We start from the raw sequence: 57,314 nt of genomic DNA, 5'->3' as shown, positions 1-57,314 counted from the left end.
ATCTGCGCGGATTGCCCGACGCAGATCGCTTGAATCAGGCCGCGAGGTCTGCCTCCGCTTGAAAGCGGCGGTGGGGGCATCGCGGCCTTTGCTTTTGCGCGCGCGTTTGCTCCGTGGCGCACACACAAAGGGCGCCGCTTCATCTGTTGCCGGGTTCCCGTTTTCCGCAACAAGGGCCATAATGGCAGCTTTACGCCATCAGCCACGCTGATCGTCGTTCCTGCCCATGCCATTAGCCCTAGGCACATTCATCGTTCCGCTCATTGTCGCGTGCTCGATGTTCATGGAGAACGTGGACGGGACGGTCATCGTCACCGCGCTCCCCGCACTGGCCCGCGATCTCGGCCAGGACCCCATCACACTCAAGCTGGCCGTCACGAGCTACGTGATCGGCCTTGGCGTGTTCATCCCGATCTGCGGATGGGTGGCCGATCGCTTCGGCTCACGCAATGTGTTTCGCACTGCCATCGGCATCTTCATGGCGGGGTCGCTGTTGTGCGCGGCTTCGCGGTCGCTCGAGATGTTCGTGGCCGCGCGCTTCGTGCAGGGCATCGGCGGCGCGATGATGGTGCCGGTGGGCCGGATCATCATCTTCCGCTCGCTGCCCAAATCGGACTTCATTCGCGCGGTCAACTATCTCACGGTGCCCGCGCTGCTCGGCCCGGTCGTGGGGCCGCCGCTCGGCGGGTTCATCACCACGTATCTGCACTGGCGCCTGATTTTCTTCATCAACATTCCGATCGGCGTGCTCGGTATCTGGCTCGCGAACCGGCACATCGAGAACATGCACGAGGAGCATCCAGGGCGACTCGACTGGGCTGGCTTCGTGCTTTCGGCGGGTGGGGCGTCGCTGTTCATGCTCGGCCTCTCGCTCGTGGGCGGCGAGATCGTCGCCACCGGCACTGCGGTGACGATGTGCGTGATCGGCGCGGTGCTGCTGGTCGCCTATTGGTTGTATGCGCAACGTGTCGAGCGGCCCGTGCTCGATCTGAAATTTCTGCGCATCCCCACGTTCAATGCGAGCGTGGCGGGCGGCTCGCTGTTTCGCATCGGGCTTGGCGCCGTGCCATTTTTGTTACCGCTCACGCTGCAGGAAGGGCTCGGCATGACGGCGTTCGCTTCCGGCGCCATCACTTGCGCTTCGGCGTTCGGCTCGATCTTCATGAAGGCGATCGTCTCGCGCGTGCTCGGGCGCTTTGGCTTTCGCCGCACGCTGATGGTCAACGCGGTGCTCGCGGGCACGGCCATCGCGATATGCGGCTCGTTTTCGCCGGGGATGCCCGTGTGGCTCATCTGGGTCATCGTGCTCGCGGGCGGGATCTTTCCTTCGCTGCAATTCACCGGCCTCAATTCGCTCGCCTACGCCGATATCCCGACGCGCGACATCGGCCGCGCCACGAGCGTGGCAAGTGTGATCCAGCAGGTGTCGCTCGGCCTCGGCGTGACGATCGCGGGCCTCGTGCTGCAGATTTCGCATCGGGCGCAAGGGCATTCGGCCATCGTGTGGTCCGATTTCTGGCCGGCGTTTCTCGTGGTCGGGCTCTTTTCGGTCGCGTCGATTCCGGTGACGATGCGTTTGCCCGCGAATGCGGGCGAAGAAATTGCGCGCGGCCGGCGTGGCGAGGCCTGATCCAGTCCAGAACGGACGCCGTCTTGCACGGCAGCGGAATCAGCGGATCGCCGGATCGCAATCGTTTTCCTGGCGTGCTATAAGGCCAAGGCAGGTATCCGGTAGGCCAACAAACCGAATCATGGGGTGAACTCAATGAAGCTGGTTGAAAAAACGAAAATTTCCGCTGCCGCTCTCGCACTGCTTTCGCTATCCGCATTGTCCACAGGCTTCCTCGAAGCCACGCCGGCCTTTGCGAAGGATACGCAGCAACGCCCTGCGGTCCTCAATGCATCGGCGGTGGCCGTTGCCGACAAGTACGCGGCCGACGCCGCCGAGCAGATCTTCAAGGAGGGCGGTAACGCCGTCGACGCGGCGGTCGCCATTGCCTTTTCGCTCGCCGTGACGTACCCCGAAGCCGGCAACATCGGCGGCGGCGGGTTCATGACGCTCTACGTGAACGGCAAGCCGTACTTCCTCGACTATCGCGAGCGCGCGCCGCTCGCCGCCACGCGCACGATGTACCTCGACGACAAGGGCAACGTGATTCCGGGCAAGAGCCTTTACGGCTACGACGCCGTGGGCGTGCCGGGGACGGTCGAGGGTATGTGGGAAGCGCAAAAGCGCTTCGGCAAGCTGCAATGGAAGCAGGTGCTCGCGCCGGCGATCAAATATGCGCGCGACGGCTTCGTCGTGGACGAGCAGCTCGCGAAGCGCCGCGAGGCCGCAGAAAAGGACTTCGCCGGCAAGACCAATTTCGATGACTACTTCGGCAACCTGAAGGAGGGCGTGACGTTCAAGCAGCCCGATCTCGCCAACGTGCTCACGCGCATTGCGAACCAGGGCGCGAAGGACTTCTACGACGGCAAGACAGCGGACCTGATCGCCGCCTCGATGAAGGGTCATGGCCTCATCACGAAGCGCGACCTGCAGGAGTACAAGGCGGTCTGGCGCCAACCGGTCGAGGCGAAGTGGAACGGCTACGAGATCATCACCGCGCCGCCCCCGAGTTCGGGTGGTGTGGGCCTCGTGCAGCTGCTCAAGATGAAGGCGATGCTGGCGCCGCAATTCAAGGACGTGCAGCTCAATTCGCCGCAGTACATCCATCTGATCGCGGAGATCGAGAAGCGCGTGTTCGCGGATCGCGCGCAATATCTCGGCGACCCCGACTTCTACAAGGTGCCGGTCGCGCAGCTCACCGACGATGCGTACCTCGCGAAGCGCGCCGCCGAAGTCGACCCCGACAAGCCTTCCGACACGAAGAGCGTGCAACCGGGCCTCGGCACCTCGATGCCTGAGAAGGCGGAAACGACGCACTTCTCGGTGGTCGACAAGTGGGGCAACGCCGTTTCGAACACGTACACGATCAATGGCTACTTCGGTTCAGGCGTGGTCGTGCCGGGCGCCGGCATCGTGCTCAACGACGAGATGGACGATTTCGCGTCCAAGCCCGGCGTGCCGAACATGTTCGGTGTGGTGGGCAGCGACGCGAACGCGATTGCGCCGAAGAAGCGTCCGCTTTCGTCGATGACGCCGACCATCCTCACGAAGGACGGCAAGGTCGCGCTTGTCATCGGTACGCCGGGCGGCTCGCGCATCTTCACGTCGGTGTTCCAGGTCATCAACAACAACTACGACTTCGATATGCCGTTGAAGGACGCGGTGGCGGCGATGCGCTTCCACCACCAGTTGCTGCCGCCCAACACGATTTTCTGGGAGCCGTATGCGCCGATCGACGGCGAACTCGCCAAGCAGGTCGAGGCGAAGGGCTATGTGCTGAAGGCGCAGGACTTCAATGGCGACATTCAGGCGATCCGCATCAACGGCGATACGCCCGACGCGGTTTCCGATCCGCGCGGCCGTGGCGTGTCGCGTCTGATCCAGTAAAACCGCGACGCCGATGCGAAACGATGCGCTGCGCATGAAGGCAAACCATTTCGCATCGGCAACCTGGCATGAGGCGGCAAAAGTTTGCATGACGTGAGCGTTTGTCCTCAAATTTGGGGATGCCGCTCCGTAATTCATCGCGTACTATGCAACCTCCGGCGGAAGACAGCCCTTTGCCGGCGTGTGTTTTTCTTGGGGCGGCATTTGCCGCCCCATTTTCTTTTCGGCATGCCCGCTTCACGCTTCACAGTCGCACTGCATATTGAATCCGTCAGGCGAGATCACTAAGCTCTGACGTTTGCGCCGCCACACAAGCGGGGGGCGCGCCCACATCTCATCGCACCCGAGCATGGACCTGACGAGCCGCGAACTCGCGTTGATCGCCGACGTCTTCAAGCTGCTGGCCGACCATATCTTGCCGGAGGGTGCCTTGCGCCTCGAGGTGGCGCGACGCCTGCTCGAACTGCTGCGCGCGGATGGCCTGCATGCGGGCGCGGATCTGTTCGTCTGGTCGGGCGAAGAGGATCTCGATCATCTGCGCATTGGGCGCGGCAAGCGGCGCGAGCATTTTTCCGATCGGGAACTGCTGCTGTTCGATCTGGTGCGCCCGGCTTTCATCGCGGCGCTGGCACGCTCGCGCGCGCAGACGGGGCACGTTCAGCCGCCGCCAGCCGACGCATCCACTGCGGATAACGAAGCGGTCAACCGCCTGACGCGGCGCGAGCGTGACGTGGTCGCGCTCGTGGTGGAAGGGCTGCTCGACAAGGAGATCGCCGAGCGGCTAGGCATTTCCTACACGACCGTGCGCACCCATCTCGATCGTTCGTTTCAGAAACTCGGCGTCAGCAACCGCTCGCGGCTCGCGCGGCTCGTGCAGTCGACGCAGCGCTGAGGCGCGCCGCGCTTCCCCCTATTCCGGCACCGCTGCCGAAACGTTCTCGCCCGCGGCGTCGATCAACCCGAGGCAGGTTTGCGCGTTGCCGATCCGCTCGATCGCGAGCAGCGCGAAGCGCGCGAGAAAGAGCGGGCCGTTGGCTTCGCCCAGATTGGTCATGGTCTTGCACAAGTGCGTGTAGACGGTGTCGAGTTCGCTGTCGGTCATGGCTTTCTCCATCTGTACTTGTTTTCGTCGGCACTCAGCAGGCGGACAGCGCGTGGTCGAGGGCGGCGAGCGTCTGCGCGGCGACGGTGCCGGCTGCGCCGTGCCAGCGGCCGAGCACGTGGCCGTCCGGGCGCACGAGGTAGAGCGTGCCGGGCTTGGCGCCGTACATCGGGAACAGGCGTCCCGTGTGATCCCAGCCGCTGCGGCGTGCTGCGTCGCCGGGCTGGCGCTGTGCGAGCGGCACCAGCGCGAACGGCAAAACGCGTGCAGCCAGTGTCGTTTCGAGCGCGGCGATCGGGGCCGGCGTCGCGCCATCCTCGCTGAAGTAGAACGCCGTGAAGCTTGGCGCGATCAAGTCGGTCACGTGGCCTTCGCGCGCGCCGGTCTGATCGACGATCGTCAGCGGACATTCGGGCAGCGCCGTGCCCGGCACCGGGCCGTTCGCGAACGCGTCGGAGGCCGCATTGAGCGGCGAGGCCGTGTAGGCGATGGCCGAAGTCTGGCGCGGATTGATCAGCGAGCGCACGGCGGCGTGCTCGCGTGCGAGGCTCAGCACGGCGGTGCGCATCAGATCGAAGGCGAACGACGGCGGCGCCATGAACTCCGTGCTCTTCGTGCCGTAGCTCAAGTTTTCGTGCGCGGCGTAGACGCGCTCGTCGGAGTAGCTGTCGAGCAATGCATCGCTCGCGAGCCCTTTTACGACATACGCGAGTTTCCATGCGAGGTTGTCGGCGTCGTCGATACCCGAGTTCGCGCCGCGCACGCCGAAGATCGGCACGAGGTGCGCCGCGTCGCCCGCGAACAGCACGCGGCCGTGGCGATAGCGCTCGAGCGTGAGCGCGTTGGCCTTGTAGATCGTGATCCAGACCGGCGACCACGATGCTTTCTCGCCCATCATGTCGAGCAGGCTCTGCACGCGCGGCATGACATTTTCGGGCTTGATCGCTTCGTCGGCATCCTCGCCGTCGCGCAGTTGATAGTCGATGCGCCACACGTTGTCGGGCTGCTTGTGGACGAGCACGGTCGAGCCGGGATTCGACGCCGGGTCGAAGTATGCGAGCCGCTCCGTGGGCCGCGCGCTGTCGAGCAGGATGTCGACGATCACATAGCGGCCCTCGTAGCTCGTGCCCTGAAGCTTCAGGCCGAGCGACTCGCGCACCGTGCTGCGGCCGCCGTCCGCGGCGATGAGCCAGTCGGTCTGCGCGGTGTAATCGCCTGCGGGCGTGGAGAGCGAGAGCGTGGCGCCATGCGCATCTTCTTGCAGGGCCGTCACCTTCGTGCACCAGCGAATGTCGATGAGATCGGCGTGCCGCTCCGCCGCGTCGAGCAGGAACTGCTCGATGTGGTACTGCGCCAGGTTGACCATCGGCGGCAGCTTCTGGTTTTCGTCCTGCGGCATCGTGAAGTGCAGCACTTCGTCGTTGCGATAGAAACTGCGCCCGCCGGTCCACGGCAGACCTTTGGCGAGAAAGCCGTCGAGCGCGCCGAGGCGCTCGATGATTTCGAGGCTGCGGCGCGAGATGCAGATCGCGCGGCTGCCGTAGCAGACCGATGCATCGGCTTCGATCAGCACCGAGCGCACGCCATGCTTCGCGAGGCCGAGCGCGATGGCGAGGCCCACTGGACCGCCGCCAACGATCGTCACGGCGTGGCGTTGCGCTTCACTGCCGCCTTCGAGTTCGGGCAGGCGGGCGGTGTACTGCCTGGCCTCGAACGGATAGGGTTTGAATCCGGCGCTCATGGGGATTGCGTCTCCGATACGTAAGTCTTGTGCTTGCCGGCTTGCCCCGAGCGGGGGCGCTGGCGATGAAGGCAGTATGGAGCGCGAGGCGCGGCCCGCTGTCCTCAATTTGGGTACAGGGGGCTTACGGGGGGAAATTTCGCGCAGTCGTTTTTCTGCGCGCGTTTGCGGCGGGTGGTTAGCCCTGATCCGTCGCCAGACAAAGCGCAAACAGCTGCCGCTGGCTCGAAATGCCCAGCCGCTGATACGCGCGTTTCTGATACGTCACCACACTGCTGGGCTTCACGCCCATGCACTCGGCGATTTCAACCGCGCTGCGCCCTTCGAGCACACCGCGCAGGGCGTCGAGTTCACGCTTGGAAAGCGTGGGGCAGAGTCCGCGCAGGCGCGCGAGCATCATCTGAGGAATGCCGAGCTGGCTCTGCCCGCGAATCGTGTAGTGATGCCGCGCCGACTCGCCGATCAGCGGTGCGAGCGATTCGACCAGTTCCACTTCGCCCGGCTGAAAATTGCCGGCGTCGCTTTCGCGGTACAGGTTCACGGAGAGCCAGATGTCGGCGGCGGGCTGCAGCAGCAGCGAGAGCCGGTCGGACACGTTGGGCGTCGCGTAACACGCGGTGCGGTAACCGTCGTGTGCGATGTCGGCGCTGCTTTGCCAGTGCAGCACGAGCGACGAGCCGGGCTTGTCGGCCGAGCCGCCGGAGACGATCTGCTGATTGCCGTCGAGCGCGTAGAAGAGGCGCGCGTAGGTGTCGGCGACGTCGCGCAGAAAGCGCCCGCCGCGATGATCGGCCACGGAAACCGTGCGCGGCCGGTTGCCGAATTCGTAGGCGAACACGGTGCACTGCGTGACCGAAGTCGCCGGGCCGAGCATGTTCAGCACTTCGGCGGCGAGCGCATTGGCGTCGTCGCGGCCAATGGCCGAAACGAGGCTGGTGACGCGCGAGAGGTCGAACTGACCTGCCTGCCTCGGTCGATCGAGATGCCAGTAACGCATGTTTCTTGACGGAAAACGGCTGGAAGAAGCAACTTTTACGAGATTAGCATCGTTTCGCATCGGCGCGAAAGCGCCAGCAGCGGGGCCGGATCGCCCGCCCGATGCCGCCGTGAAGCCTGCGTCAACGAGAGCAAGGAATGGCACGTTGGGGTAATCTCCACCCTCGGCCGGCGCGGTATGCGCGCCATGTTTCCTTACCTGAATATTCCTGCGCGCAGGTTATCTCGAAATGTTGACGCTCCCCACCGCGATTCCACCCGATTTCGGCGCCGGAGCGGTCTTTCTCAGCGTACTCGTCACGCAACTGGGCGTGCCCGTGCCGGCCGCGCCGGTGTTGATTCTCGCGGGCACGATGGCGGCGAGCGGCGAGACGTCCTACGGGAGCCTGCTGGCGGCGGCCGTGATCGCCACGCTGCTCGCGGATTCCTTGTGGTTCGCCGCGGGCCGCAAACGCGGGCGGCGTCTGCTCAACGGGCTCGTGCGCTTTTCGCTGTCGCTGGACACGACGATCCGCATCGCGCGCAACGTCTTCGAGCGCTACGGCGCGCCCATTCTCGCGGTGGCGAAGTTCGTGCCGGGGCTCGGCCTGATTTCCGCGCCGCTGCTCGGTACGACTACGGTGGCGGTGCACGTCTTCCTGCTGTGGGACACGGTCGGCGCGGCTTTGTGGGCGGGCACCTGGCTGCTCGGCGGCGCGGCGCTGCATGCGGAGATCGTGCGATTCGCGGCGTTCGTGCGCGCGAACGGCATGACGATCTTCGACGTGCTCGCCGTGGCGGGCGTGTTGTTCCTCGCCTGGCGCTGGCTGCGGCGCATGCAGTTCCGCCACTGGCTGGCGACGCACCGCATCTCGCCCGATCAGCTCGACGAGATGATGAAGTCGAGCGCGCCGCCCATCGTGCTCGACGCGCGCCCGCAATCCGTGCGCGCGAAGGAGGCCTACCGGATTCCTGGTGCGCGGCCGCTGAATCTCGATTCGAGCGAAGAACTCTCGCCCGAGCTGATCGGGCGTCCAATCGTCGTGTACTGCGTGTGCCCGAACGAGGCGACGGCCAAGCGCATCGTCGATCAATTGCGCAACAAGCACATCTATCACGCGCGCGCGCTCAGGGGCGGCCTCGACGCCTGGGAGCGCCACGGTTATCCGGTCGAGCCGCTGTCCAACGAGTTCCACGCGGCGCATGCCCATGCCGATGAACTCGAGGCGGGCGAAGAAGCGGAATTCACCGTGCGGGCAAGCCTTTCCAAATAACGGTAGTCCTGCCGCCGCGCGTCGCCAGGCGCGCGGCGGGACCTACGCGCGCTGCCTGCGCGAGCCGCCGCCCACGTTCTGCCCCGCATCGCGCGCCATCTGCGCATAACCCCACACCGAAATCAGCGTGAGCACGCCGGCCGCAAGAAAGGCGAGCCGGAAGTCGTCGAGCGTGAACACGTGGCCCGTGGTTTCGCCGTTCAGGTTCGCGGCCACGCGCAGCGCGAGCGCGCCGAACGCAATGCCAAGGCCGATGGTCATCTGCGCCGCCGCGCTCCAGAGCGTGCTGGCCGCGCTCATCTGCGGCTGCGCGACGTCGGCGTAGGCCAGCGTGGCGAGGGTGGAAAACTGCATCGAGCGCGCCATACCGTAGACGAACACGACGATCAACACGATGGCGAGCGGCGTGCCGGGCGTGAGCATGCCGCACGCGATCAGGGACACGCCCGCGACGCTGACGTCGACGACGGAAACGAGCCGGAAGCCCCAGCGCTCGAGAATGCGCGTCGTGAGCGCCTTCATCCCGAGATTGCCGAGCGCACTCGCAAGCAGCAGCAGGCCGGACTTGAACGCCGAGAGGCCGAAGCCGATCTGGAACATCAGCGGCATCAGATACGGCGCCGCACCGATGCCGACACGCGTGATCGAGCCTGTCACGACCGTCACGGAAAACGTCGGAATTTTCAGCGTGGAAACATCGACGAGCGGGTGCGGATGGCGTTTCGCATGCACGAACGCGACGACCCCGATCGCTACGCCCGCCGCAACGATCGCCACCGCGCGCCAGGGATTCTGGCCCGCCTGGCTTGCGAGTTCCGCGCCGTAAAGGATGGCGGTGAGCGCCGCGCCGCTCAGTACGAGGCCCGCCACATCGAGCGGCCGGCGCTGTTCGCCGCGCAGGTTCGGCACGATGGCGGCGATGGCCGCGAGCACGGCAATGCCGAACGGCACGTTCAGCAGAAAGATCCAGCGCCACGACGCATACGTCGTAATGAAGCCGCCGATGGGCGGCCCCACCACGGGCGCGGCGATAGCGGGCCAGGTGATCGTCGAGATCGCCTGCATGAGCTTGTTTTTCTCGGTGCTGCGCACGACGACCATACGCCCGACCGGCACCATCATCGCGCCGCCAATGCCTTGCAGAATGCGCGCGGCCACGAACTCGTCGACGTTCTGCGAGATCCCGCACAGCACGGACGCCACCGTGAACGTGACGACGGCGCTGAAGAACACGGTGCGCGCACCGCAGCGGTCAGCCACCCATCCGCTGGCCGGAATGAAGATGGCAAGTGCGAGCATATAGGCGGTCACGCCAAGACTCAGGCTATTCGGGCCGATGCCGAACGAGCGCGCCATCTGCGGCAGCGCCGTGGCGATGACGGTCGTGTCCAGGTACTCCATGAAGAATGTGGCGGCGACGAGGTACGGCAGCCAGCCGACGCCGGAGGAGCGTTGTGCGGGAGCGGTCATTGCGCCACCACGCGGCAGACGAGAATCAATGCGATCTTGGTACGGAGCATGGGCGGGCAGCGGAGAAATTGCCGATCGGAACATTGCGGACCGGATAGTGAAGCAGAAAGCCCGCGGCGAAAGGCGACAGTTTCCAATACGCAAAAGCATCTGTACAGCCGCGCAGCGGTCGGCGGCGTCGCGAGACCTTCGCTGTGAGGCGGCCTCGGCAAGCCTGAATCGAAGCGCGTAGACTCGTCCGCTGTCGGCATCACATCGTCAACCCGTTGATTAATGGAGAGTCGGAAATGGAATACCGTTTTCTGGGTGCGTCCGGAATGAAGGTGCCGGTGCTGAGCTTCGGCACCGGCACGTTCGGTGGCAAAGGCGAGTTCTTCGAGGCCTGGGGCGCAACCGATGTTGCCGAAGCGCGCAAGCTCATCGACATTTGCCTCGACGCCGGCGTCACGATGTTCGACACGGCCGATATCTACTCGAGCGGCGCCTCGGAGTCGGTGCTCGGCGAAGCGCTCAAGGGGCGCCGCGACAAGGCGATCATCTCGACCAAGGCGACCTTCCGCTTCGACGACGAACCCAATAACGTGGGCTCATCGCGCTTCCACCTGAAGCGCGCGGTCGACGCGGCGCTCAAGCGTCTGCAGACCGATCATATCGACCTGTTCCAGTTGCATGGATTCGATGCGCGCACACCGGCCGAAGAGGTGCTGTCCACGCTCGACGAACTCGTGCGCGCAGGCAAGATTCTCTATACGGGCGTGTCGAACTTCTCGGGCTGGCACCTGATGAAATCTCTGGCCGTGGCCGATCGCTACGGCTATCCGCGTTACGTCGCGAACCAGACGTACTACTCGCTGATCGGTCGCGACTACGAGTGGGAACTGATGCCGCTCGGGCTCGACCAGGGCGTGGGCGCGGTGGTGTGGAGCCCGTTGGGCTGGGGGCGTTTGACGGGCAAGATCCGGCGCGGCCAGCCGCTGCCGGAGAAGAGCCGTCTGCATAAGACTGCGGAGCAGGGTCCGCCGGTGCCGGACGAGTACCTCTTTCGCGTGCTCGACGCCATCGACGAGATCGCGCAGGAAACCGGCAAGACCGTGCCGCAGATCGCACTGAACTGGCTGCTGCAACGGCCCACGGTCGCGACGGTGCTGATCGGCGCGCGCGACGAGGCGCAGTTGCGCCAGAACCTCGGCGCGGTCGGCTGGAACCTCACGCCCGAGCAGGTGGCGAAGCTCGATGCCGCGAGCGTGGTGCGGCCTGTCTACCCTTACTGGCACCAGGAGGGGTTCGGTGAACGCAACCCGTCACCGGTGTGACGGGCTTCTTCGCCCGGTGAGGCTTTATCAAGCCGCTTCGGTCTGGCGCAGGATCTGGGTCGCGCCCAGATGCAGCGCCAGCGCGAAGAACTCGCGTTCCGCGAGATTGAGGGTTTTCGCGGCGGCCATCGCGCGGTAATGATCTTCCGGATGCAGGAACAACTTCACTTCGACTTTCGACTGACGGTTCTGCGCGGACTCCATGGATGCTTCTCCTTCGGTAACCGGGCGCTCGGCCCGTGACGGGTGCGAAGCCCATTACCGGGCGTCCAGACGCGCAAAGGCGCGCGCCGTCTGCCGCGATGCGAGCGGCGGCATGAAAACGGCGATGACGCGGAGTGGGCCTTTCAAGTTCGCCTGCAGCGACGCGTGCGCGACGGCAGGACACGCGCGCTGAACTAGCGAAGCGTGGGACGACGCAATGCGCCGGTAGTGCGGTTGAAGCTGGGATGAGACAGGTGATGCGACGGCGGGGCAACGTGCTGCATAGCGACCAACCTCCGGAATTCTTCTTTTTGTGCGGCAGGGCGCCGCATGTAGTACGGGCCAGAGTGTAGTCGGGTTTTGTCCTAGGGTAAACCCCTAATTCGAAAAGAATTATTGCGAAGATTGAGAAAATCGCGCGACAAAGCCCGAAATGCGCTGTGGGCGCACTTCAATTCATGCGGAATGAATAAGGGGGGTGTGATGGGGCGGCGTGAACTGCCGCCCCGGTGCTGGCCTGAAGTGAGCCTGAAAGCCAGCGTGAAGGCGCGGGCGCGTCAGCGCCCAGCCATTATTCCTCGACGCGCTTGCGCAGGCGTGCGCGCGCTTCGCCGAGCGACAGGAACTTGCCGTGTGCTTCGTCCAGCACGGTGACTTTGCCGTGGCCAATGTCATAGACCCAGCCCTGCAGTTCGAGCTGGCCCTGGGCCACGCGCGCCGCCACGGCGGGGTGCGTGCGCAGGTGCGTGAGCTGCAGGCGGACGTTTTCTTCCACGAGCGCCTGAACGATGTGGTCGTCGTCCAGGCCGCGGGTCTTCACCACGCTGCGCGCGGCTTCCGCGTTGCGCAGCCACGCCTGCACGGTGGGCATGTCGGCCGTGGCTTCCGCGCCCGAGGCGAGCCCCTTCATCGCGCCGCAATCGGTATGGCCGCACAGCACGATCTGCTTCACGTTGAGCGCGAGCACCGCGAACTCCACGACGGCCGAAACGCCGCCGAGCATTTCGCCATACGCCGGCACGATATTGCCGATGTTGCGGCAAACGAACAGATCACCGGGCTTGGCCTGCGTGATCATTTCCGGCGAAACGCGCGAGTCGGCGCACGTGATGAAAAGCGTGTGCGGCGCCTGGCTGTGGGCGAGGCTGTGGAACAGCTCCTTGTTGCCCGGGAAAACGTGATGAGTGAATTCGTCCACGCCGTCGAGCAGGTGTAACAGGTCGCAGCCGCACGAGTCGGAGTGACCGTCGTGCGAGTGGGTGTTGTCTGGCATGGATGTTTCTCTCTTTATCATGAATCGACACTATCGAATGGCAACAGCGGGAGTTTACGCTGAGCCGACCCCTTGCGGATCGGAAAACTTCGCGTCACGTTGCGCTAGACAAGCACTTTCCCGGTATCCAATTGTCGAACCGGCGGGATATGTCGATAAACCGGCCGAAAAGACTGCTAAGTACGGGAAAGCGGGCTGCGGCGAGGGCGCTGACGCGTCGTGCGTTTCCGTTCGAAAAGAGATTTTCTCACGCCGGGCGCAATTGGCACACCCGGGGCGTCGGGATCATGAGGAGAGATGAGGCGCGACCGACCAGTCGGTCAGCGCGTTCACCACGCCATGCGCCATTGACCTGAAGAATGGGCAGGGGTGTCGGGCAATAGCGTGTCGCCGGGCGGTGTCGTTGCGTCCGAGAAGTCGGAGAGAATCTCGTCGCGCAGTCGCACGAAGCGCGGATCCGCGCGATCGCGCGGGCGCGGCAATGCCACGTCGACGATGCGACGGATGCGGCCAGGGCGCGGCGCCATCGTCACGACCCGGTCGCCCAGGTAGATCGCCTCGTCGACATCGTGCGTGACGAGGATCATCGTGATGCGTTCGCGTTCCCAGATGCGCAGCAGCTCGTTTTGCAGACGGCTGCGCGTGAGGGCGTCGAGCGCGCCGAAGGGTTCGTCGAGCAGCAGCACGCGCGGGCGATTGACGAGGCCGCGCGCGATCGCCACACGCTGCGCCATGCCGCCCGAGAGCTGATGCGGATACGCCCGCTCGAAGCCCTTAAGCCCCACGAGTGCGATGTGCTCGGCCACCGCTTCGTGCTTTTCGCGAGCCGAAAGCGGGGCGTTGCGCAGCGCCGCCAGGATGTTCTGTTCGGCGGTGAGCCAGGGAAACAGCCGATGATCCTGGAACACGATGCCGCGTTCGAGCGAGGTGTCGCCGACACGTTCGCCGCGCATCATGATGGCGCCGCTATAGCCCGCGTCGAGCCCGGCGATCAGGCGCAACAGCGTGGATTTTCCGCATCCGCTCGCGCCGAGCACGCTCACGAATTCGCCGGGGCGTATATGCAGCGTCACGTCGTCGAGCACGACAAGCGCGGACTCGCCCGCGCCGTATCGCTTGCTGACGTGCAGAATGTCGAGTCCCGTGGATTCAGTCGCGCTCATCTAGTTTTCTCCCAGATTCTGTTGATTGGCAATCCAGATCATTGGGCAGTGATATGCAACCGCGCGAGCACGCCTCGCTCCACGCGCCTTGCGAGCGCATTGAGCGCCCATCCGATCGCGCCCACGACGACGATGCCGAACAGCACGAGGTCCATGCGGAACTGCTCGCTGCCGTCGATCAGAAGATTGCCGATGCCGCTGCCCGCCACGAGCAGATATTCCGCGCCGAGCGTGGCCAGCCACGAATAGATGAGCGCAAGATAAAGGCCCGTAAAAATAGAGGGCAACGCGGCCGGCAACAGGACGTAGCGGATCAACTGCAGGCGCGAATAGCGCAACGCCTGCGCGAGTTCGACGTATTTGCGCGGCACGGCGTGAATGCCGTCACACGTATGGGCGGCAACCGGGAGCAGCGCCGCGAGCGAAAGGAAGACCACCTTGGCGGCGTCGCCGAGCCCGAACCACACGGATATGAGCGGAATCCACGCGAACAGCGAGATCTGCTTGAACGTGTCGAAGCTCGGCCCCACGACGCGTGCGGCGATGCGCGAGAGACCCAAGGCGCCGCCCAGCAGGAACCCCGCCGTTGCGCCGATGGCAAAGCCGCAGGCTTCGCGGGCAAGCGATGCCGAAAGCGCGCGGACCAGCGCACCGCTCTCGATCTGTTCGTAAGCGGTGCGAATCACATCGCCGGGACTCACGAGCAGGCCGCTTTTCACGACATGCGAGGCACTTATGGCCCACCACAGCGCGATGGCGGCGAGGGGCAGGGCGGCGCCACGTAAATCGACACGTCGTCGCGGCCTGGCTTCGGTCGTCGCGTCACAGGCGCAATCGGGACGCGCGGACGCTCGTGCAAACGATATCTTCATGGCGAATTCTCCCTTGTCCTCAATGGCGGCAATCACGCATCGTCAGCGTCAGCCGCGAAACGCCGAAGGCGTGCCGCGGCGTAAACGCCGCTCCAGCACATCGAGCAGACGATTGATCACGAAGCCGACCGCACCCACCACGACCACTGACGCCATCACGAGATCGAGCTGAAAGAGCTGGCGGCCATACACGATCAGATAGCCGAGCCCTTCTGACGACGCCACGAGTTCGACGACGACGAGTGCGAGCCACGCCTTCGTGAAGGCAAGGCGCACGCCGGTGGCGAGCGTCGGAACCGCCGCGGGCAGCACGAGCCTCACGATACGTTGCCAGCGGGTGTAGGCGAATACGCGCGCGACCTCGTCCAGCGCGGCGGGTGTTTGCCGAAAGCCTTGCATGGTGCTCAATGTGACGGGCACGAGCGCCGCGTGTGCGATGAGCAGATACTTGAGCGGCTCGCCCACGCCGACGAGCAACAGCAGAAACGGCAGCCAGCCGAGCACGGGGATCTGCACGATCGCGTTGAAGCTGGGCAGCACCCACGCTTCGAGCGTGCGAGAGAGCCCGAGCGCGCCGCCGATCACGAAGCCGAGCACGGTGCCGCCTGCAAAGCCCAGCAGCACGCGTTGCAGGCTGATCAGCGTATTGCGCGCAAGCTCGCCGCTCTGGGCGAGATCGACGAAGGTTTCATAAACGCGCTGCGGCGCAGGCAGGATCTGCGGCGCGATCCAGCCACGTGCGCAGCCGATGCTCCACAGCAGAAAAAGCATTGCGGGCAGCAGCCAGGGCGCGAGATGCCACGCACTTGCGCGCAGTACGACGCGCCAGCGCACGTGCGCGCTTGTCGTGTCGACGCGCGGCGCAGCTGCATGCGGCGTGTCCGAAGCAATCGTGATCGCGGTTTCCGTCATGATGCGGCTCCTCTCGCGTGCTCAGCCAAGCGGCTTGCCGACGGCGTCGTAGGGGGTCCAGTAGTGTTCGAGCTTTTGTGCGCGCAGCGCGTTGTCGAGATAGCGCGGCTCGAACCACGAATCGACCTCCACGGGCTGGCGAATCAGCTTCAGGCGCAGCGCGTCCTGCGCAACGGCTTTGTAGCGCGCCACGATGAACGGATCGATCAACGGCGAATTGCGATACTTCAGCGGCTGCTCGCCGAACTCGGCTTGCCAGGACGAATAGCTCACGCCGCTATTCGCCCAGAGCTTGAAGAGCGCGTCGCGGTTTGTTTCATCTGACGACCATTGCGCCGCCTGCACGAAGACATTGACCACGCGCTGCACGATGTCGGGGTGCGCCTTCTCGAAGCCGTCGAGCACGAGCAGATGCGCCTGGCGCGTCAACTGCGGGCCATCATGCTGCGATTCGTAGACGATGCGAGCGAGCCCCTGATCGCGCAGCCGGTAAAGGTGATAGTCGTTTACCGAGGCATCGATGCCTTTCGATGCGAGTGCGGCGAGCGAGCTTGCGGTGTCGAGATTGATCACCCGTAGCGCGCGTTCGTCGAGCTGGTTTTCGGCGAGCGCATTGTCGGCCACGAGCTGCAGATTCGTGCCGCGAAAAATGGCGACGCGACGGTCCTTGAGATCCTTGATCGACTTGATGTCGGAATCGGCGGGCACACCCACCTTCACACCGGAGCGCACGCCCGACTCCAGCAGGATGCGGGTCTTGAGACCGTTGGCGCGCGCGAGCACCGAGGGTAAGTCGCCTTGATACGCGAAGTCGAGTGCACTGTTGGCAATGGCCTCGTTCACTGCCGGGCCCGCGCCCTTGAAGAAGAGCCACTCGACCTTGATGCCGTCGGCGGCGAATTCCTTTTCGAGCAGCTGCTGGCCGCGCACCGTGGCAGCGGTCGAACCGCCGAAAGTGGGCGGGTCTCCCGCGCCTTGCTGCGCGACGCCGATGCGGATCACGGTGGGCTTTTCTGCCGCGGCGTGCAGGGAGACGAAAGAAAGCGCGGCATAAATCAGGAACTGCGGCAGGTACTGCAGAACGCGAAGTGAACGCATGGGCAGGTCGGATTTGGGTGACGAAACGGGATGCGCAGACTGGCGAGCTTGCTTCGCTGTCGTTGCCGTTGGGTCATTCTTTTCCGGGTATGCCGATCAGGACAACCAATGATTCGAGATTTGCATTTCTCGACAAAGGCGCTGTGTTCTATGGGGAAAGTGAACGGCAGGGCGCACTCATGATAGTAGAGCGCGGCCCGTGCCGAAGGAAGAAATCGTGCTATCGATGTGAGCAGAAGCGCAAAGCCGCACAGCGCGCCGGGCGCGGTGCGGCTTTGCGCGAAAGCGCGCTTTATTGCGTTTCGACCGCGTGGCGCGGGGCAGCGGCACGCCGTGACGGCATGAAGTACCACACCGCGCAGAGCACTTGCATCCCGACGAGGACAGCCCATACGGTCTGATGCGCGACCGCCGGGTAGTGGCCGTCGAGTGCCGGCCAGTGCGCGAGCGCGGCGCCGATCGCGATCTGCAGAAGGAAGATGCCGATGAAGATGACGAGCGTGAACGTGGTGTTCACACGGCCGATCAAGCGCGGCGGGAAATATTCGGCGAGCACGGCATAAGTCAGGATGCCGGTGCCGCCGAACGCGCCGTAAGCCGCCCAAAGCAGGGACGCGGGAAGCGGCACGCGCGCCGCGAGCAACGCTTGCACGAGCACGAAAACGAGCATCGTGACGCCGGAAAAGAGCTGGACGCTCACGCCGCGCCGCTCGAAGCTGCGTGCGAGCGCGCCAAAGCCGATGTTGCCGACGATGAATGCGCCGCCCAGCACGGAAACGAGCGAGGCTGCACGCGCGCCGACATCGGCGGTGCCGGCCGGCACGACGTCGCGCAGAAACGCGCCGACCCACAACGACTGCATGGCATAGAACACGGCCTGGGTGAGGCCCGAGAACGTTGCGGTCTTCCAGAATGCATGACTGCACAGGATATGCGCGGTCCCCTTGAACTGCTCGAGCACGCTCGCCTGGTGGTGGGTGTCGCGCGTGCGCGGGCCGCCGATCCAGATGATGGCGGCCACGATCACCGTGAGCACCGCGAGCCCGATGCTCACCGCGCGCCAGGGCGCGACCGAGAGCAGCCACGAGAGCGGGGCGCCCACGGCCACACCGCCCAGGCCGCCCACGGCCATCACGAGGCCATTGACGAGCGTGAGCTGCGCGACGGGGAAGTGCTGCGCCGTGGCCTTGAACGCGCCGCCGAGGCACACCGACACGCCCACGCCGATCAGCAGCCGGCCGACCATCATCGCGGCCATGTTGTGCGAGACGCCGAAGATCAACGCGCCCGCCGCTGCCACGAGCATGACGCACGCAGTGACGCGGCGCGGGCCGTAATGGTCGAGCAGCACGCCGCCAGGAATCTGCGCGCCAGCGAAGCCGAGGAAATAGAGGCTCGTGAGTGTGCCGAGGTCGGTCGCCGTGAAGCCCATTTCACGCGAGAGAAACGGCGCGAAGCCGAGATTGACGCCGCGAAACAGGTACGAAATGAAGTAGCCGAGCGCGAATACGGCGAATACGCGCAGTCTGAGTGAGGTCATGTTGGGGGCGAAAGCGGATTGAATGCCTGGCTGTCGATTATTGGCGATTGCCGTGTGCGAGGCCAGCGAGAGATTTCAGACGGCATTGTGAGTAGAATTTGACGTCATGGCCCGACCTCTCCCCCCATTGCAGGCGCTGCGCGCCCTTGAAGCCGCTGCGCGGCGGCGCAGTTTCAGCCGTGCCGCGGAAGAATTACATTTGACGCACAGCGCCGTGAGCCATCATCTGCGCGCGCTCGAAACGGAATTAGGCGTCGAGCTGTTCCGCCGCGCGGGCAGCCGCATGATCCCTACCGCGGCGGGCGCACAACTGGCCGAGCGAGTGCGCCGCAGTCTCGACGACCTGCGCAACGCGCTCGACGCCACGCGCCCCGGCGTGAGCGGCGTCACGCGGCTCGAACTGAGCGTGATGTCCGATTTTGCGTCGGTCTGGCTGATTCCGCGCCTGGGCGACTTCTACGACCGCCATCCGATGGTCGATCTTTCGCTGCGCATGCACGCGGACGTGACGCCGCCCGACCCGTATCCGTTCGACATCGGCATCTGGCATCGGCGCGTCGACGAGCCCGGCTTCCAGATCCGCAAGCTGCTGGACGATCAGGTCGTCGCGGTATGCAGTCCGGCCTTGCTCGCGCGCCATCCCGGCTTTCGCATGGAAGATCTCGCGAGCATGCCGCTCCTGCGTTTTTCGCGCCGCTCGTGGCGCGACTTCTTCGAAGCCGCGGGCGTGGCCGGCGACGAACCGGAGCGCGGGCCGGTGTTCGACGACGCGGGCCTGCTGCTGCAGGCAACGGTGGCCGGGCAAGGCGTGGCGACGGCGCGTCTGCAACTCGCACGCGGATTCATCGAACGTGGCGAGCTGGTGCAGTTGGGGCAGGTCCGTATTCCGGCCTCGCTCGACTATTACTTTACCTGGCGCGAGGGGCATCCGCGCGAGGCGGCGATCCAGCAGTTCTATCGATGGATAAAGGCGCAATTGGCCAATTGATGCCGGCCTCTCGCATTGCGCAATGGGTATTTGGGTTTACAGCTGACCGTATTGTCAACGCTGCTTGTGTGATGCGCGTTGCTGTTTAAATAAAGCGGCTCAATCCTGCTCTGCAATACGCGATTAGTCATTGTATTCATATCGCATGCACCAAAGCGGATCATGGCTGAAGGCACTACACCGGACGTTTAAAACGGCAATGAAACTCCGGTGAATGGGCCGTAAAACGGGCATGTGAAGCAATTCAATTGCCTCCTTGCGCGCTGGCTTCACTATTTGGGCAATCAAGTCTATTCGTCTGCGGAAAGCAGCAGGAAGTGTGGCGTGGAATCACAGATTGGGCACGCTTCGTGTCAAGAATGAAATAGTTGCGGTATTGTTACTCCCCATCGCCGTTTGGCGCGTGAATGTTTCGTAGTCAATGGTGTAGTTAACGGCCCATTCCTGGGCCTGCAATAAGACTGACAACAGGAGAAACTGCATGAAGGCTATTCAGATGTTCAAGCTTGCCGCAGCCACGGCACTCGTGGCGGCCTCGTTCCAGGTCTACGCGCAGGACGCTTCGGCCCCGGCGGCCGCAGAAGCCCCTGCCAGCGGTCCGACGGCCGCAGCCCAGCACAACGTCAATCAATCGAAGGCAGCATTGCGTCAGGCACGCGCAGCGAACCGTGCGCTCGGCCGTAAGGTCCGTGCGGCCCTCGCGCGTGACAAGAACGTGAGCGTCTCCAACATCACCGTGCGTGCCAAAGACGGCGCAGTCACGCTGCAAGGCACCGTGCCCGAGCAGTCGCAGATCCAGCGCGCTGGCGATGTCGCCAAGGGCGTCGAAGGCGTAACGTCGGTGCGCAACGCGCTGACGATCCGCCCGGTTGGGACCTGAGCATCGGCTAGCCGGCGCGCGCCCATCGCCCTTCGAGGTGCGGGCGGCGACGCCGGAGCAGGTGTCTTTCGCGTTCTTGCTGAAGGCCGCACATGCAGTCCCACTCGTGGACTGCATGTGCGGCTTTCTTATTGCCTGGCGAAACTGTGAAGCTCAATGCTGTAACGCGCATTGCGCTCAGGGCTCGACGTAATGCATTTCCGGCGATTCGCCCATCAGCAGCGGGCGATTGGCGTCGGCAGCCGCGCGCAGATAATCCCAGAGCGACGTGATGCGCCGCAGCTTGCGCAGGTCCTCGCGGCTGCACAGCCAGAAGCGCCGCGTCACCATGACTTCTTCGGGCAGGATCGGCACGAGGCGCGGGTCGGGCTCGGCCATGAAGCAAGGCAGGATGGCGAGCGCGCTGCCTTGCAGCGCAGCATGGTATTGCGCGATCACGCTGGTGCTGCAGAGGTTCGCGGTCACGTTCGGCGCCGTGCGTTCGAGGTAAAGCAGCTCGTGGCTGAACGCAAGATCGGCGACATAGCTGATGAAGGCGTGATTGCGCAGGTCCGCGGGCGTGCGTATGCGTGCGTGGCGCTCGAGATAGGCCGGCGTGCCATACAGGCGCAACCGGTAGTCGCATAGTTTCGTGTAGACGTACTGTCCGCGCTCGGGGCGCTCCAGCATGATCGCGAGGTCGGCCTCACGCTTTGAAAGGCTCACGAAATGCGGCACGGGCAACAGGTCGATCGACATGTCGGGATGCTGGCCCGTGAAGCGCGCCAACTGCGGTGCAAGAAAGAAGCAGCCGAAACCCTCCGTCGAACCCACGCGCACATGGCCCGAGAGCGACTGCGCGCCGATCGCGAACTGTTCGCTGGCCGATTGCACCGTGGTTTCCACCGCATCCGCGTAGGCCAGCAGGCGCTGGCCTTCGGCCGTCAGCACGAAGCCGCCCGAGCGCGATTTGTCGAACAGGACGGTGCCTAGCGCTGCCTCGAGCTCGCGCACCCGGCGCGCAACCGTGGTGTGGTCAACGCCCAGGCGTTTCGCGGCACCGCTCGCACGCTGCGTGCGAGCGACTTCCAGGAAGTAGCGCAGATCGTCCCAGTTCAGTGTCTCCATACTGCTCGTTGTGTTTTTTTGCATATCGGATGGGCTTTTTCATCTCTATGCCGTGGATATTCGAATAACTATACTCGTTGAAGAACGCGACTGAAACAGACACGGTCGCACGACAACAAGGATGGAGACAGACGATGCAATTGCAGTCGTTCCCCGCGCGGGCGCCGCAGGCATGCACACAGGCGCGCCCGTGTTCAGCAGGACTCTCCTTTACCTCGCCCATCTCCATTCCCGGCACGCTCGACATGACCGCACGCATTTGCACTGCGTGCTTGCGCGCGTGCTGCGATTGAGGGTTTCGCTGACTCCGCACATTTCGCTATATCCGGCCACGGCCGGCCCGTTCGAATCCATCAGGGAGAGTTCACGATGAACGCAGTGACCCAGGCATCCAACGCGCAAGTTTCGACCGTCAAGCTGCTCATCGACGGCGAATTCGTCGAATCGAAAACGAAGGAGTGGCGCGACATCGTCAATCCGGCCACGCAAGAAGTGCTGGCGCGCGTGCCGTTCGCGACCGTCGAGGAAGTGGACCAGGCCGTGAAGGCCGCGCACGCCGCGTTCGCGACGTGGAAGAACACGCCGCTTGGCGCGCGTTTGCGCATCATGCTCAAACTGCAGGCGTTGATTCGCGAGCATATGCCTCGCATCGCGCAGACGCTCACCGCCGAGCAGGGCAAGACGCTACCCGACGCCGAGGGCGACATTTTCCGCGGCCTCGAAGTGGTCGAGCATGCCTGCTCGATCGGCACGCTGCAGCAAGGCGGTTTCGCCGAGAACGTGGCGGGCGGCGTGGACACCTATACGCTGCAGCAGCCGCTAGGCGTGTGCGCCGGCATCACGCCGTTCAACTTCCCCGCGATGATTCCGCTTTGGATGTTCCCGATGGCGATCGTTTGCGGCAATACGTTCGTGCTGAAGCCTTCGGAGCAGGACCCGCTCTCGACCATGCAGCTCGTCGAACTCGCCATCGAGGCGGGCATTCCGAAAGGCGTGCTCAACGTCGTGCACGGCGGCAAGGAAGTCGTCGATGCGATCTGCACGCACGAACTCGTGAAGGCGATTTCGTTCGTCGGATCGACGGCCGTGGGCACGCACGTCTATCGTCTGGGCAGCGAGCACGGCAAGCGCGTGCAGTCGATGATGGGCGCGAAGAATCACGCTGTCGTGTTGCCCGATGCGAATCGCGAGCAGGCGCTCAACGCGCTGGTCGGTGCGGCGTTCGGCGCGGCGGGCCAGCGCTGCATGGCGACTTCCGTGGCCGTGTTCGTGGGCGCCGCGCAGCAATGGGTGGACGAGCTGGTAGAAAAGGCGAAGACGCTCAAGGTCAATGCGGGCCATGAGGCGAAGACCGACGTGGGACCGGTCGTTTCGCGCACGGCGAAAACGCGCATTCTCGGCTTGATCGACTCGGGCGTGAAGCAGGGCGCAACGCTCGCACTGGATGGCCGCGACGTGAAGGTGCCGGGCTATGAGAACGGCAACTTCGTTGGCCCCACGGTGTTCACGAACGTGAAGACCGACATGGACATCTACACGAACGAGATCTTCGGGCCGGTGCTCGTGGTGCTGACGGCGAAGACGCTCGATGAAGCGATCGCCATCGTCAATGCGAATCCGTTCGGCAACGGCGTGGGCCTCTTCACGCAGAGCGGCGCGGCGGCGCGCAAATTCCAGAGCGAGATCGACATTGGCCAGGTCGGCATCAACATTCCGATTCCGGTGCCGGTGCCGTATTTCAGCTTCACGGGTTCGCGCGGTTCGAAGCTCGGCGACCTGGGCCCGTACGGCAAGCAGGTCGTGCAGTTCTACACGCAGACCAAGACGGTCACCGCGCGCTGGTTCGACGACGCGACCGTGAGCGACGGCGTGAACACGACGATCAGCCTGCGCTGATGCGCTGCCCGGCATCAACATGGAGTACTGAACAATAAGGGAGAAAGGCTCATGAAAATCGGATTTGTCGGGCTGGGCCATATGGGCGCGCCGATGGCGCTCAACCTGCTCAAGGCCGGACATACGGTGACGGTGTTCGACTTGAGCGCGAGCGCGATGCAAACGCTCGCCGAGGCCGGCGCGCAGAAGGCCGCATCGGCGAAGGCGGCGGCAAGCGGTGCGGAATGGGTCATCACGATGCTGCCCGCTGCGGCGCACGTGCGCAGCGTGCTCACTGCGGAAGACGGCGTGCTGGCGGGCATCGCGAAGGGCGTGACGATCATCGATTCGAGCACGATCGATCCCGCGAGCGTCAAGGAGTTCGCAAAGCTGGCCGAGGCGCAGGGCAACGCGTTCGTCGATGCGCCGGTGTCGGGCGGTACGGGTGGCGCGGCGGCAGGCACGCTCACCTTCATGGTGGGCGGCAGCGCCGCGCACTACGAGAGCGTGAAGCCGGTGCTTTCCGGCATGGGCAAGAACATCGTCCATTGCGGCGAGACCGGCACGGGGCAGGTGGCGAAGATCTGCAACAACCTCGTGCTGGGCATCACGATGGCCGGCGTGGCCGAAGCGATGGCGCTGGGCGAGGCGCTCGGCATCGATCCGAAAGTGCTGGGCGGCATCATGAACACGTCCACGGGGCGCTGCTGGAGTTCGGATACGTACAACCCGTATCCGGGCGTGATCGAGACGGCGCCTTCGTCACGCGGCTACACGGGCGGCTTCGGCACGGACCTCATGCTCAAGGATCTGGGTCTTGCCACCGACGCTGCAAAAAGCGCGCATCAGCCCGCATACATGGGAGCGCTTGCGCAGCAGCTCTATCAGGCCATGAGCAGCCACGGCGACGGCAAGCTCGACTTCTCGGCGATCATCAAGCTCTATCGCGCTGAGAAAGGTTGAGGCGAGCCGTTTCGAGTTGCGAAAAGCGCGCTGCGAAGCGCGCTTTTTTTTCGCCTGTATTTTTTAGCCCTTGATACGGGCCTCGACGCGCGCGAAGAGCCGCTTGAACCAGGCGCCGAGCAGCGCATTCGAAGGCGCGAGCGCGGTGGAGCAGGCAAGAATGCGATAGACATCGTTGCGCGTGACTTTCGAGGTCTTCGCGGGATTGAGCCAGTCGTCGTTGTCGACAAGGCGTTCGAGCGTTTCGAGGCCGATGAGTATGGGCCACAGGCAGGCGAGCCGCAGGCGCACCGAAAGGCGCGGCAGCGCGAACGTATAGTCGATGGCCGCGCGGAAATGATCGAGCGCGATGCGCACGAGTTCGAGCATGATCGGCCGTGCGCGCGCCGAGGCGCCTGGCTGCATCAGGTCCTGCGCGGTGAGCCCCGCCTGGGCCAGCATCGAAGCGGGCAGATAGCAGCGGCCAATGCGCAGGTCCTTGCCGCAGTCCCGCAGCACGTTCACCATCTGCAAGGCCTTGCCGAAGCGGATGCCGCGCGTGTACATGGTTTGTTCCAGCGAGGGTGCGAGCGTGCCGGGCAAGTGCATGTAGGTCATCTTCGTCCAGAACTCGCCCACGCAGCCCGCCACGAGATACGTGTAGCGATCGAGTTCGTCCCACGTGTTGAGCGCGGCCACCTGGCCCGAGCGCTCGTCGGGGAACGTGCGCAGATCGAACTCCATGCCTTCGGTGAGCGTCGTGACGATCTCGCGCACGGCCTTGCGGTCGGCATCGTCGAGTTGCGCGAGCACGTCGAGCGCGCCGCCCAGCGATTCGAGCAGCAGCTTCTCGTCCGATTGCGTTTGCTGGCCCGCGACCTCGCCCGCGAGATCGGCGAGCAGGGTGTCATCGTGCGTCGCGCCGTTCACGCGCTCGCGCAGCGCGAGCAGCAGGGCGAGCCGCCGCTCGGGCGGGATCAGCGCGGTGTCGGCAATGGTGTCGGCGGCGCGCGCGAGCAGATAGGCTTCGCCCACGGGATCGCGCATGCCGGCGGGCAGCACGCGCATCGTGAGGTAGAAAGAACGGGAAACGCCTTTGAGCAACGGGCCCAACAGGAAGGCCCGGGTAGTATTCTGCATGTCGGATAGGGGCAGCGGGGGACGGATCGGACGCAGCCGCATTGTATCGTGGACAAAGGAGACAAGGCCCGTTGAGACCCGAACGCGCGTTTTACGACCTCCAGGTGCGCTTCGCGCACACGGCGGCGCGCCTGGCGGACATTCCGCTCGCGGCGGCGTTGCTCGACTGCACGAATCTTTATGTGCGCTTCGGCGCGGGGCGCAATTTCGATCGCACGCACCCGCTCTGGGCCGCCTATGTCGATGGTCTCGATGAGCACGCAAGCGTTGCGCAGCAGTGCGAGTGGACGTGGCGTTACTTGCAGGACTGCCCAACGCATCAGTCGGCGCCTGCGGTCGCCGTTACGGTTGGCTGCTTCTCTTACGCGCAGGAACCGCACGGCGGGGTCCGCCTGCATTTCAATGCCCGAACCGATAACGGCATGTCGCCGCTCGATTTCCGGCAGCTTGCCGCGCGGCAAGACGAGTTGCGGACGTTGATCGACCAACTGCGCGCGCAATTGCGCGCAAGCGGTCATGCGTCGAGCGACGTGCTCGTCCACGGCACTTCATGGCTCTACAACGTGCCCGCCTATCGGCGGCTCTTTCCCACCGCCTACATTGCGAGCGCCCGGCCTGTTGCCCGCCTGCGTGCGCTTTCGCTTTGGGGTCAATTTCTCGACCGCAACGGCTGCGTGCGCAACGACGCAGCCGCGATGCTGCTCGCGCGCATCGAACGCGCCAGTGACTTTGCCGATCTCTTGTCTTGCTTTCCCTTACAGGCACTCGCGGTACAGGCGAGCGTCGAGGTGTTTGCCGATAGAAAGCGAACGTAACCGGTACGGTTACCAAAAATTTTTCAAGGTAACCGCGACAGCGTGCTAGGGAGAGGAGTTTGAAAGCCGCTGCATGCACGCAGGGCGTTGGCGCAGCGCGGAAATGGGTGCGTGCGAAACAACCGACCCGGGCGCCCACGCAATATTGATGAAAGTAATCCCTGTAATTCAGGGGTAACGCGCACACCGCGCCGAGCGCACTAGACTCCGCCGATGCTTTTGTAACGGAGCGCCGCTCATGCCCTCGTCCCCGGCTCTTGCCATTCATTCCCTGCGCGATTTCGAGCTGACCGCGGACGGCCAGTACCTGATGGTGAACGGCAATCAGCCGGACAGTGTCGCGCTGCATTGCTCGGTGATGCATGAACTGCTCGCCGCGCTTTCCAACGCGATTGGCCGCTCCGAGCGCATCCGCCACAAGACCGCGAGCGTGAAGTTCACCATGCCTTGCGAGGCCTGGGAGATCGGCCGCGAGTCGGGCGACGTGCAGCATCTCGTGGTGAGTTTTCGTCTGCCCGGCGGCGCCGAACTGTCGTTCCGTCTGCAGCCTGCGCAAGCCGTGCACATGACCGAGGTGCTCTCGCTCGCAACGGGGCTCGCGAAGATGCGCCTCCCTGGCCGCGCAAGCATGCAATAGGCGTGGCGCGCCGGCCTCGCCTGGCGCACCCGTTGTACACCCCGCATCCGTGGATGCCGGCCGCGCGCGTCTCGCGCCGGTAGTGGCGCATTCGGCACTCTCACGGCTCCTTCGTTGGCTTCACATTCGACCTCCCGCATGACGGCATCAACTACCACGGCGCGCTATGCACGCGCACTGACTCTCGCCGGCTTCGGCATCGGCGTGACCGCTGCGGCGCACGCCACCGAGCCCTTCGTGGTCCAGGACATCCGTATCGACGGGCTGACGCGCATCGAGCCGGGCACTGTGTTCGCCTATCTGCCGATCAAGCAGGGCGAGACCTTCACCGACGACAAGGCCTCCGACGCCATTCGCGCGCTCTACGCGACGAGCCTCTTCAGCGACGTGCGCATCTCCACGCAAGGCCGCACGGTGGTCGTGCAGGTCCAGGAGCGGCCCGCCATCGGCACGATCGATTTCGCGGGCATCAAGGAGTTCGATAAGGATAACTTGACGAAGGCGCTCAAGTCGGTCGGGCTCTCGCCGGGCCAGAGCTATGACAAGGCGCTCGTCGACAAGGCGGAGCAGGAACTCAAGCGCCAGTACCTCACGCGCGGCTACTACGCGGCTGAGGTCACGACCACGGTCACGCCGATCGACCGCAACCGCGTCGGCCTGCTGTTCTCCGTGGTCGAAGGGCCGAGCGCGAAGATCCGCCAGATCAACTTCATCGGCAACAACACGTTCAGCGACGGCACGCTGCTCGATGAGATGCAACTCTCCACGCCGAACTGGTTCTCCTGGTACACGAAGAACGACCTGTACTCGAAGGAAAAGCTCACGGGCGACCTCGATAACGTGCGCTCGTACTATCTCGACCGCGGCTACCTGGAGTTCAATATCGATTCGACGCAGGTTTCGCTGTCGCCCGACAAGAAGGACATGTATCTGACGATCGGGATTCACGAGGGCGAGCCGTATACGATCTCGAGCGTCAAGATGGCCGGCAATCTGCTCGACCGCGAGGCCGAGTTGAGGAAACTCGTGGGCGTCAAGCCGGGTCAGCGCTTTTCGGCGCAGAAGCTCAAGGACACGACCAAGGCGATCGTCGACAAGCTCGGCGAATACGGCTACGCATTTGCGACCGTGAACGCGCTGCCGGAAATCGACCAGAAGAACCACACGGTTGCGCTCACGCTGCAGGTCGACCCGAGCCGCCGCGTGTACGTGCGCCGCGTGAACGTCACCGGCAATACCCGCACGCGCGACGAAGTCGTGCGCCGCGAAATGCGGCAACTCGAAAGCTCGTGGTTCGATTCGAACCGACTCGCGCTTTCGAAGGACCGCATCAACCGCCTTGGCTACTTCACCGACGTGGAAGTGACCACGGTGCCGGTGGAAGGCACGCCGGACGAAGTGGACGTGAACGTGAATGTGACCGAGAAGCCGACCGGCACGCTTTCGCTGGGCCTCGGCTATGGATCGGGCGAAGGGCCGATCATCTCGGCGGGTATTTCGCAGGACAACGTGTTCGGCTCCGGCAACAGCCTCTCGCTGAACGTGAATACGGCCACGACGTACCGCACGCTTTCGGTTACGCAGGTCGATCCGTATTTCACGGTGGACGGCATCAAACGCATTACCGACGTCTACTACCGCACGACCGAGCCGCTTTACTACTCGAGCACGAACGACACGAGCTTTCGCATCATTTCGTATGGCGCGGACATGAAGTTCGGCATTCCGTTCTCCGAGACCGATATGGTGTATTTCGGCCTCGGCATCGAGCAGGACCGCCTCGACGTCGATGCCAACACGCCGCAGACCTACAAGGACTACGTCAACGATTTCGGCCGCGTATCGAACACGGTGCCGCTCACCGTGGGCTGGTCGCGCGACAACCGCGACAGCGCGTTGGTGCCGAGCCGCGGCTACTATGCGCAGGCCAACGCCGAATACGGCACGCCGGCGGGCACACAGTACTACAAGGGCGATGCGCAAATGCAGTATTACTACTCATTCGCGCGCGGCTTCGTGCTTGGGTTGAACTTCCAGGGTGGCTACGGCAATGGTTTGGGTGGCAAGCCGTATCCGATCTTCAAGAACTACTACGCGGGCGGTATCGGGTCGGTGCGCGGCTATGAGTCGGGCTCGCTCGGGCCGCGCGACACCACGACGAACGATCCGATCGGTGGTTCGAAGATGGTGGTGGGTAACATCGAGCTGACGTTCCCGCTGCCCGGCACGGGTTATGACCGTACGCTGCGTGTATTCACTTTCGTGGATGGCGGTAATGTGTGGGGCACGGAAGGGAGTAGCACTGGGGCGAATGGCTTGCGGTATAGCTATGGCGCGGGGCTTGAGTGGATCTCGCCGATTGGGCCGCTTAAGCTTGATTTGGGTTTTCCGATTGTCAGGCATGCGGGGGATCAGTATCAGAAGTTCCAGTTTCAGATTGGTACCTCGTTCTGATTTTTTGTGTTTTTGGCCTTTCCTTGTTTTCGCGTCGGTATGCATGCGTTGCCCCTGTGCGGGGCGGCACCTACTTTTCTTTGCCGCTGCAAAGAAAAGTAGGCAAAAGAAAGCCGCTCACACCGCTAGCGCCTGCCACAGTTCACATCTCGCCGTAAATGGTGAATGGCTCCGGGGCGTCTGTCACCCCGCACCTTCAAAGGTAGTGACAAGGCGCTCATCCTTCCGGCGGCGCTGCGCGCGCCGAAGGGCATAACCAAACCCCGTTGGGGCGCGTGCATTATCGCGAAGCCTGAAATGCCTTTTGGTTTCCCTTGCAAACCCAACCGCAGCGCGCGTAGCGAGCAGCGGGATGAATGACTGCCTTGTCACTAACTTTGGTGGTGCGAGGTGACAGACGCTCCGGAGCCATTCACCATTTACGTCGAGATGTGAACCGTGGCAGGCATTAGCGGTGTGAGCGGCTTTCTTTGCCTACTTTCTTTGCCGTGCGCCCCGAAGGAAGTCCCCTTGGGGGACAAAGAAAGTAGGTGCCGCCCCGCACAGGGGCAACGCATGCACACCGACGCGAAAACAAGGAAAGGCCAAAAAACCCAGAACAAAGACAAAAAAGCGGCCAATCAAATCAGCAACTCAAGCGAGTGATAAAGCCGCCTACGCTCAGGATTAGCAGAAGCCTCACCAGCATGAATCGCCTGCTTGAGGCATTCCAGAAAGCACTCAGCCGCAGCGGAAAGCGGCACACCACGCCGGGCAACCACGCTCACTACCGTCCGATCCACTTCCTCCTGCAGCGCGAGCGCACGCAAGTTATCACGCGCAAACCGCGTTTCCACCAACGGCCACGGAAAAATACTCACCATATCCGTGTTCATGATAAGCCCCATCGCCACCACGAACGAGTGCGCCAAATGCACGTTGTTCGGCATCGGCAGACCGTGACGCAGGAAGACATCGTCAGCGATCATCTCCTTGCTGGCAGGGTCCCAGTTCAGCAACCATTCGCAATCCTGAAGTTCTTTCAGCGATTGCGCATGAGCGAGCGGATGGTCCTTGCGCACGACCACAGCCGACTCCGTGGCGAAGATCGGCGTCTGCGTGAATTCCGCATGCAGCGAAGCGGGCCCGGGCTTCCCTAGCGAGAAGTCGAGCGAGCCGTCGCGCAGCCGCGGCATCACGATATTGAGCAGGCCTTCGTAGAACTCCAGCTGCATGCCGGGCATGCGTTCGCGAAACAGCGTGACAGCGTCGGGCAAAAAGGAGAGGGCGAGCCACGGCGTCACCCCGATCGCGAGCTTGCCGCCGCCGCGCCCGCGCCGCGCATCGAGTTCGTCCTGGGCGCGCGACATCTGATGCACGACGAGCCTCGCATGAACGAGCAGCGCCTGTCCCGCCTCCGTGAAGGCGATGCCGTTCGCGTTGCGCGTCACGAGTGCGATTTGTTGCTCGGCTTCGAGCTCGCGCACCGCTTTCGTTGCCGCCGCCGGCGAGATGCCGAGCGCACGCGCGGCCGCGCGAATGCTGCCGGTATCGGCCATGGCGACGAGCGCGCGGAACTGGTGGAACTTCATAAGGGATAACCCGAGTGCGCACTTCTGGTTGGCGGGCCAACTATTTTAGGGCTGTCGGCCAAAAAGAGACGTCATTATTCTCAAGCGAATTCACACTCATGCACGCCCTGGAGGGAATTCGTATGAACACGATGGCTATCCCGGCCGCAATCGCCGCGATCGAAGAGGAGATGATCGCGCTGCGCCACGAGATCCACGCGCATCCCGAACTGGGCTTCGAAGAATTCGTCACGAGCGACCTCGTCGCGCAGCGCCTCACCGAGTGGGGCTACGAGGTGCACCGCGGGCTGGGCGGCACGGGTGTCGTGGGCACGCTCAAGGTGGGCAATGGAAAGCAACGCCTCGGCCTGCGCGCCGACATGGACGCGCTCCCCATCCACGAAAACACCGGCCTCGAATACGCGAGCCGCATTCCGGGCAAGATGCACGCATGCGGCCACGACGGCCACACGGCCATGCTGCTCGCGGCGGCCAAGCATCTCTCGCAGTCGCGCAACTTCAGCGGCACGCTGCACCTCATTTTCCAGCCCGCCGAAGAAGGCCTCGGCGGCGCGAAGCGCATGCTCGACGAAGGCTTGTTCGAGCACTTTCCTTGCGACGCCGTATTCGCCATGCACAACATGCCCGGTTTCCCGACCGGCAAGCTCGGCTTTCGCGCGGGACCGTTCATGGCTTCGTCGGACACGGTCATCATCGACATCGACGGGCGCGGCGGTCATGGCGCGGTGCCGCATAAGGCGATCGACCCGGTGGTGGTGTGCGCCAACGTCGTCCTCGCGCTGCAGACCATCGTGTCGCGCAACGTGCCGCCGCTCGATATGGCGATCGTCACCGTGGGCGCGATCCATTCGGGCGACGCGCCCAACGTGATTCCTCAAACCGCCCAGATGCGCCTCTCGGTGCGCGCGCTGCGCCCCGAAGTGCGCGACTTGCTGCAGGAGCGCATCACGGCGCTCGTGCATGCGCAGGCGAGCGCGTATGGCGCGACGGCGCGCATCGACTACCAGCGCCGCTACCCGGTGCTCGTGAACGACGCGGCGATGACCGCGTTCGCGCAGGACGTGGCGCGCGACTGGCTCGGCGAAGAAGGGCTCATTCACGACATGGCGCCGCTCACCGGCAGCGAGGACTTCTCGTTCCTGCTCGAGCGCTGCGCGGGCAGCTACCTCATCATCGGCAACGGCGACGGGGAGGGCGGCTGCATGGTGCACAACCCCGGCTACGACTTCAACGACGATTGCCTCGCCACCGGCGCGGCATACTGGGTGCAGCTCGCCGAACGCTTTCTGCGCGGCTGAAGCCCGCAGTCAGCGGGCAAACGCACCACGCTACGAGACACGAGACACACGAGGAGACACCCGATGAACGCCACGTCGATTCAGGCGCCGGCCGCTGCCGCTCAGCCTTCCACGCGCCGCTCGCGCGCGAAGGCCATCTTCGCGATCACGCTCGGCAACGGGCTCGAGTTCTTCGACTTCACGGTCTACAGCTTCTTTGCCTCGATCATCGGTTCGCTCTACTTTCCGGTGCATGGCTCGCTGAATCAGTTGATGCTCGCCGTGGGCAGCTTCGGCGTGGGTTTCGTCGTGCGTCCGATCGGCGGCATCGTGATCGGCGCGTTTGCGGACCGCGTGGGCCGCAAGGCCGCCATGACGCTCACGCTCTGGCTCATGGCGCTCGGCTCGGCGCTTATCGCGTTTGCACCCACCTATGCGCAGATCGGGCTCGCGGCGCCCGCGCTGATCCTGCTCGCGCGTCTCGTGCAAGGCTTCGCGGTGGGCGGTGAAGTGGGCGCCTCGACATCGCTTCTGCTCGAATATGCCGACGACCGTTCGCGCGGCTTTTACGGCAGTTGGCAGTTCGTGAGCCAGGGCCTGAACACGGTGTGCGGCGCGCTCATCGGCGTGGCGCTCTCCACCATGCTCTCGCAGGCCGCGCTCGAAAGCTGGGGCTGGCGTGTGCCGTTCGTGATCGGCATGCTGGTCGTGCCGGTGGGCGTGTACATTCGCCGCCATCTCGACGAAACGCTCGTGAACGCCGTCGAAGTCGAAGACGCCGAACCCGTGGCCGACGTGGCGCGGCCGCTGCGCGAGATTTTCGGGCGTCATCGCACGGCGCTCGTGGCCGGCGTCGTCACGACCATCGGCGGCACGGCGGCGAACTATATCGTGCTGTTCTACATGTCGACCTATGCGATCAAGATTCTCGGCCTGCCGATGTCGGTCGGCATGAGCGCGGCCCTCGTCGCGGCGCTCGTCACGGCAGTCTGCTCGCCGTTCGCAGGCTCGCTTTCCGACCGCCTGGGCCGCAAGTGGGTGATGGGTGTCTCGCGCGTGCTGCTGATCGCAGTGATCTATCCGGCCTTCATGATCATTCATGCCGTGCCGAGCGTCGCAACCGTGCTCGCGGTCGTGGCCGTGCTCGGTGCGATCGTCGCGTTCACGGCCGTCCCCAACATTGTGATGCTGCCCGAACTCTTTCCTCAGTCGATTCGCGTGACGGGCATGTCCGTGGTGTATTGCGTGGGCGTGTCGATCTTCGGCGGCTTCGCGCAGTTCTTCGCGACCTGGCTCATCAAGCTGCTCGACAACCCGCTCGCTCCGGCCTGGTATCTGATCGGCTGCGGGGCCGTCTCGCTGCTCGCGCTGCCGCTCATTCGCGAGCCGGCGGGCCGTCCTCTCGATTGAGGCACGTCTTCGGCCGCTACGCATTTTTAGCGGCCGTGCCGTGTTTATTTACCAGACGTTTACGCGGCGCTGCCTAGAATCGGATCGTGTTCAACTCAAGCGCGCAGCCTCAAACGGCGGCGTGCGCACAACACGTATGTCGTCTATCGCTTCGCAAGGCCCGATTTCCCGAGGTTCCCACTCTACCGCCGCGCCGCGGCCCATCCTCTCCCTGCGCAACTCGCGCAAGCCCCTTCAGCCGGCAACCCAACGCACAACGGTGCAACTGGTCGTGCGCGTACCCACGAGCGAAGCGCAACTCGCTCGCTGCACGCTGCATGGTCTGGTTGGCGGCGCGCTCGGCGTGCATACAATCGATATCGATCGGCGCAGCGATCTCGCTTGTCTGCACGTCGAACTCGATCGCCGCCGCGTGGCCGAGGCCATGGCGCTGCTCATGCGCACGCTTTCATGTGCGGAATTCGGCTCGGTGCGCCGGCTCGATCGCGCCGCCTGATTCGCAACGCGTGACGCAGCCGCCGCTTTGACGGTTGCGTCACGCCTGAATGTTCTCCCTCCCGCAGTTCACGCGACGCATGTTTCGTGCGTCCGCAATCTTCGCCTCCCGCTTTCTCCTTCCCTCCATACGCAAGCGTTCAGCATATTCGCAAGAACGTTAGCGAACGATTGGCGCACCTTCATTTCGGATTTCGAAACGAATTCGATCACTGTTACTCCGTGACTGCCGGTCCTGTCATCGCGTGCAACTTTTTGGCCACTCTGATTCTGCGTTGTCACGAAAGACAGTAGTATTTGCGCGAGCACCAAAATCAGTTTGGCGATCGATTCGACTTGATCGCCCGCGCGCGCCTGATTTGGGGTTCGTCGGTCCAGCGCAGATCGTCGATAACAACGGAGAACAGCATGACTCACGGATTTCGGGTGGCCAGCCTTTGCCTGTCGCTGGGATTGCTGGTGAGCGTGGTTGCATGTCATGACAACAAACCTGCTGCTGAAACACGACCTGCCGCAAACGTCGACGTGATCAATGTCGCATTGCGCGACGTACCGGTGGTATTCGAATACGTTGGACAGACAGAAAGCTCGCAGCAGGTCGAAATTCGCGCGCGCGTGAACGGCTTCCTCGAAAAGCGCGTGTATACCGAAGGCTCGCTGGTCCATGCGGGCGACGTGATGTTCGTCATGGACCGCAAACCGTTCGAGGCCGCGCTCGATGCTGCGCAGGCCGAGCTTGCGCAGCAGAAGGCGCGGCTCGTCACCGCGCAGGCCAATCTCAACCGCGTGCGTCCGCTCGCCGCGAAGAACGCGTTGAGCCAGAAGGATCTCGACGATTCGATCGGCCAGGAGCAGGCGGCCGCCGCTGCGGTCGAAGGTGCGCGGGCGAATGTCATCAGCGCCACGCTCAATCTCGGCTATACGACGATCGTCGCGCCCGTTACCGGCCTTTCGAGCTTCGCGAAGAAGCAGAACGGTTCGTATATCGATGCGACCAACAGCCTGCTCACCTACGTGGCGAAGCTCGATCCCATGTGGATCAACTTCTCGCTCTCCGAGAATGAGATGCTCGATCTGCGCACGCAAACGCAGAACGGCACGCTCAAGCTGCCGCCCGTCGGCAAGCTCGAGGCGGTGATCGTACTCGCCGACGGCAGCATCTATCCGGAACGCGGCCACATCGCGTTTACAGATGCCTCGCTCAGCTCGGAAACCGGCACCTACCTGATACGCGCCGCCATGCCGAACCCCACGGGGTCGCTGCGGCCCGGTCAGTTCGTGCGTATCAAGCTGCTGGGCGCGCTGCGGACTTCCGCGGTGGCCGTGCCGCAGGCGGCGGTGCAGCAGGGGCCGCGCGGCGCGTATGTGTGGACCGTCGACAAGGACGGCAAGGCGCAGCAGCGCGTGGTGGAAACGGGTGAGTGGAACGGCAACGACTGGGTGATCAAGTCGGGTCTGCATCCGGGCGATCATGTCGTCATCGACAATACGCTGCGGCTCATGCCCGGTGCGCCGGTGAAGGCGAATCTCGTGGCCACGCCGCCTGCGGCCGTCAATATCGGCGGGCCTGACGGCGGTGTAGGCGGCGCGGCTGCGGCTTCCGGCCCGGCGGCTGCGAACGCTAACGCACAGGCCAACGCGGGTACGCCGGCCGCTCAACCATCCCCTGCCTCCGGCGCTGCCGATGTGCTGGGCGAACACACCGCGCTTTACTTCGCGTCGGGGAGTTCGAGCCTCGACGCCCAGTCGGCCGACGCGCTCGCGGGCGTGGCACGACGGCTCGTTGCCGAGCCGGGCATGCGCGTGGTGATTTCCGGCTACACCGATTCGAGCGGCTCGCAAGCCGAGAATGAGCGTCTCGCGGCCGCCCGTGCGGCCACGGTGCGCTCGGCGCTGGTCGTGGCCGGCGTGAAGACCGAGCGCATCGAGATGCGCAAACCGGCGCAGATCGTCGCCAACGATCCGCCCGACAAATCCCGCCGCGTGGACGTCACGTTCTCGCCCGCTGCGGGAGGCTGAACGATGAAGTTCTCCCACTTCTTTATTGACCGGCCAATTTTTGCGTCGGTCCTCTCGATCGTGCTCGTCGTCGCGGGTCTGGTGTCGATGTTCAACCTGCCGATCGCGCAGTTTCCGGACATCGCGCCGCCGACCATCACGGTGAGCGCCACATATCCGGGCGCGAGCGCCGATATCGTCGCGCAGAACGTGGCCGCGCCGATCGAACAGCAGGTGAACGGCGCGGACAACATGATGTACATGAACTCGTCGAGTTCCTCGACGGGCAACATGACGCTCACGGTGTATTTCAACATCGGCACCGATCCGTCGCTCGCCCAGGTGGACGTGCAAAACCGCGTGAACCTCGCGCTGCCTTTCTTGCCCGACTCGGTGACGGCCCAGGGCGTGTCGGTGCAGAAGCGCTCGTCGGCGTTCATGATGGTGATCGCAATCTATTCGCCCGACAACGCCTACGATGCGGCCTATGTGGCGAACTACGCCAACGTCTACGTGCTCGACGCGCTCAAGCGCATTCCGGGTGCGAACCAGGCGTCGATCTTCGGTTCTGCTGACTATGCGATGCGCGTGTGGCTCAAGCCCGACCGCATGGCGAAGCTCGGCATTACCGTGGCCGACGTGCAGAACGCGATTGCGCAGCAGAACCAGCAGTTCTCCGCGGGGCGGCTTGGCCAGGCGCCGACCAACAAACCCGTGAACCAGACGTTCCCGGTGACGACGAAGGGCCGCCTCACGGAGCCTGCCGATTTCGACAATATCATCCTGCGCGCGGCGTCGGGCGATGCGGCGATCGTGCGCCTCAAGGACATCGGTCACGCGGACCTGGGCGCCAAGGACTATTCGCTGCGAGGCCGCTACAACGGCAAGACGGCCACACTGCTTGCCGTGTATCAGCAGCCGGGCGCGAATGCACTGCAGGTGGCCAAGCAGGTGCGTCAGACACTCGAGCAGTTGAACAAGAGCTTTCCGCCCGGTCTCAAGTATGAAGTCGCGCTCGATACGACCGAGTTCGTGCACGAGTCGATCAACGAGGTGGTCCATACGCTGCGCGATGCGGTGATTCTCGTGATCATCGTGGTGTACATCTTCCTGCAAAGCTTCCGGGCGACGCTCGTGCCGCTGCTCGCGGTGCCCGTGTCGATCATCGGCGCGTTCATCGGCATGGAGGCGTTCGGCTTCTCGATCAACATGCTTACGTTGTTCGGCATGGTGCTGGCCATCGGTATCGTGGTGGACGACGCGATCGTGGTGATCGAAAACGTCGAGCGCAACATGACCGAGTTCAAGCTACCACCCAAGGAAGCGGCCAAACGCGCGATGGACGAAGTGAGCGGACCGGTGGTGGCGATCGTGCTGGTGCTGCTCGCGGTGTTCATACCGGTGGCGTTTCTCTCGGGTATCACGGGGCAGCTCTACAAGCAGTTCGCGGTGACAATCGCGGTCTCGGTGGTGCTTTCGGGTATCGTCGCGCTCACGCTTTCGCCCGCGCTCGCGGCCATCCTGCTCAAGCCAGGCGAGCACAAGAAAAACCGCTTTTTCCGCTGGTTCAACGAGAAGTTCGACAGCCTGACCGAGGGCTATGGCAGCTGGGTGCAGACCGCGATACGCCGCGTGATCCTCTCCATCGGTCTGATCGTCGTGATGCTGATCGCAACCGTCGGCCTCTTCAAACATATTCCATCGTCGTTCCTGCCCGTGGAGGATCAGGGCTATCTGTTCGGCGCCGTCGTGATGCCCGACGCGGCGAGTCTGGACCGCACCGGCGACCTGTCGAAGAAAGCGGAGGACTGGTTCGCGAAACAGCCTGCCGTGAGTTCGGTGGCGGCGCCGATCGGCTACAGCCTGATCGACTCGCAGTACAAGTCGAACGCGGGCACGCTGTTCGTGACGCTCAAGGGCTTCAAGGATCGCGGCGAAAATGGCACGGCGGAGGACTTGATCCGCGACGCCACCAAGGCGTTCTCCACGTTCAAGGACGGCGTGGTCGTGCCGCTCAATCCACCGTCGATTCCAGGCCTCGGCACAACGGGCGGCTTTGAGTTCTGGCTGCAGAGCACCGGCGACGGCAGCTATCAGCAGCTCGAAGAAAAGGTGCGCCAGGTGATTGCGAAGGCGCGCCAGAACCCGGCGCTGCGCGGCGTGAATTCGACCATCAACACGAACTCGCGGCAGTTGCTCGTGGAAGTGGACCGCGAGCGGGCGGAAACGCTCGGCGTTCCGGTTCAGGACATCTATTCTGCACTCCAGACGATGTTCGGTTCCTTGTACGTGAGCCAGTTCCCGAAGGGCAGTCGTCTCTTCCAGGTGATCATTCAGGCCGAGCCGCAATACCGCTTGAGCCCGGACGATATCCAGCAGCTCTATGTGCGCAACCGCAACAACGACATGGTGCCGATCAAGGCCGTGACGACTTCGCGTTTCGTGCCTGGACCTGATATCGTCAACCGCTTCAACAACTTCCCGGCGGCGAAGATTACCGGCGACGCCGCACCGGGCCACAGCTCGGGCGAGGCAATCGCGGCAATGGAGCAAATCGCCAACGAAGTGCTGGGCGAGGGCTACAGCTACGAGTGGAGCGGGCAGGCGTACGAAGAAAAGAAGGCCGGCTCGACGGCGGCGCTCGTGTTCGGCTTCGCACTGCTGATGGTGTTCCTCATTCTCGCGGCGCAGTACGAGAAGTGGTCGCTGCCGGTTGGCGTGCTGCTGGCCGTGCCGTTCGCGATTTTCGGGGCGCTGGTGGGCATCTTGTTGCGCGGCATGGAAAACGACGTGTACTTCCAGATCGGCTTGACCGTGCTGATCGCGCTCGCGGCGAAGAACGCCATTCTGATCTTCGAGTTCGCCGTCGAAATGCGCGAGAAGGAGAACATGTCGCCGTACGAGGCCGCGCTGCACGCCGCAAAGCTGCGTCTGCGGCCGATCATCATGACCTCGCTCGCGTTCATCCTGGGCTGCGTGCCGCTCGCCATTGCCAGCGGCGCATCGGCTGCGAGCCGGCGCTCGCTCGGCACCGGCGTGATCGCGGGCATGCTCGGCGCCACGGTGATCGCGCTCTTCTTCATTCCGATGTTCTTCTGGGGACTGGAAACGCTCTCGTCGCGCAAGAAAGCGGACCCCACGCCGCATGCCGGCACGCCCCCGGTAGCGCCGCCTTCGCAGGAGGGCTGAGCGATGAAGACACGTCTGAATCTGACGAATCGCGCGCTGCGTCCGCTCGGGCTGGTCGTCGCGACGGTCTGTCTTGGCGCCTGCGCGGTCGGGCCGGACTATCACCGCCCGGCGGTCGAGACGCCGTCGACGTTTCGCTACGCCTCGCCGCAGGCGGAAGCCGTCGACACCTCGCTCGACTGGTGGACGCAGTTCAACGACCCGGTGCTCAACGACCTGGTCACGAAGGCGCTCGCGCAGAACAAGGATCTCCTGATTGCGGCGGCGCGCGTCGAGGAGTTCTACGGTCGTTACGTCGTGACGCGCGCGGGCCTTTTCCCGCAGGTGTCGGCGAACTTCGGTGCGTCGCGCAGCCGTGGCGTGTCGGCGCCGGGCTTCCCGCCCGTGGTCGGCAACCAGGTGGAGCTGAACGGCGCGGTGTCCTGGGAACTCGATTTGTTCGGCCACTTGCGCAGGCTGACTGAAGCCGCGCGCGCCGATTATATGAGCACGCAGTCCGCGCAGCAGGCCACGCGCATTTCCATCATCGCGAACGTGGCCACGTCGTATCTGCAGCTGCGCGACTTCGACAATCAGCTCGTCATCGCGCAGGACACGCTCGAAAGCCGCAAGGGTGCGCTCGATCTCTTCAATGAGCGCTATGCGGGTGGCGTCGTTTCGAGGCTGCAGGTGAGCCAGGCGCAGTCGGAGTACCAATCGGCGCAGACATCCGTGTATTCGATCCAGCAGCAGATCGCGACGCAGGAAGACGCCATTTCGCTGCTGCTGGGCCAGAATCCTGGGCCGATTCCGCGTGGCAAGTCGATCACCGAACTCACCGCGCCCGCCATTCCCGCGGGCCTGCCGTCGACGCTGCTGGAGCGCCGGCCCGATATTCTGCAGGCCGAACAAACGCTCATTTCGGCGAATGCGTCGATCGGCGCGGCGCGCGCGCTGTATTTCCCGCAGATTTCGCTCACGGGACTGTTCGGCGCGGCGAGCACGGCGCTCTCGGGGCTCTGGACCGGCCCCGCGCGCGTATGGTCGTTCGCGGGCGCGGTTACGCAGCCAATTTTCGAAGGGGGCGCGATCGCGGGTGGCGTGCATCAGGCCGAAGCCGTGCAGCAGGAAGCGCTCTTCACCTATCAGCAGGCGATCCAGCAGGCGTTCGCCGATGTCGAGAATGCGCTCGTGGGCGTGGCGCGCACGCGCGATCAGCTGGATTCGACGACGCGCCAGGTGGCTGCGCTCACGGAATACACGTCAGTTGCGCGCGACCTGTACGAAGGCGGCTACACGAGCTATCTGGAAGTGCTCGATGCCGAGCGAAGTCTCTTCAACGCGCAATTGCAGCAGTCGTCGCTGCAGGACCAGGAACTCTCGCAGATCGTGAACCTGTACAAGGCGCTCGGTTATGGCTGGACGCCGGCAGCGCCGCCGCCGGCGGCAGACAGCGCGAAGCCGTCGCAGTCTTGAGCCGCGACGGCTGCGCTTCGAGGCGGGGTGGCGAGGGGCGAACCTGGCGCGGGCGCGCCGGTTCGTTTCATGGAGATTCCGACATCAGCCAGCGCAGCGATTGCGGAGCGGGCTTGGTGGCTTTTGCGGTTTGCTGGGCTTTGGGCGCCGGCTTCGCGACTTTTTGTAACTGGATGGGCCGGGCGGCGTTGACGGCGGTCGCATGGCTGCCGGTTTGCGCGAGCACAGCGGGGCTCGCCGACGCCAACGCGAAGAGCGCGGCGGCGAACATCGGGGCGAGGGGGCGAGTCATCTAGGTTCTCCCGCGTGGGTGAGCGGCCGGCAAAGGGGAAAGGGCCGGCGCAGCAAGCGGAAGTATGTTCTGAGGATAACCACCACGCGTCCATCATTTGATGGAGAAACGCGTGGCCTCTGTGGGGAACCCCGCTTATGGGGTTCCGGCTTCGTGCTTAATCGGCGGGGCGGCGGTCGGCGAGCGCTCGTTCGCAGTCCTTGAGCACTTGCAGGACGAGCTTGGCCTGATAGTTCAGGTCGTCGGTGTCGAGAATTTCCTCGACGGCGTCGCGCGCCCAGACCGCGTCCACGAACCATGCGTGCTGCTGCGCGATGTCCTGCGCCATGGCGGCGAGGCGTGCGATCGCGAGCCAGTCGGCTTCGCGCGCGTGACGGTCGAGCCACTTGTGCGCCGCCTGGACGTGAAAGGCCGCGTTGGGCCAGGATTCGTTGAGATAGTAGGCCCCGAGGCTCCCGCAGGTGAGCCAGCAGAGCAGCTCCACGCGATCGCGCGGACTCAGATGGTGGCGTACATCACTCATGGCGACGCTCGCGAAAGTAACAGAGTTCGATTGACGGGTGCGTGCAGACTTCGAATCCGATGACAAAACGATATCACGGCTCGTGGAAAATCGCCTGCCCCGCACTGGCGCTGCACGCACGGGTGTTACATGGATAGCGTCGCCTGGCGGCGCGTTGTATGCAAACCAGGAGTGACACCAGGAAGGCGCGTACAGTTATGCGCTCTGCAGCGTTTCGCGTGCCTGCTTCCTGCCGCCGCCTTTGGGGCGCTCGATTAGGCCCCTTGAACGACGCGAGTTACGCGTCCTTGCCGCCGCCGCTTTTTCCGGCGAGCTGGGCGGCCGTGTCCACCGCGCCCATCGCGTTCGCCACGTCGAGGGCGGTGTTGCCCGCGGTGTCGTGCGCCGCCGGGTTCGCGCCGCGCGCGAGCAGCAGGTCGACGATGTCGGAGCGGTTGAACATGGCGGCGATCATCAGCGCCGTGCGGCCGTCTGGCGAGGCGCCTTCCACGTCGGCGCCGTTCTCCAGCAGGGTGCTGACCACGTCGGCGTAGCCCTTGAAGGCTGCGCCCGCGATCGGCGTTTGGCCGTTGTCGTTGCGCAGGTTGGGATCGGCGCCGTGCTGCACGAGCGTGCGCACGGCGGCGGCGTGGCCGTGATAGCTCGCGAGCATCACGAGGCTGTCGCCTTTTTCGTTGCGCAGGTTCGGCGGCAGGCCCTGTTCGATGAGCGTGGCGAGCGTGTTGGCTTCGCCGCGGCGCGCAGTGTCGAACACCTGGCGCGCGAACTCGACGAAACGCGGATCGAGCTCGCCGCCGTCTTCGCCGGAGCCGGACGAAGACGATGAGGGCGGGGAAGGCGGCGCGCTGGCGGTCATGAGAGTCTCCTGGTGCGGATCGCGTATCGATTCGGGGCGGCGGGCCGCCATCGAGGCTTGCCCATTGTCGCCGATCTTCGCGAGCCGCGCGGCCAGGGCGGCGAGGCAGCGCCGAATGAAAAAGGCGCTGCCCGAACCGCTAAAAAGCGGCCGGCGCAGCGCCTTCCTTCGTGGCGGAACCGCTAGACGCTCAGGGCACGAGCCAGAGCGCGACGGCGTAGATCACGAGCGACACGGCGAACGTCACGGCGGTATAGCCCATCACGCGCTGGATGCGGATGCCCGCGATCGCGACGATCGGCACCGCCCAGAACGGCTGCAGCATGTTCGAGACGTTCTCCGCCATCGCCACGCCCATGGCAGTGCGCGGCACGGAGGCGTGCAGGCTCAGCGCGGCGGGCAGCACGAACGGCCCTTGCACGGCCCAGTGGCCGCCCGCGCTCGGTACGAGCAGTGTGATGATGAGCGAGCTCAGATAGCTCCAGAGCGGCAGCGAAAGCGGCGTGGCGATCGTGACGAAGGCCTTGGCGATCATCGAGGCGAGGCCCGTGCCCTTCATCACGCCCATGATGCCGCCGTACACGGGGTACTGAAGCAGCATGGAGCCGGTCTGGCGCGCGGCGCGACGAATGGCGTTCGCGTAGGCGATCGGCGTGCGTTGAAGCGCGAGGCCGATCAGCAGGAAGATCAGGATCGTCGTGTTGATGTCGAGATCGAAACCCTTTTCGCTCCATTCCATCGCAAGATAGCCTGCGCCGAGCACGATCAGCAGCAGCGTGCCGAGCATCGACTGCTCGAGGCGCGACGCGAACGAAGGCGTGCCGTTGCCGACGCGCGCATGCGGGTCGTCGCTGGCGCCGGCGTCGTTCGCTTCGGCTTCGGCCGCCTGGCTGAACGGCGCCACGTGCTCGGGCTTCGGATGCATGCGGATGAAGATGAACGTCATCACGACCACCACGAGCACGGTGGGGATGAAGACGAACGGCGCGAATACGGTCTGGCTGAGCGGAATCACGTGGCCGGTCGCCTTTTCCACGAGATTGAGCGCGTTGCCAGGCGAGGCCTGCGAAAGAGCGATCGAGCTGGAGAGCCCGCTGTTGCAGATCGACCATGCCGAATAGCTGCCCGCCACGAGCCATGCGAAATCCACGTTCACGCGCTTTGCGATCTCGCGCGAAAGCAGCGCACCCACGATCAGGCCCAGGCCCCAGTTCAGCCACGCAGCGACGGCGACCACCGGAAACACCAGCAGCGCGGCGCGCGCCGGCGTTTGCGCCTTGGCGGCGAGCGCGCGCAGCACGCGCTGGATCACGGGCGCTTCTGCAATGGCGTAGCCCGTGGCGAGGATCAGGATCATCTGCAGCGCGAAGCCGAGAATGCCGAACGTGCCTTCGTACCAGGAGCTGAGCAGCGTGGGGATATTGCCGTGCGGCGCGATGGCGAGCGCGAGCACAGCGACGAAGAAGGTGAGGCAGATGGACAGAACGAAGGGGTCGGGCATGACCCGCTCGAAAACATACACGAGGGCGGCGACGACACCCTGGCGGGAGTCGCGCGTTTCAGTCTGGAGGTCTCTTTTCATGCTCTTTGCGCTATAGCGTGTAGCTACTGGCTGGCCGGAGCGGACAAGAGGCGTTGCTTGCAGGCGGTCCCGGCACCGTGCGGCTGGCGAGCCAGGCGAGTGGTGGGCGGGGAGGCAGGTGCGGCTCCTCCATCAGCGAGAGGCGATGCCGCCCCGGCGCAGCGGGTTCATATCACGCCTTGCACGCACGCATTTGCACGGCAAGACGGCCAGCCCGTTATTGTTGTTCTCGTGTTCGCAATTCGAACACGGTTTCGATTATCGAACGACGCATTATTCGCTTCATGCCAAGTGGATGTCAAGGCTGGGATAGCGTGCCGATGCAGGTTTTTAGCGTGCAATGATGGTTAAATGTATGGTACTTGTAATGAGAATGAAATATGCAAGAAATTTCATAAGCGTCACGCGGACTACCTAAAATGCAGAAGCGGGAGCCACTTTCGCGCGCGCACAGACCCCTCACGAGCTGTAAATCACCGCATTCAGGAGACTGAAGATGACGATTCGTCTAGGAGAAGAAGCACCGGATTTCACCGCGGAGACCACCGAAGGCACGATCCATTTTCACGAATGGATTGGCGATCACTGGGCCATCCTTTTCTCGCATCCGAAAGACTTCACGCCCGTCTGCACGACGGAACTCGGCTATATGGCGAAGCTCAAGCCGGAGTTCGACAAGCGCAATACGAAGATCATCGGTTTGAGCATCGACCCGGTGACCGACCATGCGAAGTGGGCCAAGGACATCGAGGAAACGCAGGGCAGCGCCGTCAACTATCCGATGATTGGCGACCCGGACCTGCACGTCGCGAAGCTCTACGACATGATTCACCCGAACGCGAGCGGCGCCAGCCCGCGCACGGCGGCCGACAACGCCACGATACGCGCGGTGTTCCTGATCGGACCGGACAAGAAGGTGAAGGCGACATTCGTCTACCCGATGAGCTCGGGCCGCAATTTCGACGAAGTACTGCGCCTGCTCGATTCGCTGCAGCTCACGGCGAAGCACACGGTGGCGACGCCGGTGAACTGGAAGCCGGGCGACGACGTCATCATCCCGACTTCGGTTTCCGACGATGCGGCGAAGCAGAAGTATCCGCAGGGCTTCAAGACACTCAAGCCGTATCTGCGTACGGTCGAGCAGCCGAAGTAACGGCTCGCGCAGCATAGCGCAAGCGCAAAAAAAAACGCGGCGCACTGGCAGTGCGCCGCGGATCACGGACCAGGCAAGCTCTCGCGTCTTACGCGGTCCGGACAGGGGAAGCTGACTGAATCAGTTCGAAGGCGTGGGCCGCCACTTGAGCAAACGATGCTCGAGCGCGGTAAGCACATAGTCGGCGGCCAGCGCGACCACGGCGAGGACGATCATGGCGGCGAACACGCCGCTCGCGTTGAACGCGCCCTGTGCCGTCGAGATCAGCAAACCGATGCCTTGCTTCGAACCCAGGAATTCACCCACCACGGCGCCGACCAGCGCGAAGCCGAAGCTCACATGCAGGCTCGCGAGAATCCACGAAAGCGCTGAGGGAATCACGACCGAGGTCGTCACCTGGCGGCGCGATGCGCCGAGGATCTGGGCATTGGCGATCATGTAGCGGTCCGCCTCGCGCACGCCCTGGAATGCATTGGCGAACACGACGAAGAACACCATCACCACGGCGAGCGCCACTTTCGACGCCATGCCGAGCCCCAGCGCGATCACGAACACCGAGCCGAGCACCACGCGCGGAATCGAGTTGGCAATCTTGATGTAGAGGCTGAACACGTCGGAGAGCAGCTTGTTGCGGCCAAGCACGATGCCGCAGAACACGCCGGCCACCGAGCCGATGATGAAGCCGAGGCCCGTTTCTTCCAGCGTGACCCAGACCTGCGTGAGCAGCGGCCCCTGCGATGTGCCGTTCACGAACCAGTCAATGATCTGATCAAAGATGGCCGTGGGCATCGAGAAGAAGAACGGGTCGATCCATTTGAGGCGCGCGGCGAGTTCCCAGCCGCCGAGCACGACGACGAGCACGAGAATACGCAGCGAAATGACGAGCAGATTGCGCTGACGAATGCGCTTTTGCGCGGCGCGCTCGACGGCGTCGAGCGAGGCGGTATCGAGGCCTTGCGGCAGGGTTTGTTGCGGGGTGGACATAGTGAACGGCTCCGGTGTTAGGCGATCTGCACTTCTTCGCGCAGGTCGTGCCAGATCTGGCGCGACAGTTCGACGAAGTGCGGCGCGTAGCGGATTTCGGATGTCACGCGCGGGCGCGGCAGATCGATCTCGTAGACCTTCTTGAGCGTGGCCGGGCGCGCGGTGAGCACGAACACGCGGTCGGCTAGCGCAATGGCTTCTTCGAGGTCGTGCGTGACGAATACCACCGAGCCCGTGCCGCCCCACAGCTGCAGCAGCTCGTCCTGCATGAGCGTGCGCGTTTGCATGTCGAGCGCCGAGAACGGCTCGTCCATCAGCAGGATTTCGGGCTTGTTGATGAACGTCTGCGCAAGCGCCACGCGCTTTCGCATGCCGCCCGACAGCTGATGCGGATAGTGCTTGCCGAAGTTGGCGAGGCCCACGCGGCGCAGCCATTCGTTGGCTTCGTCGTAGGCCGCCGATTTCGAGCGGCCGCGATAGAGCGGACCGGCCGCCACGTTGTCGAGCACCGAGCGCCACGGGAACACGGCGTCGGCCTGGAACACGAAGCCGATGCGCGGATCGATGCCGTTCACGGGCGCGCCCATCACGCGCACTTCGCCCGTGGTGGGTTTGAGCAGGCCCGTGATCATGCTGAGCGTGGTGGACTTGCCGCAGCCCGTGGGCCCGACGATCGCGACGAACTCGCCGCGCGCGACCGACATGCTGAAGTCGCGCAGGGCGACGGTCGCCTTGCCGTCCGGTGAAATGAAGCGGCACGAAACGTTGCGCAGCTCGATGGCCGGCGTGCCTTGGGAATGGGAGGAAGTCATTATTTCAGTGGGCTGAACGTGGGGCCGATTGCGTTGTTTACTTCGACGCCGTGGCGGTCGTAGCCGGCAGATAGTCGTTCGAGTAAGTCTTCGCGAGGTCGATGTGCTTGCCCTTCACCGAAGGGTTGAACGCCGAGAGCACCTTGAGCACCGTATCCGGGCCGTCGGCGGGCATGCGGCCATCCTTCGTGAACATCGGCAGCGAGGACTTCAGCGCGGCCACGTAGAGATCCTTGTTGTTGCCGTAGTAGTCCTTCGGCATCTTCGCGGCGATCTCGTCGGCGCTATGCGTGGCGATGAAGTTGAGCGTGCGCGAGAACGCGTGCGCGAGCTTCGTCGCTTCGTCCTTGTGCGACTGCGCCCAGGCGCGCTGCACGTAAAAGCTCGAAGCGGGGTAGGTGCCGCCGAGCGCCGCGCGCGTGCCTTCGAGCGTGCGCATGTCGACGAGCACCTTGGCGTCGCCGGTTTGCAGCAGACGCGAGACGGTAGGCTCCGTGGTCATGCCCGCGTCGATGCGGTTCTGCTTGATCGCGGCGATGAAGGTGTTGTCCGCGCCCACCGGCAGCAGCGTGTACTGGTTGGAGGGCACGCCCGAGCGCTGCGCGAGGTACTGCGTGAGGAAGCTCGTGGAGGAGCCGAGGCCCGTCACACCGAGCGTCTTGCCCTTCACGTCGGCCATGCTCTTGACCGTGCCTGCCGCCGCGTTCGACACCATTTCCACTTCGCCCGGCACCTGGCCGAAGACCACGAGCGTCTGCACTTCCTTGCCCTTGCTCTGCAGGTCGATGGTGTGATCGTAGAAGCCCACCACGCCTTGCACCGCACCCGCGAGCAGTTCGTTCTCCGCGTCCACGCCGGCCGGCTGCGACTGCAGTTCGACGTCGAGGCCTTCGTCCTTGAAGTAGCCGAGCTGTTCGGTCAGCTTGGCCGGGAGATAGATGATCTTGGTTGCGCCGCCAACCATGATCGTGATCTTTTCCGCGTGGGCAGCCGTGGAACCGGCGGCGAGGGCGAACGCGACACTCGATACGGCGGCGATCTGGCGCAAGGTAGGCATCGTGGAGTCTCCTGAAGGTGGTGCGCCGTGCATGCGGCGCTTTTTGGTGGATGGAGCCGATTATAAAAACCGTAAGCCTTCTGCCAGCCTTCGGGCGTCATGCAAAATCGTCCGTGTTAACCCGCAGGGCGGCGGCGCGCCGGCAACGGCACAATCGATTCCCCTGAAACGGCCTTCGCCTTTGCCCGTACCCGCCCATGAAGTTGCTGCTGATCGAAGACAATCCGACGCTTGCACACTGGCTCGTCAAGACGCTGGAGGAGCAGGCGTTCGCCTTCGACGCCGTGCAGGACGGCGAAGCCGCCGACCAGTTGCTGCAGTCCAATCACTACGATGTGGTGCTGCTGGACCTCAATTTGCCAAAGCTCTCGGGCAAGAACGTCCTGCGGCGGCTGCGCCAGCGTGGCGACGCGACGCCCGTGATGGTGCTCACGGCAAGCGGCTCGATCGACGAAAAGGTGGAGCTGCTCGGCGCCGGCGCCGACGACTATCTCGTCAAGCCCTTCGAGGTGCGCGAACTGGTGGCGCGCATCAAGGTGCTGATTCGCCGGCAAACGCCCGCGCGTGCGAACGAAATCGGCTGCGGGGACCTCGTGTTCGACCTCAACACGCGCCAGTTCACGCTGAAGGGCGCGCCGCTGAACGTCACGCCGCGCGAGCGCACGGTGCTCGAAACGCTGGCGCTGCGCCTCGGCCAGACCGTTTCGAAGGCCGCGCTCGTCGATGCGATCTTCACGCTCGCCGACGAACCCAGCGAGGACGCCATCGAAATCTACGTCTCGCGGCTGCGCAAGAAGCTCGAGGGCAGCTCGGCCGTGATCGTGACACTGCGCGGCCTGGGGTATTTGCTGCGCAGGAAGGATGAAACGCTATGAAGACTTGCGCGTGCCGTCATGACGGGTAGCCTGCGTGTTCGCCTGCTGTGGTGGATGCTCGTGCCGCTCGCGCTCTACGTGAGTTTTACGGCGACCTCCGAGTATCGCGCTACGCGCCAAACTGCCGATCTGGTGCAGGACGGCCGGCTGCTTTCATCCGCGCGCATGATCGCCGGTTCCGTGCAATGGGCCGACGGTGCGCTGCGCGCCGACGTACCACCCGCGGCGCTCGAGCTCTTCGCCTCGCCGCAGCAGGACCAGGTGTTCTACAACGTGCACGTGGAGGGCGGCTCGCTGCTCGCGGGCATGCCCGATTTTCCGCATGCGGCTTCGGCGCCCTCCGTCGATTCGCCCGTGGCGTACGACGCCGAGCTGCGCGGCCAGGCTGTGCGCGCCGTGAGCGTGGTGCGCTCCATGTACGACAATGGCCACATCTCGCGCGTGCGCATATCGGTCGGCAAGACCGAGCGCTCGCGCGACGCGATGGTGGAGGCGCTCTGGCGTCCCCAGCTTTATCGCCAGATCGGCATGGTCATGCTGGCCGTGGCGCTTGCCTGCATCGGTCTCACGTTCGAGCTGCGTCCGCTCATGAAGCTCAAGAACGACGTGGCGGACCGCGATCCTTCGCACCTCGAACCAATTCGTGCCGAAGGGCTGCATGTCGAACTGCGGCCCGTCGTTGACGCAATCAATCAATGCATTGCGCGCCTTTCGGCGCAGACGGCGGCGCAGCGACGCTTCATCGCCGATGCCGCGCACCAGCTGCGTACGCCGCTCACGCTGCTCGGCACGCAATTGCAATACGCGCGCCAGCAAAAAGCCGTCGATCCCGCGCTCGATGAAGTGCTGGCGGCCATGCATGTGAGCAACCGCTCGATGGTCGCGCTCACGAACCAGTTGCTGCTGCTCGCGCAGGCTGAGGCGCTCGACCCGGCGCAGTTGCCGGCCGCGCCCGTCGACATGGCGCGGCTCGCTCGCGAAGTGGTCGAGGCGCTCGCGCTGCTCGCGCAGACGCGGGGCATCGATCTCGGCGCGGAGCTGCCTCGCGAGGCGGGCGAGGCGGTGGTGCAGGGGCATCGCGAACTGTTGCGCGCGATGGTCAGCAATCTCGTGGATAACGCGCTGCGCTACACGCCGGCTGGCGGGCACGTCACGGTGTCGGTGCGGGCGAGCGGCGAGACGGTCGCGCTCGAAGTGCTCGACGACGGACGCGGCATTCCCGCGGAAGCGCGTGCGCGCGTTTTCGAGCCTTTCTTCCGCGCCGCGGCCGAGACGGAAGGCACCGGGCTCGGTCTTGCGATCGTGCGCGAGATCGCGCAGTCCCATCGCGGCGCGGTGAGTCTGAGTCCGGGCGCCGACGGGCGGGGCGTGCGCGCCTGCGTGGTGCTCGCGCGCTGGCAGCCCGCGCTCGTGGCGGAGCCAGCGTAGGAGCCACTTTAAGGGGCGGTACAATGTGGCCGCCTGAAGCTGCAAGCCCGCGCCGCGCCCGGCGGCCATCGCTGCGGCGACCTCCCGTTCATTCGAAGATCGAGACCATGCAAAAGAAGACGGTCCGCAGTGCCCCGTTGCCCGCCTATGAACAGATCAAGCGCCATGTGCTCGCGCAGATCGAAAGTGGCGCCCTGCGGCCCGGCGACGTGGTGCCTTCCGAAACGGAGCTGGTGAAAGAATTCGGCGTGGCGCGCATGACGGTGTCGCGCGCGCTGCGCGAACTGATGGCCGAAGGCGTACTGAACCGCGTGCGCGGCTCGGGCACTTACGTGGCGCCGCGCCAGTACGAATCGACGGTGCTGCAGATCCGCAATATCGCCGACGAAATCGCCGCGCGCGGCCATCGGCATGCGGCGCGCGTGCTGGGGCTGGAGGCGAGCGACGATCCGAATGCGATCGCCGCGCTCGAACTCGACGCCGGGCCGGTGTTCCACTCGCGCATCGTGCACAGCGAGGAGGGCGAGCCGATCCAGTACGAGGACCGCTACGTGAACCCCGAGGTGTTCCCCGAGTACCTCGCCCAGGACTTCACCGTCGAAACGCCGAATCACTACATGGTGCGCCTCGCGCCGATCCAGCGCGCCGAGTTCCGCATCTATGCGCAGAAGCCCGACGCGCGCGTGCGGCAGTATCTGGAGATGGAAATCGGCGAGCCATGCCTGCTGTTGCTGCGGCGCACGTGGGTGGGGCGTCATGTGGCGACTTCCGTGCGCCTGTGGCATCCGGCTTCGCGCTTTCATCTGGCGGGCACCGTTTGAACTTGGGCGGCGAGGCCGCTCACTTCCTGCAGTCTTGCTGAACTGCAGTCCACCGGACGCTCAAGCGCTCCGTCCCTCCTGATCCCTACCTGCTCAAGCCCGCCACTTTCGTTTGCGCGGGCGGTCTGGCCGCGTCTACAGACCATGCACCGTGTCGGGCTGTTTGCAGACATCTTGTCTAGACAAAGCTTTCACGGCTCGCCTGCCAGTTTCTCGCTCCCACGAGCCAATTCCCGCGATTTTCTCCAGGGTAACTACTAACCCGTGTTTGATCGAAACGAGTTGTATATACAACTTGGCGGCGTTAGACTTAGCCCACGTTGCAGCGCTCATTGCATCTCCGCGGGCGCAGCCCTTCAGCTTGCTACCCAGACTCGACGGATTCGAATAAACGCCATGAACCACCCGAACTTCACCGATCCCCGCCTCGACCCGACCCGCACGATCCGCGCGCCGCGCGGCAGCGAGAAGGTCTGCAAGACCTGGCTGGCGGAAGCCGCCTACCGGATGCTCCAGAATAATCTGGACCCCGAAGTCGCCGAGCATCCGCATGCGCTCGTGGTGTATGGCGGCATTGGCCGCGCCGCGCGCAACTGGGAGTGCTTCGACCAGATCCTCGCGTCGCTCAAGGACCTGAACGAGGACGAAACGCTGCTGATCCAGTCCGGCAAGCCGGTCGGCGTGTTCCGCACGCATGCCGACGCCCCGCGCGTGCTGCTCGCGAACTCGAACCTCGTGCCGCACTGGGCCACGTGGGAACACTTCCACGAACTGGACCGCAAGGGCCTCATGATGTACGGCCAGATGACGGCGGGCAGCTGGATCTACATCGGCTCGCAGGGCATCGTGCAGGGCACCTACGAGACGTTCTATTCGGTCGCGAACCAGCACTTCAACGGCGACCCGAAGGGCCGCTGGATCCTCACGGGCGGCCTGGGCGGCATGGGCGGTGCGCAGCCGCTCGCGGCGACGATGGCGGGCTTCTCGATGATCGCCGTGGAATGCGACGAGACGCGCATCGACTTCCGCCTGAAGACGCGCTACGTGGACCGCAAGGCGAAGACCATCGACGAGGCGCTGGCCATCATCGAGGAAGCGAAGAAGACGGGCAAGCCGGTTTCGGTGGGCCTGCTCGGCAATGCCGCCGACGTGTTCGCCGAGTTCGTGAAGCGCGGCATCACGCCTGACTGCGTGACCGACCAGACGAGCGCTCACGACCCGATCAACGGCTACCTGCCGCAGGATTGGACGGTCGAGCAGTGGCGCGAAGCGCAGAAGGTCGCGCCCGAATCCATCGTGAAGGTGGCGAAGGAGTCGATGGCGCACCAGGTGCGCGCGATGCTCACGCTGCAGGAGCGCGGGGCGGCCACGCTCGACTACGGCAACAACATCCGCCAGATGGCGCTCGAGATGGGCGTGGAAAACGCGTTCGATTTCCCGGGCTTCGTGCCGGCGTATATCCGTCCGCTGTTCTGCGAGGGCAAGGGGCCGTTCCGCTGGGTGGCGCTCTCGGGCGATCCGGAGGACATCTACAAGACGGATGCCAAGGTCAAGGAGCTGATCCCCGACGATCCGCACCTGCACAACTGGCTCGACATGGCGCGCGAGCGCATCGCGTTCCAGGGCTTGCCCGCGCGTATCTGCTGGGTGGGCGTGAAGGATCGCTACCGTCTGGGCCAGGCGTTCAACGAAATGGTCAAGAACGGCGAGCTGAAGGCGCCGATCGTGATCGGCCGCGACCACCTCGACACCGGCTCGGTGGCGAGCCCGAACCGCGAAACGGAATCGATGAAGGACGGCTCGGACGCGGTGAGCGACTGGCCGCTGCTCAATGCACTGCTGAACACGGCGGGCGGCGCGTCGTGGGTCTCGCTGCACCATGGCGGTGGCGTGGGCATGGGCTTCTCGCAGCACTCGGGCGTGGTGATCGTGGCGGACGGCACGCAGGCGGCGCACGAGCGTCTGGGCCGCGTGCTGCTCAACGACCCGGCCACGGGCGTGATGCGCCATGCCGATGCCGGCTACGAACTCGCGCAGCAAACCGCGCGCGAGGCGGGTCTCAAGCTGCCGATGCTCGGCCGATGAGCGGCGTGAAAGCGGTAGGCGGCGCGGTGCAGGCCGCCAGGCTCACACTGCTGCGTGGCGCGGCGCTCGTGGCGTCGCCGTGGAAGAACGGCGGCGGCGTCACGCGCGAAATCGCGGTGGCGCACGTGACATCGCATGCCGGTGCGTCACTCGACGCGTTCGCGTGGCGCGTGAGCGTGGCCGATGTCGCGCAGGCGGGGCCGTTCTCGCGTTTCGAGGGCGTCGATCGCACGCTGGTGCTGCTCGAAGGCGCGGGCATGCTGCTCAACGAAGCGGGCCGCACGCATGTGCTTACGCAGCCTCTCGACGTCGCGCATTTCGCGGGGGAAGCCGCGATCGACGCGCGCCTCGTGAACGGCGCCACGCGCGACTTCAACCTGATGGTGCGCCGCGATGCAGCGCGCGGCACGCTCGACGTGTGGCGCGCAAACGAGCGGCGCAGCATGCATGCGCAAACGGTATTGCTCTACTGTGCGCAAGGCGCGCAGGACGTGCGCGTGGATAACGAACGCCACGTGCGCCTCGAAGCGGGCGACACGCTGCGCATCGATACGCTCGATGCGCAACGCCCCTTGCACATCGACACGCGCGGCGCGGGCGCCTTGCTCGCCGTGGCGCTCGACGTGCTGGAGGCGCCACGGCAAGACACTACGGAAACGGCATCGCACGATGCTTTGCATACCTGATGAAACGCACACTCTGGCAAAACCTCAACCTGTGCCCGCATGGCGATCCGGGCCAAGTCGTCGAGAACGCGGCGATTGCCGTGGAAGACGGCAAGATCGTGTGGCTTGGCGCCGCTGCCGAATTGCCCGCGCATTTCACCGAGTGGGCGAGTGAGGACCTGGGCGGCGCCTGGGTCACGCCCGGTCTTGTGGATTGCCACACGCATCTCGTCTACGGCGGTCAGCGCGCCGATGAATTCGCGCAGCGTCTTGCGGGCGTGAGCTACGAAGAGATCGCGCGGCAGGGCGGAGGCATCGTCTCGACGGTGCGCGCCACGCGCGCCGCCGACGAAGCTGCGCTGTTCGCGCAGTCGGCAACTCGCCTCGAAGCGTTGCTCGCCGAGGGCGTAACGGCAGTCGAAATCAAATCGGGCTATGGCCTCGATCTGGCGAGCGAGCGCAAGATGCTGCGCGTTGCGCGTCAGCTTGGCGAGCGTTATCCGGTCACGGTGCGGACGACGTTTCTCGGCGCTCATGCGTTGCCGCCCGAGTTCGCGGGCCGCGCCGACGACTATATCGACGAAGTGTGCGAGCGCATGCTTCCCGCGCTCGCCGATGAGGGTTTGGTGGACGCCGTCGATGTGTTCTGCGAACGAATCGGCTTTTCGCTTGCACAGAGCGAGCGCGTGTTCGAAGCGGCCGCGCGGCGCAACCTCGCAGTCAAGATGCACGCCGAGCAGCTTTCCAATAGCGGCGGCGCGGCGCTCGCGGCGCGCTACGGCGCGTTGTCCGCCGACCATCTGGAGTTTCTCGACGAAGCGGGCGTCGCCGCCATGAAAGAGGCGGGCACCGTGGCGGTACTGCTGCCGGGCGCGTACTACTTCATCCGCGAAACGCAGCTTCCGCCGCTCGACTTGCTGCGGCGCTACGAGGTGCCGATCGCCATTTCCACCGACAGCAATCCGGGCACGTCGCCGGCCACCTCGCTGCTGCTCATGATGAACATGGCGACCACGCTGTTCCGCATGACCGTGCCCGAAGTGTTGCAGGGCGTGACGCGGCATGCCGCACAGGCTTTCGGCGACGCAGAGCGTCACGGCACGCTCGCCGCAGGTCGTCCCGCTGACTTTGCCGTGTGGACGGTGCAGTCGCTCGCGGAACTGGCTTACTGGATCGGCCGTCCGCTCTGTGCACGCGTGGTGCGCGGCGGCGAGACCGTTTTTGAGCGTCGCGCATTTGAGCGTCGCGTTTGAGCGCTATTTTCACGCATGAATCACACCATCGAAACGAACCCGACTTCGCGCGCGCTCTTCGCCGAGTACGCTTATTTGCCCGACGGCTGGCGCCGCAATGTGCTGCTCGAATGGGACGCGGCGGGAACGCTGCGCAACGTGACGCCCGATCTGGCGCAAGCGCCTCAGGGCGTCGCGCGTGCGCCGGGTCCGATCACGCCTGGCATGCCTAATCTTCATTCGCACGCGTTTCAGCGCGCCATGGCAGGCCTCACCGAATATCGCGCGAACCCCACCGACAGCTTCTGGAGCTGGCGCGACCTCATGTACCGCTTCGCCGCACGCATCACGCCCGACGATCTCGGGGCGATTGCGCGCTGGCTCTATGTCGAGATGTTGAAGGCGGGCTACACCTCCGTCTGCGAATTCCACTACGTGCATCACGGCAAGGATGGCCAGCGGTATGCGAGCCCCGCCGAACTGGCGCAACGCGTGGTGGACGCAGCGAGTGTCACCGGCATCGGCATGACGATGCTGCCCGTGCTCTATCAATACAGCGGGTTCGGCGCGCAAGCGCCGCGCGACGATCAGCGGCGCTTCATCAACACACCGGACCAGTTGCTCGGCATCGTCGAGGCGCTGCGTGCGTGGCGGCCTGAGGACGGCGCGTTGCGTTACGGCGTCGCGCCCCATTCGCTGCGCGCGGTATCGCATGACTCGTTGCGCGCGCTGCTGGAAGGCCTGGATCGAGCGCTTCCCGGTGCACCGGTGCATATCCACATCGCCGAACAGACGGCCGAAGTCGAGGCTTGCATGACGACCGAAGGCGCGCGGCCGGTGCAATGGCTGCTCGACCGGTTCGACGTGAACGCGCGCTGGTGCCTCGTCCATGCGACGCATATCGATGCGCGGGAGACCGCTGCGCTCGCCCAGAGCGGTGCGATTGCGGGCCTGTGCCTCACGACCGAAGCGAATCTTGGCGACGGCATTTTCCCCGCGCGCGACTATCTCGATGCGGGTGGCGCGTTCGGCGTGGGCTCGGACAGCCATATCGGCGTGGACTGGCGCGCGGAGCTACGCTTGCTCGAATACGGTCAGCGGCTCGCACGGCGCGAGCGCAACGTATTGGCCGCGACACATCAGGCACAGGTTGCGGACCGGCTATTCGACGCAGCCCTCGCCGGCGGCGCCAGCGCTACGGGACGCAAGGTCGGCGCATTGAAGGAAGGCGCGCGCGCCGACTGGATCGTGCTCGACGCCGAGCATCCGAACCTTGCCGAACAAAATCCGCTTACCTGGCTCTCGTCGGTCGTCTTCTGCGAGCATGGTGAAACGCCGGTGCTCGACGTCTATACCGGCGGCGTCAAAGTCGTGGAAGCGCGCCGCCATCGCGACGAAGCGCGCCTTTACGCCGACTATCGCGCGGCGCTCGCCAGGCTGCTGGCTGACGATTGAACGCACGCGCCATTCACGAGACAACTTTCGATGACCGATATCTTTTCGCTGGAACGCGGCACTGCACCGCTCATCATTTCGATCCCTCATCTGGGCACGCACATTCCCGCTGCGATGCACGGTGAGTACACGGACGTGGCGCTGACCGTCGCCGATACGGACTGGCATCTCGATCGCCTTTATGCGTTTGCGAAGGAACTGGGCGCGACCGTGCTCGGCGCGCGCGTTTCGCGCTATGTGATCGACCTGAACCGCCCACCGAACGACGAGAGCCTCTATCCCGGCCAGACCACTACATCGCTGTGTCCGACCGAAACGTTTCGCGGCGAGCCCATCTACCGCGAGGGCTGTGTGCCCGACGCGCCTGAGCGCCAGCGTCGCGTGCGGAATTTCTGGCAGCCGTATCACGACACGCTCGGCGCTGAACTCAAGCGCCTGCGCGCAGCCCACGCAAACGTGCTGCTGTGGGAAGCACATTCGATCGCGAGCGTGCTGCCGCGTCTGTTCGACAACAAGCTGCCCGACCTGAACATCGGCACTCAGGACGGCCGCACGGTGAACCCGGCGGTGCAGGCGCGCGCGGAACGCGCGGCGGCGGCAAGCGGCTATACGTGGATCGCAAACGGACGCTTCAAGGGCGGCTACATCACGCGCCATTACGGCGCGCCGCACGACGGCGTGCATGCGATCCAGCTGGAGATGTGCCAGTCGGCTTACATGAACGAAACGGCGCCGTTCGACTACGTGCCCGCGCTCGCTGAGAAAGTTCAGCCTGTGCTGCGCGAAATGGTGGGTGGCGCGCTTGAGGCCATCAAGGCGATGAACGTC

The 57,314-nt window shown here is 64.5% G+C and carries 48 protein-coding genes (1 of these 48 cut by a window edge); 27 read left to right on the top strand and 21 right to left on the bottom strand.

The window, feature by feature from the left end; translation table 11 throughout:
* The first annotated feature begins 226 nt into the window (after positions 1–226).
* From E1N52_RS21770 to E1N52_RS45285, 3 genes are all read left to right on the top strand, one after another.
* Positions 227–1,630 carry an MFS transporter gene (locus E1N52_RS21770; RefSeq protein ID WP_133184793.1) on the top strand — a complete coding sequence of 468 codons (1,404 nt, stop codon included), beginning with the start codon at positions 227–229 and terminating at the stop codon, positions 1,628–1,630.
* Positions 1,631–1,765: 135 nt separating this feature from the next.
* Positions 1,766–3,496, top strand: coding sequence for a gamma-glutamyltransferase (gene ggt, locus E1N52_RS21765; RefSeq protein WP_133184792.1), 1,731 nt, complete (start codon positions 1,766–1,768; stop codon positions 3,494–3,496).
* 349 nt (positions 3,497–3,845) lie between these two features.
* Positions 3,846–4,388, top strand: a complete 543-nt coding sequence (locus E1N52_RS45285) for a helix-turn-helix transcriptional regulator (RefSeq protein WP_133184791.1) — start codon at positions 3,846–3,848, stop codon at positions 4,386–4,388.
* 18 nt (positions 4,389–4,406) lie between these two features.
* On the opposite strand, the gene E1N52_RS21755 is transcribed toward E1N52_RS45285, so the two are convergent.
* From E1N52_RS21755 to E1N52_RS21745, 3 genes are all read right to left on the bottom strand, one after another.
* Positions 4,407–4,598: a hypothetical protein gene (locus E1N52_RS21755; RefSeq protein WP_133184790.1), complete on the bottom strand. Its 192-nt coding sequence runs from the start codon at positions 4,596–4,598 to the stop codon at positions 4,407–4,409.
* A 34-nt stretch (positions 4,599–4,632) separates the two neighbouring features.
* Entirely contained in the window at positions 4,633–6,339 is a 1,707-nt protein-coding gene (locus tag E1N52_RS21750) for an FAD-dependent oxidoreductase (RefSeq protein WP_133184789.1), read from the bottom strand.
* Positions 6,340–6,517: 178 nt separating this feature from the next.
* Complete coding sequence (locus E1N52_RS21745; protein WP_133184788.1) at positions 6,518–7,336, bottom strand: helix-turn-helix transcriptional regulator; 819 nt, start codon at positions 7,334–7,336, stop codon at positions 6,518–6,520.
* A gap of 229 nt (positions 7,337–7,565) precedes the next feature.
* Here E1N52_RS21745 and E1N52_RS21740 point away from each other — a divergent pair, with 229 nt between their 5' ends.
* On the top strand, positions 7,566–8,588 hold the full coding sequence (locus E1N52_RS21740; RefSeq protein WP_133184787.1) for a VTT domain-containing protein: 1,023 nt from the start codon (positions 7,566–7,568) through the stop codon (positions 8,586–8,588).
* 42 nt (positions 8,589–8,630) lie between these two features.
* Here E1N52_RS21740 and E1N52_RS21735 read toward each other — a convergent pair whose 3' ends face one another.
* Positions 8,631–10,058, bottom strand: coding sequence for a DHA2 family efflux MFS transporter permease subunit (locus E1N52_RS21735; RefSeq protein ID WP_133184786.1), 1,428 nt, complete (start codon positions 10,056–10,058; stop codon positions 8,631–8,633).
* 287 nt (positions 10,059–10,345) lie between these two features.
* Between E1N52_RS21735 and E1N52_RS21730 the strand changes: the two genes are divergently transcribed.
* Positions 10,346–11,371 carry an aldo/keto reductase gene (locus E1N52_RS21730; RefSeq protein ID WP_133184785.1) on the top strand — a complete coding sequence of 342 codons (1,026 nt, stop codon included), beginning with the start codon at positions 10,346–10,348 and terminating at the stop codon, positions 11,369–11,371.
* A gap of 27 nt (positions 11,372–11,398) precedes the next feature.
* Here E1N52_RS21730 and E1N52_RS44140 read toward each other — a convergent pair whose 3' ends face one another.
* The 7 genes from E1N52_RS44140 to E1N52_RS21700 form a co-directional block, all read right to left on the bottom strand.
* Positions 11,399–11,575, bottom strand: coding sequence for a hypothetical protein (locus E1N52_RS44140; protein WP_154677984.1), 177 nt, complete (start codon positions 11,573–11,575; stop codon positions 11,399–11,401).
* Positions 11,576–12,146: 571 nt separating this feature from the next.
* A complete protein-coding gene (locus E1N52_RS21725) occupies positions 12,147–12,848 on the bottom strand; it encodes a carbonic anhydrase (protein ID WP_133184784.1) in 702 nt (233 codons plus the stop codon).
* Between the two features lie 329 nt (positions 12,849–13,177).
* The gene (locus E1N52_RS21720) at positions 13,178–14,011 is read right to left on the bottom strand and encodes an ABC transporter ATP-binding protein (RefSeq protein WP_133184783.1); all 834 of its coding nucleotides are present in this window, start codon (positions 14,009–14,011) and stop codon (positions 13,178–13,180) included.
* Between the two features lie 38 nt (positions 14,012–14,049).
* Positions 14,050–14,883: an ABC transporter permease gene (locus tag E1N52_RS21715; RefSeq protein ID WP_133184782.1), complete on the bottom strand. Its 834-nt coding sequence runs from the start codon at positions 14,881–14,883 to the stop codon at positions 14,050–14,052.
* Positions 14,884–14,931: 48 nt separating this feature from the next.
* Positions 14,932–15,795 carry an ABC transporter permease gene (locus E1N52_RS21710; protein ID WP_133184781.1) on the bottom strand — a complete coding sequence of 288 codons (864 nt, stop codon included), beginning with the start codon at positions 15,793–15,795 and terminating at the stop codon, positions 14,932–14,934.
* A 21-nt stretch (positions 15,796–15,816) separates the two neighbouring features.
* Positions 15,817–16,893 carry an ABC transporter substrate-binding protein gene (locus E1N52_RS21705; RefSeq protein ID WP_133184780.1) on the bottom strand — a complete coding sequence of 359 codons (1,077 nt, stop codon included), beginning with the start codon at positions 16,891–16,893 and terminating at the stop codon, positions 15,817–15,819.
* A gap of 292 nt (positions 16,894–17,185) precedes the next feature.
* Positions 17,186–18,433, bottom strand: a complete 1,248-nt coding sequence (locus E1N52_RS21700) for an MFS transporter (RefSeq protein ID WP_133184779.1) — start codon at positions 18,431–18,433, stop codon at positions 17,186–17,188.
* A 106-nt stretch (positions 18,434–18,539) separates the two neighbouring features.
* On the opposite strand from E1N52_RS21700, the gene E1N52_RS21695 reads away from it, so the two are divergent.
* A complete protein-coding gene (locus tag E1N52_RS21695) occupies positions 18,540–19,421 on the top strand; it encodes a LysR substrate-binding domain-containing protein (RefSeq protein WP_133184778.1) in 882 nt (293 codons plus the stop codon).
* Between the two features lie 481 nt (positions 19,422–19,902).
* On the top strand, positions 19,903–20,301 hold the full coding sequence (locus E1N52_RS21690) for a BON domain-containing protein (RefSeq protein ID WP_133184777.1): 399 nt from the start codon (positions 19,903–19,905) through the stop codon (positions 20,299–20,301).
* A 177-nt stretch (positions 20,302–20,478) separates the two neighbouring features.
* Here the strand turns inward: E1N52_RS21690 and E1N52_RS21685 are convergent, their stop codons facing one another.
* The gene (locus E1N52_RS21685) at positions 20,479–21,432 is read right to left on the bottom strand and encodes a LysR family transcriptional regulator (protein ID WP_133184776.1); all 954 of its coding nucleotides are present in this window, start codon (positions 21,430–21,432) and stop codon (positions 20,479–20,481) included.
* Between the two features lie 345 nt (positions 21,433–21,777).
* Between E1N52_RS21685 and E1N52_RS21680 the strand changes: the two genes are divergently transcribed.
* Both E1N52_RS21680 and mmsB read left to right on the top strand, forming a co-directional pair.
* Complete coding sequence (locus tag E1N52_RS21680; protein ID WP_133184775.1) at positions 21,778–23,304, top strand: CoA-acylating methylmalonate-semialdehyde dehydrogenase; 1,527 nt, start codon at positions 21,778–21,780, stop codon at positions 23,302–23,304.
* A gap of 51 nt (positions 23,305–23,355) precedes the next feature.
* Complete coding sequence (gene mmsB, locus E1N52_RS21675) at positions 23,356–24,246, top strand: 3-hydroxyisobutyrate dehydrogenase (protein WP_133184774.1); 891 nt, start codon at positions 23,356–23,358, stop codon at positions 24,244–24,246.
* Positions 24,247–24,309: 63 nt separating this feature from the next.
* Here mmsB and E1N52_RS21670 read toward each other — a convergent pair whose 3' ends face one another.
* Positions 24,310–25,365, bottom strand: coding sequence for a phytoene/squalene synthase family protein (locus E1N52_RS21670; protein ID WP_133184773.1), 1,056 nt, complete (start codon positions 25,363–25,365; stop codon positions 24,310–24,312).
* Between the two features lie 71 nt (positions 25,366–25,436).
* Here E1N52_RS21670 and E1N52_RS21665 point away from each other — a divergent pair, with 71 nt between their 5' ends.
* The 3 genes from E1N52_RS21665 (at position 25,437) to bamA (ending at position 29,271) form a co-directional block, all read left to right on the top strand.
* Positions 25,437–26,180, top strand: coding sequence for a hypothetical protein (locus tag E1N52_RS21665; protein WP_133184772.1), 744 nt, complete (start codon positions 25,437–25,439; stop codon positions 26,178–26,180).
* A gap of 238 nt (positions 26,181–26,418) precedes the next feature.
* The gene (locus E1N52_RS21660) at positions 26,419–26,817 is read left to right on the top strand and encodes a hypothetical protein (protein ID WP_110384777.1); all 399 of its coding nucleotides are present in this window, start codon (positions 26,419–26,421) and stop codon (positions 26,815–26,817) included.
* A 138-nt stretch (positions 26,818–26,955) separates the two neighbouring features.
* Entirely contained in the window at positions 26,956–29,271 is a 2,316-nt protein-coding gene (bamA, locus tag E1N52_RS21655) for an outer membrane protein assembly factor BamA (protein WP_133184771.1), read from the top strand.
* Positions 29,272–29,891: 620 nt separating this feature from the next.
* Here bamA and E1N52_RS21650 read toward each other — a convergent pair.
* Positions 29,892–30,842 (bottom strand): LysR substrate-binding domain-containing protein, encoded by a 951-nt coding sequence (locus E1N52_RS21650; RefSeq protein WP_133184770.1) that lies wholly within the window; start codon positions 30,840–30,842, stop codon positions 29,892–29,894.
* A gap of 122 nt (positions 30,843–30,964) precedes the next feature.
* Here E1N52_RS21650 and E1N52_RS21645 point away from each other — a divergent pair, with 122 nt between their 5' ends.
* The 6 genes from E1N52_RS21645 (at position 30,965) to E1N52_RS21620 (ending at position 40,666) form a co-directional block, all read left to right on the top strand.
* Positions 30,965–32,140: a M20 aminoacylase family protein gene (locus E1N52_RS21645; protein ID WP_133184769.1), complete on the top strand. Its 1,176-nt coding sequence runs from the start codon at positions 30,965–30,967 to the stop codon at positions 32,138–32,140.
* 63 nt (positions 32,141–32,203) lie between these two features.
* Complete coding sequence (locus E1N52_RS21640; RefSeq protein WP_133184768.1) at positions 32,204–33,529, top strand: MFS transporter; 1,326 nt, start codon at positions 32,204–32,206, stop codon at positions 33,527–33,529.
* 271 nt (positions 33,530–33,800) lie between these two features.
* The gene (locus E1N52_RS21635; protein ID WP_133184767.1) at positions 33,801–34,025 is read left to right on the top strand and encodes a sugar ABC transporter permease; all 225 of its coding nucleotides are present in this window, start codon (positions 33,801–33,803) and stop codon (positions 34,023–34,025) included.
* A 407-nt stretch (positions 34,026–34,432) separates the two neighbouring features.
* A complete protein-coding gene (locus E1N52_RS21630; protein ID WP_133184766.1) occupies positions 34,433–36,043 on the top strand; it encodes an efflux RND transporter periplasmic adaptor subunit in 1,611 nt (536 codons plus the stop codon).
* 3 nt (positions 36,044–36,046) lie between these two features.
* Positions 36,047–39,211: an efflux RND transporter permease subunit gene (locus tag E1N52_RS21625; protein WP_133184765.1), complete on the top strand. Its 3,165-nt coding sequence runs from the start codon at positions 36,047–36,049 to the stop codon at positions 39,209–39,211.
* Between the two features lie 3 nt (positions 39,212–39,214).
* On the top strand, positions 39,215–40,666 hold the full coding sequence (locus E1N52_RS21620; RefSeq protein WP_133184764.1) for an efflux transporter outer membrane subunit: 1,452 nt from the start codon (positions 39,215–39,217) through the stop codon (positions 40,664–40,666).
* A gap of 67 nt (positions 40,667–40,733) precedes the next feature.
* Here the strand turns inward: E1N52_RS21620 and E1N52_RS21615 are convergent, their stop codons facing one another.
* The 4 genes from E1N52_RS21615 to E1N52_RS21600 all read right to left on the bottom strand — a co-directional run bounded on the left by E1N52_RS21615 (position 40,734) and on the right by E1N52_RS21600 (position 43,919).
* Positions 40,734–40,958, bottom strand: a complete 225-nt coding sequence (locus E1N52_RS21615) for a hypothetical protein (protein WP_133184763.1) — start codon at positions 40,956–40,958, stop codon at positions 40,734–40,736.
* A gap of 157 nt (positions 40,959–41,115) precedes the next feature.
* Entirely contained in the window at positions 41,116–41,481 is a 366-nt protein-coding gene (locus tag E1N52_RS21610) for a hypothetical protein (RefSeq protein WP_028205078.1), read from the bottom strand.
* Positions 41,482–41,758: 277 nt separating this feature from the next.
* Positions 41,759–42,337 (bottom strand): ankyrin repeat domain-containing protein, encoded by a 579-nt coding sequence (locus E1N52_RS21605; RefSeq protein ID WP_133184762.1) that lies wholly within the window; start codon positions 42,335–42,337, stop codon positions 41,759–41,761.
* 190 nt (positions 42,338–42,527) lie between these two features.
* Entirely contained in the window at positions 42,528–43,919 is a 1,392-nt protein-coding gene (locus tag E1N52_RS21600; protein WP_133184761.1) for a short-chain fatty acid transporter, read from the bottom strand.
* Positions 43,920–44,415: 496 nt separating this feature from the next.
* Between E1N52_RS21600 and E1N52_RS21595 the strand changes: the two genes are divergently transcribed.
* Positions 44,416–45,072, top strand: a complete 657-nt coding sequence (locus E1N52_RS21595) for a peroxiredoxin (protein WP_133184760.1) — start codon at positions 44,416–44,418, stop codon at positions 45,070–45,072.
* A 120-nt stretch (positions 45,073–45,192) separates the two neighbouring features.
* Here the strand turns inward: E1N52_RS21595 and E1N52_RS21590 are convergent, their stop codons facing one another.
* Genes E1N52_RS21590 through E1N52_RS21580 form a run of 3 tightly spaced genes read right to left on the bottom strand, consistent with a single transcriptional unit; the run spans position 45,193 to position 47,925 of the window.
* The gene (locus E1N52_RS21590; protein ID WP_133184759.1) at positions 45,193–46,056 is read right to left on the bottom strand and encodes an ABC transporter permease; all 864 of its coding nucleotides are present in this window, start codon (positions 46,054–46,056) and stop codon (positions 45,193–45,195) included.
* Between the two features lie 17 nt (positions 46,057–46,073).
* Positions 46,074–46,868 carry an ABC transporter ATP-binding protein gene (locus E1N52_RS21585; protein WP_069269299.1) on the bottom strand — a complete coding sequence of 265 codons (795 nt, stop codon included), beginning with the start codon at positions 46,866–46,868 and terminating at the stop codon, positions 46,074–46,076.
* Positions 46,869–46,905: 37 nt separating this feature from the next.
* A complete protein-coding gene (locus E1N52_RS21580; RefSeq protein ID WP_133184758.1) occupies positions 46,906–47,925 on the bottom strand; it encodes an ABC transporter substrate-binding protein in 1,020 nt (339 codons plus the stop codon).
* Between the two features lie 197 nt (positions 47,926–48,122).
* On the opposite strand from E1N52_RS21580, the gene E1N52_RS21575 reads away from it, so the two are divergent.
* From E1N52_RS21575 to hutG, 8 genes are all read left to right on the top strand, one after another.
* Positions 48,123–48,800 (top strand): response regulator, encoded by a 678-nt coding sequence (locus E1N52_RS21575; protein ID WP_028205085.1) that lies wholly within the window; start codon positions 48,123–48,125, stop codon positions 48,798–48,800.
* Between the two features lie 18 nt (positions 48,801–48,818).
* Entirely contained in the window at positions 48,819–50,228 is a 1,410-nt protein-coding gene (locus E1N52_RS21570) for a sensor histidine kinase (RefSeq protein WP_133184757.1), read from the top strand.
* Positions 50,229–50,335: 107 nt separating this feature from the next.
* Positions 50,336–51,049: a histidine utilization transcriptional repressor HutC gene (gene hutC, locus E1N52_RS21565; protein ID WP_133184756.1), complete on the top strand. Its 714-nt coding sequence runs from the start codon at positions 50,336–50,338 to the stop codon at positions 51,047–51,049.
* A 396-nt stretch (positions 51,050–51,445) separates the two neighbouring features.
* Entirely contained in the window at positions 51,446–53,134 is a 1,689-nt protein-coding gene (gene hutU / locus E1N52_RS21560; protein ID WP_133184755.1) for a urocanate hydratase, read from the top strand.
* Positions 53,131–53,820, top strand: a complete 690-nt coding sequence (locus tag E1N52_RS21555; protein ID WP_133184754.1) for a HutD/Ves family protein — start codon at positions 53,131–53,133, stop codon at positions 53,818–53,820. Before hutU ends, E1N52_RS21555 begins: the two co-directional genes overlap by 4 nt.
* Positions 53,820–55,052 (top strand): imidazolonepropionase, encoded by a 1,233-nt coding sequence (hutI, locus tag E1N52_RS21550; protein ID WP_133184753.1) that lies wholly within the window; start codon positions 53,820–53,822, stop codon positions 55,050–55,052. Before E1N52_RS21555 ends, hutI begins: the two co-directional genes overlap by 1 nt.
* Before the next feature lie 15 nt (positions 55,053–55,067).
* Positions 55,068–56,486, top strand: a complete 1,419-nt coding sequence (locus E1N52_RS21545; protein ID WP_133184752.1) for a formimidoylglutamate deiminase — start codon at positions 55,068–55,070, stop codon at positions 56,484–56,486.
* Between the two features lie 30 nt (positions 56,487–56,516).
* Positions 56,517–57,314, top strand: partial view of an N-formylglutamate deformylase gene (gene hutG, locus E1N52_RS21540; RefSeq protein WP_133184751.1) — the 5' portion only. 12 nt of this gene lie beyond the right edge of the window; 798 of the gene's 810 nt are visible here — the first part of the coding sequence; it begins with the start codon at positions 56,517–56,519; its stop codon lies off the right edge, out of view.

The organism is Paraburkholderia guartelaensis (assembly GCF_004353905.1).
Classification (GTDB): Bacteria; Pseudomonadota; Gammaproteobacteria; order Burkholderiales; family Burkholderiaceae; genus Paraburkholderia; species Paraburkholderia guartelaensis.
Note: the sequence above shows the minus strand (reverse complement) of the source record. Positions and strands in the feature narration are given on the sequence as shown.

What these genes read in the sequence shown, in the direction of transcription:
- E1N52_RS21770 (WP_133184793.1), top strand. Translation starts at nt 227, where the DNA reads ATGCCATTAGCCCTAGGCACATTCATCGTTCCGCTCATTGTCGCGTGC.
- ggt (WP_133184792.1), top strand. Translation starts at nt 1,766, where the DNA reads ATGAAGCTGGTTGAAAAAACGAAAATTTCCGCTGCCGCTCTCGCACTG.
- E1N52_RS45285 (WP_133184791.1), top strand. Translation starts at nt 3,846, where the DNA reads ATGGACCTGACGAGCCGCGAACTCGCGTTGATCGCCGACGTCTTCAAG.
- E1N52_RS21755 (WP_133184790.1), bottom strand. Translation starts at nt 4,598, where the DNA reads ATGACCGACAGCGAACTCGACACCGTCTACACGCACTTGTGCAAGACC.
- E1N52_RS21750 (WP_133184789.1), bottom strand. Translation starts at nt 6,339, where the DNA reads ATGAGCGCCGGATTCAAACCCTATCCGTTCGAGGCCAGGCAGTACACC.
- E1N52_RS21745 (WP_133184788.1), bottom strand. Translation starts at nt 7,336, where the DNA reads ATGCGTTACTGGCATCTCGATCGACCGAGGCAGGCAGGTCAGTTCGAC.
- E1N52_RS21740 (WP_133184787.1), top strand. Translation starts at nt 7,566, where the DNA reads ATGTTGACGCTCCCCACCGCGATTCCACCCGATTTCGGCGCCGGAGCG.
- E1N52_RS21735 (WP_133184786.1), bottom strand. Translation starts at nt 10,058, where the DNA reads ATGACCGCTCCCGCACAACGCTCCTCCGGCGTCGGCTGGCTGCCGTAC.
- E1N52_RS21730 (WP_133184785.1), top strand. Translation starts at nt 10,346, where the DNA reads ATGGAATACCGTTTTCTGGGTGCGTCCGGAATGAAGGTGCCGGTGCTG.
- E1N52_RS44140 (WP_154677984.1), bottom strand. Translation starts at nt 11,575, where the DNA reads ATGGAGTCCGCGCAGAACCGTCAGTCGAAAGTCGAAGTGAAGTTGTTC.
- E1N52_RS21725 (WP_133184784.1), bottom strand. Translation starts at nt 12,848, where the DNA reads ATGCCAGACAACACCCACTCGCACGACGGTCACTCCGACTCGTGCGGC.
- E1N52_RS21720 (WP_133184783.1), bottom strand. Translation starts at nt 14,011, where the DNA reads ATGAGCGCGACTGAATCCACGGGACTCGACATTCTGCACGTCAGCAAG.
- E1N52_RS21715 (WP_133184782.1), bottom strand. Translation starts at nt 14,883, where the DNA reads ATGAAGATATCGTTTGCACGAGCGTCCGCGCGTCCCGATTGCGCCTGT.
- E1N52_RS21710 (WP_133184781.1), bottom strand. Translation starts at nt 15,795, where the DNA reads ATGACGGAAACCGCGATCACGATTGCTTCGGACACGCCGCATGCAGCT.
- E1N52_RS21705 (WP_133184780.1), bottom strand. Translation starts at nt 16,893, where the DNA reads ATGCGTTCACTTCGCGTTCTGCAGTACCTGCCGCAGTTCCTGATTTAT.
- E1N52_RS21700 (WP_133184779.1), bottom strand. Translation starts at nt 18,433, where the DNA reads ATGACCTCACTCAGACTGCGCGTATTCGCCGTATTCGCGCTCGGCTAC.
- E1N52_RS21695 (WP_133184778.1), top strand. Translation starts at nt 18,540, where the DNA reads ATGGCCCGACCTCTCCCCCCATTGCAGGCGCTGCGCGCCCTTGAAGCC.
- E1N52_RS21690 (WP_133184777.1), top strand. Translation starts at nt 19,903, where the DNA reads ATGAAGGCTATTCAGATGTTCAAGCTTGCCGCAGCCACGGCACTCGTG.
- E1N52_RS21685 (WP_133184776.1), bottom strand. Translation starts at nt 21,432, where the DNA reads ATGCAAAAAAACACAACGAGCAGTATGGAGACACTGAACTGGGACGAT.
- E1N52_RS21680 (WP_133184775.1), top strand. Translation starts at nt 21,778, where the DNA reads ATGAACGCAGTGACCCAGGCATCCAACGCGCAAGTTTCGACCGTCAAG.
- mmsB (WP_133184774.1), top strand. Translation starts at nt 23,356, where the DNA reads ATGAAAATCGGATTTGTCGGGCTGGGCCATATGGGCGCGCCGATGGCG.
- E1N52_RS21670 (WP_133184773.1), bottom strand. Translation starts at nt 25,365, where the DNA reads ATGCAGAATACTACCCGGGCCTTCCTGTTGGGCCCGTTGCTCAAAGGC.
- E1N52_RS21660 (WP_110384777.1), top strand. Translation starts at nt 26,419, where the DNA reads ATGCCCTCGTCCCCGGCTCTTGCCATTCATTCCCTGCGCGATTTCGAG.
- bamA (WP_133184771.1), top strand. Translation starts at nt 26,956, where the DNA reads ATGACGGCATCAACTACCACGGCGCGCTATGCACGCGCACTGACTCTC.
- E1N52_RS21650 (WP_133184770.1), bottom strand. Translation starts at nt 30,842, where the DNA reads ATGAAGTTCCACCAGTTCCGCGCGCTCGTCGCCATGGCCGATACCGGC.
- E1N52_RS21645 (WP_133184769.1), top strand. Translation starts at nt 30,965, where the DNA reads ATGAACACGATGGCTATCCCGGCCGCAATCGCCGCGATCGAAGAGGAG.
- E1N52_RS21640 (WP_133184768.1), top strand. Translation starts at nt 32,204, where the DNA reads ATGAACGCCACGTCGATTCAGGCGCCGGCCGCTGCCGCTCAGCCTTCC.
- E1N52_RS21630 (WP_133184766.1), top strand. Translation starts at nt 34,433, where the DNA reads ATGACTCACGGATTTCGGGTGGCCAGCCTTTGCCTGTCGCTGGGATTG.
- E1N52_RS21625 (WP_133184765.1), top strand. Translation starts at nt 36,047, where the DNA reads ATGAAGTTCTCCCACTTCTTTATTGACCGGCCAATTTTTGCGTCGGTC.
- E1N52_RS21620 (WP_133184764.1), top strand. Translation starts at nt 39,215, where the DNA reads ATGAAGACACGTCTGAATCTGACGAATCGCGCGCTGCGTCCGCTCGGG.
- E1N52_RS21615 (WP_133184763.1), bottom strand. Translation starts at nt 40,958, where the DNA reads ATGACTCGCCCCCTCGCCCCGATGTTCGCCGCCGCGCTCTTCGCGTTG.
- E1N52_RS21610 (WP_028205078.1), bottom strand. Translation starts at nt 41,481, where the DNA reads ATGAGTGATGTACGCCACCATCTGAGTCCGCGCGATCGCGTGGAGCTG.
- E1N52_RS21605 (WP_133184762.1), bottom strand. Translation starts at nt 42,337, where the DNA reads ATGACCGCCAGCGCGCCGCCTTCCCCGCCCTCATCGTCTTCGTCCGGC.
- E1N52_RS21600 (WP_133184761.1), bottom strand. Translation starts at nt 43,919, where the DNA reads ATGAAAAGAGACCTCCAGACTGAAACGCGCGACTCCCGCCAGGGTGTC.
- E1N52_RS21595 (WP_133184760.1), top strand. Translation starts at nt 44,416, where the DNA reads ATGACGATTCGTCTAGGAGAAGAAGCACCGGATTTCACCGCGGAGACC.
- E1N52_RS21590 (WP_133184759.1), bottom strand. Translation starts at nt 46,056, where the DNA reads ATGTCCACCCCGCAACAAACCCTGCCGCAAGGCCTCGATACCGCCTCG.
- E1N52_RS21585 (WP_069269299.1), bottom strand. Translation starts at nt 46,868, where the DNA reads ATGACTTCCTCCCATTCCCAAGGCACGCCGGCCATCGAGCTGCGCAAC.
- E1N52_RS21580 (WP_133184758.1), bottom strand. Translation starts at nt 47,925, where the DNA reads ATGCCTACCTTGCGCCAGATCGCCGCCGTATCGAGTGTCGCGTTCGCC.
- E1N52_RS21575 (WP_028205085.1), top strand. Translation starts at nt 48,123, where the DNA reads ATGAAGTTGCTGCTGATCGAAGACAATCCGACGCTTGCACACTGGCTC.
- E1N52_RS21570 (WP_133184757.1), top strand. Translation starts at nt 48,819, where the DNA reads ATGACGGGTAGCCTGCGTGTTCGCCTGCTGTGGTGGATGCTCGTGCCG.
- hutC (WP_133184756.1), top strand. Translation starts at nt 50,336, where the DNA reads ATGCAAAAGAAGACGGTCCGCAGTGCCCCGTTGCCCGCCTATGAACAG.
- hutU (WP_133184755.1), top strand. Translation starts at nt 51,446, where the DNA reads ATGAACCACCCGAACTTCACCGATCCCCGCCTCGACCCGACCCGCACG.
- E1N52_RS21555 (WP_133184754.1), top strand. Translation starts at nt 53,131, where the DNA reads ATGAGCGGCGTGAAAGCGGTAGGCGGCGCGGTGCAGGCCGCCAGGCTC.
- hutI (WP_133184753.1), top strand. Translation starts at nt 53,820, where the DNA reads ATGAAACGCACACTCTGGCAAAACCTCAACCTGTGCCCGCATGGCGAT.
- E1N52_RS21545 (WP_133184752.1), top strand. Translation starts at nt 55,068, where the DNA reads ATGAATCACACCATCGAAACGAACCCGACTTCGCGCGCGCTCTTCGCC.